Annotated in this window: 48 protein-coding genes and 1 rRNA gene (1 of these 49 running past the window's edge); 22 read left to right on the plus strand and 27 right to left on the minus strand. The window is 72.1% G+C overall.

Features of this window, described 5'->3' with window-relative positions; genetic code table 11:
• The first annotated feature begins 3 nt into the window (after positions 1-3).
• Positions 4-120, plus strand: a 5S ribosomal RNA gene (gene rrf, locus FH610_RS19675).
• A gap of 692 nt (positions 121-812) precedes the next feature.
• Entirely contained in the window at positions 813-1,463 is a 651-nt protein-coding gene (locus FH610_RS19680) for a formylglycine-generating enzyme family protein (RefSeq protein ID WP_139576204.1), read from the plus strand.
• 58 nt (positions 1,464-1,521) lie between these two features.
• Here the strand turns inward: FH610_RS19680 and FH610_RS19685 are convergent, their stop codons facing one another.
• Positions 1,522-1,995 carry an Lrp/AsnC family transcriptional regulator gene (locus tag FH610_RS19685; RefSeq protein WP_139575992.1) on the minus strand — a complete coding sequence of 158 codons (474 nt, stop codon included), beginning with the start codon at positions 1,993-1,995 and terminating at the stop codon, positions 1,522-1,524.
• A gap of 131 nt (positions 1,996-2,126) precedes the next feature.
• Between FH610_RS19685 and FH610_RS19690 the strand changes: the two genes are divergently transcribed.
• Complete coding sequence (locus FH610_RS19690; RefSeq protein WP_139575993.1) at positions 2,127-3,017, plus strand: phenylalanine 4-monooxygenase; 891 nt, start codon at positions 2,127-2,129, stop codon at positions 3,015-3,017.
• Between the two features lie 18 nt (positions 3,018-3,035).
• On the opposite strand, the gene FH610_RS19695 is transcribed toward FH610_RS19690, so the two are convergent.
• From FH610_RS19695 to FH610_RS19715, 5 genes are all read right to left on the minus strand, one after another.
• On the minus strand, positions 3,036-4,505 hold the full coding sequence (locus FH610_RS19695) for a phosphodiester glycosidase family protein (protein ID WP_139575994.1): 1,470 nt from the start codon (positions 4,503-4,505) through the stop codon (positions 3,036-3,038).
• A 133-nt stretch (positions 4,506-4,638) separates the two neighbouring features.
• On the minus strand, positions 4,639-4,842 hold the full coding sequence (locus tag FH610_RS19700) for a hypothetical protein (protein WP_139575995.1): 204 nt from the start codon (positions 4,840-4,842) through the stop codon (positions 4,639-4,641).
• Positions 4,843-4,938: 96 nt separating this feature from the next.
• Positions 4,939-6,012 carry a DmpA family aminopeptidase gene (locus tag FH610_RS19705; protein WP_139575996.1) on the minus strand — a complete coding sequence of 358 codons (1,074 nt, stop codon included), beginning with the start codon at positions 6,010-6,012 and terminating at the stop codon, positions 4,939-4,941.
• 17 nt (positions 6,013-6,029) lie between these two features.
• On the minus strand, positions 6,030-7,640 hold the full coding sequence (locus tag FH610_RS19710; protein WP_139575997.1) for a PucR family transcriptional regulator: 1,611 nt from the start codon (positions 7,638-7,640) through the stop codon (positions 6,030-6,032).
• A gap of 74 nt (positions 7,641-7,714) precedes the next feature.
• On the minus strand, positions 7,715-8,425 hold the full coding sequence (locus tag FH610_RS19715) for a TetR/AcrR family transcriptional regulator C-terminal domain-containing protein (RefSeq protein ID WP_139575998.1): 711 nt from the start codon (positions 8,423-8,425) through the stop codon (positions 7,715-7,717).
• A gap of 83 nt (positions 8,426-8,508) precedes the next feature.
• On the opposite strand from FH610_RS19715, the gene FH610_RS19720 reads away from it, so the two are divergent.
• From FH610_RS19720 to FH610_RS19735, 4 genes are all read left to right on the plus strand, one after another.
• Positions 8,509-9,978, plus strand: a complete 1,470-nt coding sequence (locus tag FH610_RS19720; RefSeq protein WP_139575999.1) for an MFS transporter — start codon at positions 8,509-8,511, stop codon at positions 9,976-9,978.
• 69 nt (positions 9,979-10,047) lie between these two features.
• Positions 10,048-11,343, plus strand: coding sequence for an aspartate aminotransferase family protein (locus FH610_RS19725; protein WP_139576000.1), 1,296 nt, complete (start codon positions 10,048-10,050; stop codon positions 11,341-11,343).
• Positions 11,330-12,823, plus strand: coding sequence for a CoA-acylating methylmalonate-semialdehyde dehydrogenase (locus tag FH610_RS19730; RefSeq protein WP_139576001.1), 1,494 nt, complete (start codon positions 11,330-11,332; stop codon positions 12,821-12,823). The genes FH610_RS19725 and FH610_RS19730 overlap by 14 nt, the downstream gene beginning before the upstream one ends.
• A gap of 73 nt (positions 12,824-12,896) precedes the next feature.
• Entirely contained in the window at positions 12,897-14,093 is a 1,197-nt protein-coding gene (locus FH610_RS19735) for an extracellular solute-binding protein (RefSeq protein ID WP_139576002.1), read from the plus strand.
• A gap of 52 nt (positions 14,094-14,145) precedes the next feature.
• On the opposite strand, the gene FH610_RS19740 is transcribed toward FH610_RS19735, so the two are convergent.
• A complete protein-coding gene (locus tag FH610_RS19740; RefSeq protein ID WP_139576003.1) occupies positions 14,146-14,604 on the minus strand; it encodes a hypothetical protein in 459 nt (152 codons plus the stop codon).
• 65 nt (positions 14,605-14,669) lie between these two features.
• Here FH610_RS19740 and FH610_RS19745 point away from each other — a divergent pair, with 65 nt between their 5' ends.
• A complete protein-coding gene (locus FH610_RS19745; protein WP_139576004.1) occupies positions 14,670-15,260 on the plus strand; it encodes a TetR/AcrR family transcriptional regulator in 591 nt (196 codons plus the stop codon).
• Between the two features lie 5 nt (positions 15,261-15,265).
• On the opposite strand, the gene FH610_RS19750 is transcribed toward FH610_RS19745, so the two are convergent.
• From FH610_RS19750 to gabT, 3 genes are all read right to left on the minus strand, one after another.
• Positions 15,266-16,360, minus strand: coding sequence for a hypothetical protein (locus FH610_RS19750; RefSeq protein WP_139576005.1), 1,095 nt, complete (start codon positions 16,358-16,360; stop codon positions 15,266-15,268).
• A gap of 129 nt (positions 16,361-16,489) precedes the next feature.
• Positions 16,490-16,738 carry a hypothetical protein gene (locus FH610_RS19755; protein ID WP_139576006.1) on the minus strand — a complete coding sequence of 83 codons (249 nt, stop codon included), beginning with the start codon at positions 16,736-16,738 and terminating at the stop codon, positions 16,490-16,492.
• 170 nt (positions 16,739-16,908) lie between these two features.
• Positions 16,909-18,258 (minus strand): 4-aminobutyrate--2-oxoglutarate transaminase, encoded by a 1,350-nt coding sequence (gene gabT / locus FH610_RS19760; protein ID WP_139576007.1) that lies wholly within the window; start codon positions 18,256-18,258, stop codon positions 16,909-16,911.
• 108 nt (positions 18,259-18,366) lie between these two features.
• On the opposite strand from gabT, the gene FH610_RS19765 reads away from it, so the two are divergent.
• On the plus strand, positions 18,367-20,079 hold the full coding sequence (locus tag FH610_RS19765) for a PucR family transcriptional regulator (RefSeq protein WP_240809073.1): 1,713 nt from the start codon (positions 18,367-18,369) through the stop codon (positions 20,077-20,079).
• A 6-nt stretch (positions 20,080-20,085) separates the two neighbouring features.
• Here FH610_RS19765 and FH610_RS19775 read toward each other — a convergent pair whose 3' ends face one another.
• Positions 20,086-20,715: a TetR/AcrR family transcriptional regulator gene (locus tag FH610_RS19775; RefSeq protein ID WP_139576008.1), complete on the minus strand. Its 630-nt coding sequence runs from the start codon at positions 20,713-20,715 to the stop codon at positions 20,086-20,088.
• 218 nt (positions 20,716-20,933) lie between these two features.
• On the opposite strand from FH610_RS19775, the gene FH610_RS19780 reads away from it, so the two are divergent.
• Complete coding sequence (locus FH610_RS19780) at positions 20,934-22,379, plus strand: aldehyde dehydrogenase family protein (protein WP_139576009.1); 1,446 nt, start codon at positions 20,934-20,936, stop codon at positions 22,377-22,379.
• Positions 22,380-22,450: 71 nt separating this feature from the next.
• Here FH610_RS19780 and FH610_RS19785 read toward each other — a convergent pair whose 3' ends face one another.
• On the minus strand, positions 22,451-23,830 hold the full coding sequence (locus FH610_RS19785; RefSeq protein WP_139576010.1) for a S41 family peptidase: 1,380 nt from the start codon (positions 23,828-23,830) through the stop codon (positions 22,451-22,453).
• 87 nt (positions 23,831-23,917) lie between these two features.
• Here FH610_RS19785 and FH610_RS19790 point away from each other — a divergent pair, with 87 nt between their 5' ends.
• Positions 23,918-24,571 (plus strand): response regulator transcription factor, encoded by a 654-nt coding sequence (locus tag FH610_RS19790; RefSeq protein ID WP_139576011.1) that lies wholly within the window; start codon positions 23,918-23,920, stop codon positions 24,569-24,571.
• The gene (locus FH610_RS19795; RefSeq protein WP_139576012.1) at positions 24,568-25,659 is read left to right on the plus strand and encodes a sensor histidine kinase; all 1,092 of its coding nucleotides are present in this window, start codon (positions 24,568-24,570) and stop codon (positions 25,657-25,659) included. The genes FH610_RS19790 and FH610_RS19795 overlap by 4 nt, the downstream gene beginning before the upstream one ends.
• A 25-nt stretch (positions 25,660-25,684) precedes the next feature.
• On the opposite strand, the gene FH610_RS19800 is transcribed toward FH610_RS19795, so the two are convergent.
• A complete protein-coding gene (locus FH610_RS19800; protein ID WP_139576013.1) occupies positions 25,685-26,251 on the minus strand; it encodes a TetR/AcrR family transcriptional regulator in 567 nt (188 codons plus the stop codon).
• 93 nt (positions 26,252-26,344) lie between these two features.
• Here FH610_RS19800 and FH610_RS19805 point away from each other — a divergent pair, with 93 nt between their 5' ends.
• Together FH610_RS19805 and ppk2 are read left to right on the plus strand one after the other, a co-directional pair.
• Entirely contained in the window at positions 26,345-27,310 is a 966-nt protein-coding gene (locus FH610_RS19805; RefSeq protein WP_139576014.1) for an aldo/keto reductase, read from the plus strand.
• Positions 27,311-27,403: 93 nt separating this feature from the next.
• Complete coding sequence (gene ppk2 / locus FH610_RS19810) at positions 27,404-28,342, plus strand: polyphosphate kinase 2 (RefSeq protein ID WP_139576015.1); 939 nt, start codon at positions 27,404-27,406, stop codon at positions 28,340-28,342.
• Positions 28,343-28,387: 45 nt separating this feature from the next.
• Here the strand turns inward: ppk2 and FH610_RS19815 are convergent, their stop codons facing one another.
• Together FH610_RS19815 and FH610_RS43730 are read right to left on the minus strand one after the other, a co-directional pair.
• The gene (locus FH610_RS19815) at positions 28,388-29,473 is read right to left on the minus strand and encodes a trypsin-like serine peptidase (protein WP_139576016.1); all 1,086 of its coding nucleotides are present in this window, start codon (positions 29,471-29,473) and stop codon (positions 28,388-28,390) included.
• A gap of 51 nt (positions 29,474-29,524) precedes the next feature.
• Positions 29,525-30,619: a trypsin-like serine peptidase gene (locus tag FH610_RS43730; protein WP_205825909.1), complete on the minus strand. Its 1,095-nt coding sequence runs from the start codon at positions 30,617-30,619 to the stop codon at positions 29,525-29,527.
• A gap of 253 nt (positions 30,620-30,872) precedes the next feature.
• Here FH610_RS43730 and dxr point away from each other — a divergent pair, with 253 nt between their 5' ends.
• Positions 30,873-32,060 (plus strand): 1-deoxy-D-xylulose-5-phosphate reductoisomerase, encoded by a 1,188-nt coding sequence (gene dxr, locus FH610_RS19830; RefSeq protein WP_139576018.1) that lies wholly within the window; start codon positions 30,873-30,875, stop codon positions 32,058-32,060.
• A gap of 49 nt (positions 32,061-32,109) precedes the next feature.
• Here the strand turns inward: dxr and FH610_RS19835 are convergent, their stop codons facing one another.
• On the minus strand, positions 32,110-33,243 hold the full coding sequence (locus tag FH610_RS19835) for a lytic polysaccharide monooxygenase auxiliary activity family 9 protein (RefSeq protein ID WP_240809074.1): 1,134 nt from the start codon (positions 33,241-33,243) through the stop codon (positions 32,110-32,112).
• A gap of 336 nt (positions 33,244-33,579) precedes the next feature.
• On the opposite strand from FH610_RS19835, the gene ispG reads away from it, so the two are divergent.
• From ispG to FH610_RS19850, 3 genes are all read left to right on the plus strand, one after another.
• The gene (gene ispG, locus FH610_RS19840; protein ID WP_139576019.1) at positions 33,580-34,746 is read left to right on the plus strand and encodes a flavodoxin-dependent (E)-4-hydroxy-3-methylbut-2-enyl-diphosphate synthase; all 1,167 of its coding nucleotides are present in this window, start codon (positions 33,580-33,582) and stop codon (positions 34,744-34,746) included.
• Positions 34,747-34,870: 124 nt separating this feature from the next.
• Entirely contained in the window at positions 34,871-36,538 is a 1,668-nt protein-coding gene (locus FH610_RS19845) for an alpha/beta hydrolase (RefSeq protein ID WP_139576020.1), read from the plus strand.
• Positions 36,539-36,594: 56 nt separating this feature from the next.
• Positions 36,595-37,437: a GNAT family N-acetyltransferase gene (locus FH610_RS19850; RefSeq protein ID WP_139576206.1), complete on the plus strand. Its 843-nt coding sequence runs from the start codon at positions 36,595-36,597 to the stop codon at positions 37,435-37,437.
• A gap of 53 nt (positions 37,438-37,490) precedes the next feature.
• On the opposite strand, the gene FH610_RS19855 is transcribed toward FH610_RS19850, so the two are convergent.
• The 6 genes from FH610_RS19855 to FH610_RS19880 all read right to left on the minus strand — a co-directional run bounded on the left by FH610_RS19855 (position 37,491) and on the right by FH610_RS19880 (position 46,166).
• Complete coding sequence (locus FH610_RS19855) at positions 37,491-37,892, minus strand: DUF3037 domain-containing protein (RefSeq protein ID WP_139576021.1); 402 nt, start codon at positions 37,890-37,892, stop codon at positions 37,491-37,493.
• Positions 37,889-38,728 carry a HipA family kinase gene (locus FH610_RS19860; protein WP_139576022.1) on the minus strand — a complete coding sequence of 280 codons (840 nt, stop codon included), beginning with the start codon at positions 38,726-38,728 and terminating at the stop codon, positions 37,889-37,891. The genes FH610_RS19855 and FH610_RS19860 overlap by 4 nt, the downstream gene beginning before the upstream one ends.
• Positions 38,729-38,823: 95 nt before the next feature.
• Entirely contained in the window at positions 38,824-40,146 is a 1,323-nt protein-coding gene (locus FH610_RS19865) for an alkyl sulfatase dimerization domain-containing protein (protein ID WP_139576023.1), read from the minus strand.
• Positions 40,147-40,424: 278 nt separating this feature from the next.
• A complete protein-coding gene (locus FH610_RS19870) occupies positions 40,425-42,563 on the minus strand; it encodes an HNH endonuclease signature motif containing protein (RefSeq protein ID WP_161628033.1) in 2,139 nt (712 codons plus the stop codon).
• A 338-nt stretch (positions 42,564-42,901) separates the two neighbouring features.
• Positions 42,902-45,508: an ATP-binding protein gene (locus FH610_RS19875; RefSeq protein ID WP_139576025.1), complete on the minus strand. Its 2,607-nt coding sequence runs from the start codon at positions 45,506-45,508 to the stop codon at positions 42,902-42,904.
• 118 nt (positions 45,509-45,626) lie between these two features.
• Positions 45,627-46,166, minus strand: a complete 540-nt coding sequence (locus tag FH610_RS19880) for a TetR/AcrR family transcriptional regulator (protein WP_139576026.1) — start codon at positions 46,164-46,166, stop codon at positions 45,627-45,629.
• Positions 46,167-46,273: 107 nt separating this feature from the next.
• Between FH610_RS19880 and FH610_RS19885 the strand changes: the two genes are divergently transcribed.
• On the plus strand, positions 46,274-48,523 hold the full coding sequence (locus FH610_RS19885; protein WP_139576027.1) for an MMPL family transporter: 2,250 nt from the start codon (positions 46,274-46,276) through the stop codon (positions 48,521-48,523).
• 18 nt (positions 48,524-48,541) lie between these two features.
• On the opposite strand, the gene FH610_RS43735 is transcribed toward FH610_RS19885, so the two are convergent.
• The 3 genes from FH610_RS43735 to FH610_RS19900 form a co-directional block, all read right to left on the minus strand.
• Entirely contained in the window at positions 48,542-49,879 is a 1,338-nt protein-coding gene (locus tag FH610_RS43735; protein ID WP_240809075.1) for a cellulose-binding domain-containing protein, read from the minus strand.
• Positions 49,880-50,125: 246 nt separating this feature from the next.
• Positions 50,126-52,330: a serine/threonine-protein kinase gene (locus FH610_RS43740; RefSeq protein WP_205825911.1), complete on the minus strand. Its 2,205-nt coding sequence runs from the start codon at positions 52,328-52,330 to the stop codon at positions 50,126-50,128.
• Positions 52,331-52,564: 234 nt separating this feature from the next.
• Complete coding sequence (locus FH610_RS19900; RefSeq protein ID WP_205825912.1) at positions 52,565-53,848, minus strand: amidohydrolase family protein; 1,284 nt, start codon at positions 53,846-53,848, stop codon at positions 52,565-52,567.
• Between the two features lie 76 nt (positions 53,849-53,924).
• Between FH610_RS19900 and FH610_RS19905 the strand changes: the two genes are divergently transcribed.
• Together FH610_RS19905 and FH610_RS19910 are read left to right on the plus strand one after the other, a co-directional pair.
• Positions 53,925-54,431, plus strand: a complete 507-nt coding sequence (locus FH610_RS19905) for a MarR family winged helix-turn-helix transcriptional regulator (protein WP_139576029.1) — start codon at positions 53,925-53,927, stop codon at positions 54,429-54,431.
• 37 nt (positions 54,432-54,468) lie between these two features.
• Complete coding sequence (locus tag FH610_RS19910; protein ID WP_139576030.1) at positions 54,469-55,125, plus strand: ThuA domain-containing protein; 657 nt, start codon at positions 54,469-54,471, stop codon at positions 55,123-55,125.
• A gap of 11 nt (positions 55,126-55,136) precedes the next feature.
• Here the strand turns inward: FH610_RS19910 and FH610_RS19915 are convergent, their stop codons facing one another.
• A complete protein-coding gene (locus FH610_RS19915; protein ID WP_139576031.1) occupies positions 55,137-56,078 on the minus strand; it encodes an SIS domain-containing protein in 942 nt (313 codons plus the stop codon).
• Between the two features lie 22 nt (positions 56,079-56,100).
• Positions 56,101-57,165 carry an aminoglycoside phosphotransferase gene (locus FH610_RS19920; protein ID WP_139576032.1) on the minus strand — a complete coding sequence of 355 codons (1,065 nt, stop codon included), beginning with the start codon at positions 57,163-57,165 and terminating at the stop codon, positions 56,101-56,103.
• 148 nt (positions 57,166-57,313) lie between these two features.
• Here FH610_RS19920 and FH610_RS19925 point away from each other — a divergent pair, with 148 nt between their 5' ends.
• Positions 57,314-57,671: the 5' portion of a polyamine ABC transporter substrate-binding protein gene (locus FH610_RS19925; protein ID WP_139576033.1), read on the plus strand. Its footprint extends 740 nt past the window's final position; the window shows 358 of its 1,098 coding nt (coding positions 1-358); it begins with the start codon at positions 57,314-57,316; the stop codon falls past the right edge of the window.

Below are 57,671 nucleotides of genomic sequence, written 5' to 3' on the forward strand. Positions count from 1 at the left end.
GGTTACGGCGGTCATAGCGGCAGGGAAACACCCGGTTACATTCCGAACCCGGAAGTTAAGCCTGTCAGCGCCGATGGTACTGCACCGGGGACGGTGTGGGAGAGTAGGACACCGCCGGACAATCTTTTGTGGAGGGCCACCCCGTTGGGGTGGCCCTTCCGCATTTCTGGGGGTTCCCCCCGTGGGCCGGCGTGGAAGCGTCGGCTTGTGCGGGTGCCACGGACGGCATGCGCGTGCTGTGGTGGTGTGTGGTGTGGTGGGGTGCCCCGGCTGTGGTTGGCCGGGGCTTTCGCATGTCCAGGGGTTGCCGGCCGGCACTGATCCGGAATGCCGTCGGAACGCCGTGGGGAACGCCGTGGGGAATCCTTTGGGGATTGTGGTGCGGGGGCCGTACTCCGGTGGCGCAAACAACCCGGGGGAGCTGACTTGGCCGGGGGCGCGAGCAGCGGCGGGGAGGAGCGGAGCGGGCGGGAGGGAGGACCGCAGCGAAGGCCCAGCGGAGCGGGCTTCGCGAGGACCGGACCTTCCGACCGGCGCAGTGACGTCCCAACCCACCCCACCCGACCCCACCCAACCCCAACCTCACCCGCCCCCAACCCACCCGACCACCACGCCCCACCACAAGTCCTCCCGCCTCGGGCGCGGGACGTCCCAACCCCACCGACCCGACCGACCCGACCCAACACCCCGACCACGAAAGCCCCCGAGCGCGGGGCGTCCATACAGCACACGAATTGACAGTGATCAATAGCGGAGGAGAGGAGCCTGAGGTGAGCCGTGGATCGTCGCTGCCCGAGGTTACCGGTGAGCAAATGGTCCCGATCTCCGCAGGGAGGATTCTCCTTCGGGATGAGGGGACGCAGAGGAACTGGGTGGCCGAGGTCGAGGATTTCCTGCTGGCGCCGTATCCCGTGACCGCTGAACTGTACCTAGCCATCACGAATCAGACCCCATCGAACTCCAAAGAACCGCTGACGCCGGTGACCGAGGTTTCCTGGAACGACGCCGTCCGGTTCTGCAACCTCCTCTCGGAGGCGGCCGGGCTGACTCCTTGTTACTCGATCGGAGGAGACGTCAACGCAGAGGACGTGATCTGCGACTGGGATGCCGACGGGTATCGGCTGCCGTCCGAGGCGGAGTGGGAGTATGCCTGCAGGGCCGGAACGACCGGCGAGCGGTACGGGGAGCTCGACGAGATCGCCTGGTACCGGGAGAACTCCGGCGGGCGGGTGCGCGACGTCGGGACGAGGGCGCCGAATGCGTGGGGCTTGTACGACATGATCGGAAACGTGTGGGAATGGTGCTGGGACGTCTACGACGCCACGGTGTACGGCCCCTACCGAGTGTTCCGCGGGGGAGGCGCGCACGACCTGCCCAGGGGATGCCGGGCGTCGTGCCGCCGCAAGAGCCACCCGACGTTCCGCATCGACGACCTCGGCTTCCGCCTCGCCCGATCTGTCTGAGGCCGATCTGTCTGAGCCCGGTCCGTCTGAGCCCGGTCCGTTTGAGTGAGCCCGGTCGTTACGGCGTGGGTGGCGTGACCGCGGCCTGTAGCAGGGGCTCGATGCGGAAGGGGATCTGGGTCGACAGGGCGATCGTCGTGTCGGTCCGCTGGATGGCGGGCGAGGCGAGGATCCGGGCGATGACCTCCTGGAGGTGCGGGGTGCTGCGGGCGGCCACCCGGCACAGCAGGTCGGCCTGGCCGCTGGTGCCGTGCACCTCGAGGATCTCCGGAACGTCGGCCAGCCACCGCACGGCCTCGGTCAGCCGGCCCTGCGCGATCTGCAGGGACGCGAAGGCGAGGATGGGGTAGCCGATCTGCTCTGTCGTGATCGTCGGACCGAAGTCGCTGATGACGCCGCGCGCGGTGAGCTTGTCGAGTCGCGCCTGCACGGTGCCGCGAGCCACGCCGAGCAGGCGGGCCAGTTCGGTGAGCCCGATCCGGGGGTTGGCCCGCATGGTGGTCAGCAGGCGGCTGTCGAGCGCGTCGAGCATGCGCCGAGGGTACGCCTCGACTGAGCGAATCGACCAGTGCATCCAAGCAGAAGCGCACTGATTTGAGCGTTTCGCACACCCTGACTGGTCACTCTTGCCAGCTAAACGGTTACTTGCTGTCATATGGGAGTATGTTTGAAGAAGCGCAGTACTTCGCTCCGGTGGCGACGAAGGATGACGGATCCGTCGTCGTCGAGTTGGCCACGAGCCACCCCGGTTTCGCGGACGCCGTCTACCGTCAGCGGCGCAACGCGATCGCGGCGCTGGCGCTTGGTCACACCCCCGGTGATCCCATCCCGACGGCCGAGTACACCGACGAGGAGCACCACGTATGGGCGCTCGTCACCAAGGAACTGGCGGTCAAGCATCAGAAGTACGCGGTGCGCGAGTTCCTCGACGCGACCAAGCGACTCGGCCTGCCCGAGGACCGCATCCCGCAACTCCAGGAGGTCGGCGACCTTCTGGAGCCGCTGACCGGATTCCGCTACCTGCCGGCGGCCGGGCTGGTCCCGCTCCGTGAGTTCTACGGCGTCCTGGCGGACGGCCTGTTCCACTCCACCCAGTACATCCGGCACCATTCGGTGCCCCTCTACACCCCCGAGCCGGACGTCATCCACGAGGTGATCGGGCACGCGAACACCCTGGCTTCGCCCCGTTTCGCCGCGCTTTACCGGGCCGCGGGCCGGGCGGCGCGCCGGGTGGAGACCGACGAGGCGCTGGAGTTCGTGTCCAAGGTGTTCTGGTTCACGCTGGAGTTCGGCGTCATGCGGGAGGACGGCGAAGTCAGGGCGTACGGCGCGGGGATCCTCAGCTCGTACGGCGAGATCGAGGAGTTCCGCGGGATGGACATCCGCGCGCTCGACCTCACCGCGATGGGGACCACTCACTACGACATCACGAAGTACCAGGAAGTGCTCTTCGAGGCGGCCTCGTTCGACCACCTCGAAGACACCGTCGGGACGTTCTGGGACACCTGCGACGACGACACGATCGCCCGTCTGCTCGCGGCGTCTTCGGCGTGAGCGGGCGCGTGAGTAGGCTCAGCGCGCGCCGACGATCAACAGGGCGTCGCCGACTCCCCGCTCGACGCCGTCGGACGGACGGTTGACCACCTTCTTGCCGATGACCATGGTGGTCGACCCGCCGCCGTCCAGGTTGATCGCGTCGCGCGCGCCGAGCCAGCGCATGAGCTCGGCCGCCTCGAAGAACGACGCGCCGATCGTGCTGCCCGGCGCTCGGCCGTCGACGACCGCGATGACGAGCTTGCCGTTGCGGGTGACGCCGGCGAGCGTGCGCGGGTGGCGCCGCAGGATCATGTTGGTGTTGGCCATGCCGTCCCGCGACGCGGTGATGGAGGTACTACCGTTTCGGACCAGGCCGATCGCGCCCCCGATGATGTTGGTCTCCGGGGTCAGCGGGACGGCCTTGTTCGTCCGCAGGTCGGTGACCTGGGTCGTGACCGTGACGGTCGTGCCCTCGCCCGCGTGCTGCGACAGCCAGTCGGCGGCGGCTCCGACCCCGTGCAGCACACGGGTGCCGGGCGCCACGGGACCGCCGGACCCGCGGACGGCGGTGACCCTGCCGGAGGCGTCGAGGACCACCTCGGTCCCGTCGTCCTGCGGAGTGTCCCGCCCGAGTTCCTCGGTGTACATCACCAGCTCGTCCGGCTTCGGCACCCGGTTGAGGCCGGTCACCTCGGCCGTGGTCCCGTCGGCCGCACGGGCGACGACCGAGGACGACAACTCGGTGACGCGGGCCGTACGGCCCCGCAGGACCAGGCCCACACGGCCGGCGACGGCCTCGCTGAGCAGCTTGCCGCCGACGACGGAGATGCCCGTGGGGTCGCCGCGGAAGGCGGGCAGCGTGTGGATGTCAAAGAAGCCGCCGTTCACCGCGGCGAGCGCCCTGGCGGCGGAGGCCATGGCCGAGACCTTCTCCCGCTTGGCGACGCTCGTGCCCAGGGAGGTCTGGTAGGAGCCGCGGAACGTACGCGGGTCGACGACGATGACCCGCACGCTCCAGGGGCCGGTGGTGACGAAGCCGTCGTCGCCCTGGAAGTCGACCTTCGCGCTCACCCCGGCGTCCTTGAGCTGCTTGACGACCTCGGCGGCCTCGGCCTTCCGGTCGAGCGGCCAGCTGCCCACCCGCACCATGAAGTAGTCGCCGGCGGGGTGGTCCGCGACGGCGGGCCGGGTGAACTTCACGATGACGGGCTCGAGACCGGCCATCTGCACGGCCGTCGCCTGGGCCTGCGCGTTGGCCTCGGACATGAAGTCCTTGCCCTTCACGACGACGCTGACCGTGTACCCGTCCTGCGGTGTGCCGTGGCGAAGGGTGAAGTAGCTGACTCCGGGGGCCAGGCTCTTGGCCGCCGACTTCGGGATCCCGGGCTCGCCGAGAGGGAAGTTCGTCGTCGGCAGTCCGGCGACGGGCTCGGCGGCGGCCGGTGCCGAAGGGGTGGTCGTCGCCAGGGCCAGTATGGCGGCCCCGACGACAAGGCGGCGTCTCATGCGATTACTCCCGATTGATGTCCCTTGCGGGACCATCGTGGCGACAATCGCGTATGGAGACGACGGAAACGCGCCAAAGAGCATGAAATTCCCCAACGCCGAATCGGGCGTTTAGGACATAGGCGCATAAATGTCAGGGAGTGTCGGCGTCGATCTCCCGGGCCCGCTGGACGAACTCCTGGGCGGATCGGGCCTCGATGTGGACGAGCAGTCCGTCGCGCCGCCGGGACATACCCCAGTAGTGCGTGGTGGCCTGGCCCCACCAGATAGTCCATTTGGGGAAACGTGCGGACAGGGCCCGTACCACGACCGTCGGGCTGATTTGGGGTTCGCTCATCGTGGGCACGTTTCGAGGTAAGCACGATTCACCCAGTGAGCGCGAGTATACGAAGAGTAGTCAGGTGCGATAGGACTTACACCCGGGACGACATACCTACTTTCCGGGTGTCAGCATCTCCGCAAGGAGCCGCCCATCGAGCCCTGTAACGGTCAAATCGTCTGCTCCGGTCATCGTTTCGGCCGCGACGAGCGCGTTGACGACGGCCTCCTCGGTCGCCTCGATGACCGCGTAGAAGAGCGGATCGAGGTACTCGTCCGCGAGCACCGTGACCTGGAACGTGCGCGGAGGGGCCGCGTCGAGGGCGTTGGCCGGCAGGTTCCGGTTGCCGGTCGAGAAGCACAGGAAGCCGTCGCCGCTGGAGTTCTCCCCGGCGCCTCCCGTGCGCGCCACGCCGAGTCCGGCGCGCTGTGCCACCCTCCGGCACTGGTGCGGCAGCAGGGGAGCGTCGGTGGCGACGATCCCGATGATCGACCCGGCCTCCTCATCGGGAAGCGCCGAGACCGGGAGGCTGCTGCCCACGTTGACGCCGTTGACCGTCAGCCGCTCCCGCCGTCCGTGGTTGGCCTGGACGAGCACGCCCACGGTGTAGCCGTCCACCAGGCGGGAGGCCGTGCCGATGCCGCCCTTGAAGCCGTGGCAGATCATCCCGGTGCCGCCACCGACCGCGCCCTCCGCGACCGGCCCGCCCGCCGCCTTCTCGTACGCCTCCCGGACGTGGGCGGCCTTCACGTGCCTGCCGTCGATGTCGTTGAGCATGCCGTCCCAGGTCTCGCCGACGACGGGCAGCGACCACGCCCGCCCGCCCTTGCCGAGCGAGCCGACCTCGATCTCGACGAGCGCGTCGCGGACCACGCCCACCGAGCCCGTGTTCGTCAGCCCGATCGGCGAGGCGAGCAGCCCGAAGTCCTGGAGGAACGCCATCCCGGTGATCTCGCCGTTGCCGTTAAGCCAGTGGAGCCCCGCGTAGAGGGGCTCGTCGAAGGCCGAGCCGTCGTGCGGGACGACAACGGTGACGCCGGTGCGCACCGGGCCCTCGCCGACCACGCGCGGGCCGCTCCCGCTGATCAGCGTGGTGTGCCCGACCCTCACCCCCGGAACGTCGGTGATCGCGTTGTGCTCGCCGGGTGTTCCGGTGCCGACGACGATGCCGAAATCCCGTGCTCTCAACGACGGCCTCTTCTCGATCAGGTGGTCTCGCGGCGGAAGGTCTCCAGGGCCAGCAGCGCGACGTGCAGCGACAGGCACGACTCGACGTCGTCGAGGTCGGTGTCGAGGACCCGCTCCAGCCGACGCAGGCGGTCGTAGAACGCGGGGCGGGACAGATGGGCCTTCTGCGCGGCCACCGCCTTGTTGCGTCCCGCGTCGAGGTAGATGCGCAGGATCCTGGTCAGGTCGCCGTGCCGCTGGGCGTCGTAGGCCAGCAGGGCCCCCAGCTCGCGCTCGGCGAAGGTCTGCAGCCGGGCGTCGTCGCGCAGCAGGTGGAGCAGGCCGCGCAGCCGCAGGTCGGGCAGGCGGTAGAACGGCCGCCCGTCGGGCTGGCGCACCGCGACCTCCGCCACCTGCTCCGCCTCCAGGAAGCTGCGCCGTACGTCCTTGATCGACTCCACGACCGAGCCGGCCGCCAGCACGAACGGCGTGGCGAAGTTCGCCCGCAGGCGCTCGGCCAGCGCGCCGAGCGCGGTCTCGGCGGCCATGCGGGGCGGCAGCGGCAGCAGCACTCCGACGCGACTTTGGTCCAGCGCCCCGACCAGGGCGGGCAGCTTGGCCTCGCGGCAGGCGGCGGCGCCGGCCTCGGCGAGCTCGCCCAGCCTGGCCTGCTCGCCCAACGCGGTGCCGACGGACGCGGTCAGCCGGATGACGGCGCTGACGAGCCTGCGGCCGGTGAGCGGGACGCCGACGGCGCGGGCGCGGGCGGCGGCCTCGTCGGGGTCGGCGTACGCGTGGGTGAGGATGCCGGTCAGTATGGTCCCGTGTGCCTGCCGCTCCAGGGACTCCTGGTGCCGCTCCAGCAGGCGGCTCAGCGCGAGCGTGGTCGCCGCGCGTTCGGCGAGCACGATGTCGCGGGGGCTGGGCGGCGCGTCGCACAGCAGGATGAGCCGTCCCCAGTCCTGGCCGCGGGCGCCCACCATGGTCACCAGCCACCCGGCGGCGGCGTCGTAGGCGGTCCGCTCGGAGGGCATGACCGCGCGCGACCTGGTCTCCCAGTTGGCCAGCACGCTCCCGGTGTCGCCCCCGGCCGCGTCGCACGCCAGGACCTGGTGGGCCAGGTTCTCCAGCAGCACGGGGCGGCCGGAGAAGCGGGTGACCTGGTTGAGCACCTCGGCCGGGGACGCGCCCTCGACCGACAGCTCGGTGAAGACCTCGTGCAGCTGCTCGGAGGCCCGCAGCTCCTGGAGCTGGATGTCGATGATCCGCGCGTGGACCGACTCGGTGATCTGCACGAAGGGCGTCTCGCGGGCCAGCGTGATCAGGGGCAGCCCGTGCTCCTCCGCGGCCTTGACCACCGCTCTCGGCAGCTCGCGGACGAACCGGCGGCCGAGCTCCACGATCAGGCCCGAGGCGCCGACGGCGGCCAGCTCGCAGATGTAGTCGGCCAGCTTGTCGGGCTCGCTCGGCAGCGCCACCCCGGTCGTGAGGACCAGCTCGCCGCCGCGCAACAGGTGGGCGATGTCGTGGACCTCGCCCACATGGACCCACCGGACCCGGGTGTCGAGCCGGTCGCCGCCCGCCACCACCCGGGGGCTGCCACGCCGGACGGTGTCCAGCGCGAGCACGTCGGCGACCGTGGGGAGCATGCTCAGAGGCTACCTGATCATTATGTAAGGATGACCCCCCAGTAGCTGACAGTGTGTGGGCCCGAAACGGACATTCAGCGCAGGCGCGTGCCGAGACCGTCGAGGAGGGCCATCAGCCCGAATTCGAAGGCGAGCCGCCGGGCCACGAGCGGGTCGTAGTCCTGGTCCGCGTAGGACCGGTAGCGCTCCAGCAGGTTGGGCCGGTCGGAGGCCAGCTTCATCACGATCGGGTCCACCGCGGCCTGCAGATCCGCCATGCTCTTGCCCGTCGCCTCCAGCGAGCTGAGAAAGGCGACCTCGGGGATCGTGGCGCCCAGCGTGTACGACACGACGGCCGTCATGGCGTAGTCCACGTCGATACCCTCGAACCCCGCGCGGACGAAGGCGCCCATCAGCCGGTCGGACGCGGTGAGCGCGTTCGGCCCGAGCGCGGGGACCACGCCGATGAGGCTCGCGCTCCACGGATGGTCGAAGACCGCCTGGCGCATGGCGTAGGCGAAGACGCTGGCCGCTTCCCGCCAGTCGGCCGCCTCGGGCATTACGACGCCCGAGTAGACCTCGTCCATCACGAGTTCGATCAGCTCGTCCTTGTTGGCGACGTGCCAGTAGAGGCTGGTCGCCCCCGCGCCGAGCCGGGCGCCGAGCTTGCGCATGCTGAGCGCGTCGAGCCCTTCGGCGTCGAGCAGCTCCACGGCCGCCCGGACGATCTGGTCGCGGCTGAGGCCCTGCTCGCGCCCTCCCTTGCGCTCACGGGTCCATACCGAGGAGAACGGCTTCGCTGACACGGCCTCACAATATTCGCTCGCACAGTGTTCGATTGAGTCGTACAGTGTCCGATACTACTCGCACACTGTTCGAGGTGACATTCATGTCCCATCCCCGACGCTGGTGGATCCTCGGCGTCCTCTGTCTGAGCCTGCTGACCCTGGTCGTGGACAACACCGTCCTCAACCTCGCGATCCCGTCGCTCATGCGCGACCTCGGCGCCACGCCGTCCGACGTCCAGTGGGTCATCGACGCGTACGTCCTGGTCTTCGCGGGCCTGCTGCTCACCGCGGGCAGCCTGTCCGACCGGTACGGCAGGCGGCGGATGCTCGTGATCGGCCTGGCGTTCTTCGGCGGGGCCTCGCTGGCGGCCACACTCGCCACCGAGCCGTGGCAGCTCATCGCGGCCCGCGCGCTGATGGGCGTCGGCGGCTCCTGCGTGATGCCGTCGACCCTGTCGATCCTGATCACCGTGTTCGACGAGAGTGAGCGGCGCAAGGCCATCGCCGCGTGGAGTTCGGTCGCCATGGTCGGCGTCATCGCCGGTCCGACGGTCGGCGGGTTCCTGCTCCAGCACTACTACTGGGGCTCGGTCTTCCTGATCAACGTGCCGATCGCGGTGCTGGCGATCGTCGCGGCCTTCGCGCTCATGCCGGAGACGTACGGCGAGACGCGGCGGGCCGACCCGCTCGGGGTGATCCTGTCCACGGCCGGGATGGGCGGGCTGGTCTGGGCCGTCATCTCGGCGCCCGGCGGGCACTTCAACCCCCTCGCGGTGGCGGTCTCGGCGGCCGCCCTGCTGGCGTTCGTGCTGTGGGAGCGCCGCACCCCCCACTCGATGCTGCCGCTCGGCCTGTTCCGGAACCGCTCCTTCAGCGGGGCGTGCTTCTCGATCGTGCTGCTGTCGTTCGGCGCGGGTGCGCTGATGCTGGCCATCACGCAGTATCTGCAGTTCGTCCTGGGCTACGACCCGCTGAAGGCCGGGTTCGCCCTGCTGCCCTACGTCGTGGCGGCGATGGTGTTCAACGTCCTGGGCGCGTCGCTGGGCAAGAAGGTGAGCAACCGGGTGCTCATCGTCTCCGGCCTGGTCGTCATGGCCGCCGGGTTCGTCCTGCTGTCCACGCTCACCGGCGGGTACGGCACGCTGATCGCCGGCCTGATGGTCATGGGCGTGGGCGGCGGCCTGGCCGGTCCCGCGGCGTACGCGACGCTGATGGGCGCGGTGCCGCCCGAGCGCGCCGGGGTCGGCTCCGCGCTGAACGACACCGTGCAGCAGGTCGGCATGGCGCTGAGCGTGGCCGTTCTCGGCAGCGTGCTCGCCGGGGCGTACACCGCGGCCATGCCCGAGTCGGCGCCGCCGGCGGCGCGCGAGTCGATCGGCGTCGCGGTGAGCCTGGGCGACCCCGCCGTGGCCGCAGCCGGGCGCGACGCCTTCGTGTCGGCGATGTCCGTCGGCTCGTGGGTGGGCGCGGCCTGCTCGCTCGCGGCGGCCCTGGTCGCGCTGCTGGTCCTGCGCCGGAAGGCCGCCGGGACGGCTCCCGCTCAGGAGCCCGCGGCACCCAGCACTGTGTAAGCCAAATTCGAGGTATCCCAGACAGGCTGACGGGTGAGGCGGTCGCCCGCCAGCCGGGATACTCGGAGCATGTCGGACCTTCTCGCACGCCATCGCGCGGTCATGCCGAACTGGATGGCCCTCTACTACAACGAGCCCATCGAAATCGTCGGCGGCAAGGGGAACCGCGTCGTCGACGCGAACGGGAAGAGCTATCTGGACTTCTTCGCCGGGATCCTGACCAACATGATCGGGTACGACGTGCCCGAGGTGCGGGAGGCCGTCGAGCGCCAGCTCGCCACCGGTGTCGTCCACACCTCGACGCTGTACCTCATCCGCAGCCAGGTCGAGCTTGCCGAGAAGATCGCCCGCCTGTCGGGCATCCCGGACGCCAAGGTGTTCTTCACCAACTCCGGCACGGAGGCCAACGAGACGGCCCTGCTGCTGGCCACCTACGCCCGCGGGTCCGACCAGGTGCTCGCCATGCGGCAGAGCTACCACGGCCGGTCGTTCGGCGCGGTCAGCGTGACCTCCAACCGGTCCTGGAAGAACAACTCGCTGTCGCCGCTCAACGTGCACTTCCTGCACGGCGCCGACCGCCACCTCGCGCAGTTCCGCGGCATGTCGGACGCCGACTACATCGCGGCCTGCGTGGACGACCTGCGCCACGTGCTCGCCACGGCCGTCACCAAGGACGTCGCCGCGCTGATCGCCGAGCCGATCCAGGGCGTGGGCGGCTTCACCATGGCCCCCGACGGGCTGTTCGCCGCGTACAAGGAGGTCCTCGACGAGGAGGGCATCCTGTTCATCTCCGACGAGGTGCAGACCGGCTGGGGCCGTACGGGCTCGGCGTTCTTCGGGATCCAGAACCACGGCGTGACGCCCGACATGATGACCTTCGCCAAGGGGCTCGGCAACGGCTTCGCGGTCGGCGGCATCGTGGCGCGCGGCGACCTCATGGACGGCCCGCACGCCGTGGGGCTGTCGACCTTCGGCGGCAATCCGATCTCGATGGCGGCGGCCAACGCGACGCTCGACTACGTGCTCGACCACGACCTGCAGGCCAAGGCGGCGCGCACCGGCGAGATCATCGTCTCCGGGCTGCGCGAGGCCGCCGAGCGGCTGCCCGTGGTGGGCGACGTGCGGGGCAAGGGCCTGATGTTCGCGATCGAACTGGTCGACCCCGCCACCGGCGCCCCCGCCCCCGCGCTGGCCGCCCGTTTCATGGAGGAGACCAAGAGGCTCGGCCTGCTCGCCGGCAAGGGCGGGCTGTACGGCAGCACCCTGCGCATGGCTCCGCCGCTCACACTCACCGAGGACGAGGCCCGCGAGGGCCTGGGCATCCTCGTCACCGCTCTGGAGGCCGTCAACGATGAAGCACGTTAACCACTGGATCGGCGGCGCCCGGACGGGCGAGGGCGGCCGTTCGGCCGACCTGTTCGACCCGGCGACCGGCGAGGTGAGCGGTCAGGTGTCGCTGGCCTCGATCGAGGAGGTCGACGCGGCGGTGGAGGCGGCCGCGCTGGCCTTCCCCGCCTGGCGCGACGCCTCGCTCACCAAGCGCACCCAGGTCCTGTTCCGGTTCCGCGAGCTGCTCGACGCGCACCGCGACGACGTGGCCGCGCTGATCACGGCCGAGCACGGCAAGGTGCACTCCGACGCGCTGGGCGAGGTGGCCCGCGGCCTGGAGGTCGTGGAGTTCGCCTGCGGCATTCCCCACCTGCTCAAGGGCGGCTACTCGGAGAACGTCTCGACGCGGGTCGACTCCTACTCGATCCGCCAGCCGCTCGGCGTGGTGGCGGGCATCACCCCGTTCAACTTCCCGGCGATGGTCCCGATGTGGATGTTCCCGGTCGCGATCGCCTGCGGGAACACGTTCGTGCTCAAGCCCTCCGAGCGCGACCCCTCCGCGTCCCTGCTGATCGCGGAGCTGTGGCAGCGGGCCGGCCTGCCGGACGGCGTGTTCAACGTGGTCCAGGGTGACAAGGCGGCGGTGGACCGGCTGCTCGAGCACCCGGCCGTACGGGCCGTGTCGTTCGTCGGCTCCACGCCCATCGCGCGGTACGTGTACGAGACCGGCACGGCCCACGGCAAGCGGGTGCAGGCACTCGGCGGGGCCAAGAACCACATGCTCGTGCTGCCCGACGCCGACCTCGACCTCGTCGCCGACTCGGCCGTCTCGGCGGGCTTCGGCTCGGCGGGGGAGCGGTGCATGGCGATCTCCGTGGTGCTCGCGGTCGACCCGATCGGCGACGAGCTGGTCGAGAAGATCGTGTCGCGGGTGCGCGACCTCCAGATCGGCCCAGGGAACGACCCCGAGTCGCAGATGGGCCCGCTCGTCACCGCCGCCCACCGCGACAAGGTGGAGTCCTACCTCGACCTCGGCGTCGAGGAGGGGGCCAAGCTCGTGGTCGACGGCCGGGATACCCCGGTGCGCGGGGACCGGGGGAACGGCTTCTGGCTCGGCCCGACCGTCCTCGACCACGTGCCGCCGAACTCCCGCGTCCACCGCGAGGAGATCTTCGGCCCGGTGCTGTCGATCGTGCGCGTCCGCTCGTACGAGGAGGGCCTGGAGCTGATCAACACCGGCGAGTACGGCAACGGCACGGCGATCTTCACCAACGACGGCGGCGCGGCCCGGCGCTTCCAGAACGAGGTCGAGGTCGGCATGATCGGCGTCAACGTGCCGATCCCGGTGCCGATGGCCTACTACAGCTTCGGCGGCTGGAAGGCCTCGCTGTTCGGCGACACCCACGTGCACGGCACCGAGGGGGTCCACTTCTACACCAGGGGCAAGGTCGTCACCTCGCGGTGGCTCGATCCCTCCCACGGCGGCGTGAACCTGGGCTTCCCGACCAACGCCTGACGCCGTAGGCGACGCCCCGGGCCGGTGGGGCCCAGTAGGCTCGGGGCGTCCGTCTTTCTCATGGGGGTCGTGCGTGCGCCGTACACACTTGGCCGCGACGGTCGCGGCCGTGGGACTGCTCGCCGCCGCCTGCGCCGGCGGGCCCGGGCCCGCGACGGAGGTGGCCACGCCGGGCACCTCGGCGGCCGCGGCGGCGACGGCCTCCGGCGGCGCAGGCCCCAGCCCGTCGTCCGGCGGTCCCACGCCCACCCCGGTCGCGTCTGTCGGGCCGGGCGAGGGAACGGTCAGCGTGGTCGCGATCGACGGGTACGCCGAGTGGGGCGGCGTCGATCCCAAGGTCAAGTGGGTCGGCACGTTCGAGAAGGAGACGGGCTGCAAGGTCAGCCTGCGCTACTACGACCCGCGCCAGGAGGAGAAGCCGGGCGACTTCCCGCCGTCGTCGTTCGACGTGATCTCCGCGACGCCCGAGGTGGGCGGCCGGCTGATGGACGACGGCAAGGCCGCCCCGCTCAACACCGCTCTGCTGGACGGCTACGACAAGATCCCCAAGCGGCTGCGCACGCTGCCGTCGGTCACCCGCGGCGAGCGGGTGTACGGCGTGCCGTACGTGTGGGCGACCAACGAGATCCTCTACGACGCCGGCAAGGTCGGTCCCGACGGCCCGGAGTCGCTCTTCACGGACAAGGGTCCCGTGATGCTCCGGGACCGTCCGCTGTCGCTGGCCGACGCCGCCCTGGTGCTCAAGGCCCAGGGCACGGACATCGGCGAGGACATCAAGGACCCGTTCGACCTCACCGACGCCCAGCTCGACGCCGCCGCCAAGCTGTTCACGTCCGACGAGGACGGCCGCCGCGTCTTCTGGCGCGATCCCGTCGAGGTCGTCCAGGGCTTCGCGACCGGGTCCGTACGGCTCGCGCAGGCCACGCCGTACCATCTGGACGTGCTCAGGCGGGGGCACAAGCCGGTCAGGGCGCTGACGGACCGGCCGGTGACCGGATGGGCCGACGCGTGGATGATGTCGGCCCAGGCCCCGCATCCCTCGTGCGCGTACAAGTGGCTCGACTTCACGATGTCGGCGGACGTGCAGCGCAAGGTGTCGGCCTGGATGGGCCTCGCCCCGGCCAACCCCGAGGGGTGCACCGGCGCGGCCCGCCGGATCTGCGCGGACTACCGCGCCGGCACCTCCCGGGCGTTCCAGGGCGTCTACTTCGCGGTGCGTCCCGAGGCGTACGACAAGTGGGTGGAGCGCTGGTCGCGGATCGTGTCCTGATCGGTGTCTCCTGATCCGTGTCTCCTGATTCGGGCCGTGAACGGGGCGCCGCTCAGTTCTGTTCGCCGGTGCTCTGCGGTGCCCGGTCGTGGTGGGGCTCGCGGGCATCCAGGGGTGGGCGGGTATCCATCGGTGCGCGTGTGGGGAAGACGGTGCAGGCGAGCGGCCAGAACACCAGCCAGACCACCATGGCGAACGTCAGGCGACCGGCCCACTCCAGGAGCGCCGCCCCGCGTCCGAGGTCGCCGATGACCACGACGCCGGCCAGCAGCAGGCCGCAGGCGACGGCCCAGCCGATCATGCCCTTGCCCCAGGCGTGCCATTCGTATCGGGCACGCTCCCTGCCGTAACGCTTGCGCCGGTCGGGCGGCGGCCCCCCGGCGTAGCGGTGGGCGAACCTGACGTCGGCCCACCGCACCATGTCGTGCCCGAAGGCGACGGTGAACCCCAGGTAGGCCGCGGCCAGCCCGTGCGTGAACTCCGCCCGCCCGCCGTCACGGAGGTCGGCCACGCTCGCGACGAGGAGGCGCACATTGTGCTATAAAAATCGGGCGGGTGCGTGGTTGGAGGAGCGCTGTGCCGAAGATCGTGGACCACCGGGTGCGGCGGGGGGAGATCGCCGAGGCGTTGTGGCGGGTCGTCCGCCGAGACGGCGTGGGCGCCGCCACCGTCCGCAGCATCGCGGCGGAGGCCGGCTGGTCACCGAGCGCGCTGCGGCACTACTTCTCGACCCAGGCGGAGCTGCTCGCCTTCGCGATGGAGCACGTCATCACGCGGGTCCGCGCGCGTATCGAGACCACCGACTTCCGCGGCCCCGTCCGCGTCGCCGTACGCCGCCTGCTGGAGGAGCTGCTGCCGATGGACGCGGAGCGGCGCGCGGAGGCCGAGGTCTGGCTGCAGCTGGCCGCGCTCAGCCAGGGCGGCCCGGCCGCCACCGACTGGTTGCGCCGCGCGGACGACGGCGTGGGGGAGGCGGCGACTCTGGCCGTCCGCGCGCTCGCCGAGGAGGGGGAGCTCGCCGGCCATCGGGACGCCGAGTTCGAGGCGGCGCGGCTACACGCCCTCATCGACGGTCTGACCATCCACGTCCTGGCCCGGCCGGATTCGATGCCGCCGGACCGCGTGAGCGCCGTGCTGGCCGCCCATCTGGAGGATCTGGCGACCTGAGGACGTCACGAGGCCGGGGGAAGCTTCGCGACCGCGGCCTGGAGGGCCGGTCCGGAGATGTCGGCGAACCCGCCTCCCGGATAGTCGACCAGCCACACGTGCAGCATGTCGGTCTCCCCGGGCGGGTCGCAGAGGGGGCAGGTGTGGGAGTGCCACGGCGTGAGCGGGCCTATCGCCGGGCCCCGGGCGCCCGGCGGCATGACGAACACCGCGCCCAGCAGGGTCTTCCCCTCGTGGTAGACCAGCACCTCCGGCTGCGCCGGGTCGAGGACCAGACCGTCCTGCAGCAGCGCGGGGTTGGCGAGCTGCTGGACGCCGTCGTTGTCGGTCCAGACCCGGTAGCCCGCCCGCTCCGCGTCCGCCGCCGTCGGCAGACGACCGGCGTTCTCCCGCCGTACCGCCGCCGCCAGGGCCTGCGCCGCGCTCGTCGCGGCGTCGGCCGCCACCACGCCCGCGCCTGGGGTGAGGGGCCCCTCGGCCGCCGCCGTGGCCGGCGGCTGCGGCGCCCCGTGGTGGTGATGTCCCGCGAGCGGTCCCGGCGAGGTCGTGGCGGGGCGCGCGACCAGGATCTCGTCGAAGGCCGTGGTGCCCCAGGAGGTGAAACTGACGCCGACCGCGGCGGCGACCAGGCAGGCGACCACGGCCGCGCCCACACCTCCCGCTGACGGGCCCCGGCCGGTGAGAAGGCCGATCGGCCGGTGGGAGCGGGCGCCGTCGTCGTCCGTGACCGACGCGTACGCGACGAGGGCCGGCGCGGCCGCCGCCAGCAGCGCCTCCAGGAGAGCCGCGAGCGCCTCGGGGGCGCCTCCGGGGTCGGGGATCCACGCGTCGGGGCCGAGAGGAAGCCCGGCCGTCCTGCCGACCAGCCAGATCACGAGCAGGGCGAGGTTGACGAACCCGCCGGTCAGCACCACCGCCTGCGTGGGACGGAGGAGCAGGGCCGCCGCCCAGGCCAGTTGCAGGCATCCCGCGACGGCGAACAGCGCGCCGTGCCCGGGAGACGCGGCGAAGTGGCCGGGGATCACGCCGAAGTGGATCGCGGCCGATCCTGCGGCCGGCGCGGCCAGAGTCAGCGGCGGCGCGCCGCGCATTTTGTCCACATTGCGCATTATTGGGCGCAATGATCTCGATAGGGAAGGCCGAAAATAGGAGCAACCCGGCACTGGGGCAGACGCCGTGGATGGGGCACGCCATGGGCCGGCCGAGCCGGGCCGGGGTGGAACGGGTGGTCAGGACATGGCCGCCCGGGAGCGGCGGGGCAGCGGCACCTTGCCCTCGGGGGCGGGCAGCAGGGCCTCGGCGCAGTCGTCGCAGGCGTGGACGGGGGCGTTGTCGGGCAGCATGCCGACCTTGACCCGGGGACGGGGCCACTTCTTGTGGCAGACGACGCAGGCGTCGCCGTCGCGCTGCGTGGTGGTGAGGCCGGCAGGGTCGAACGTCAGCATGAGCCGCTCGGCGCCGTTCGGGTTCCAGCCCATCAAAGTCCCCCCTCGATCGCCTATCGGAACCGTTATAACGCGGTTACCCTTCGTGATCGGCGCGAGTCGGGCCAAGCGATGGTTAAATCGAGGCATAACGCAAGCCGTACAACAACAAAAGGGACACCTTGGAACAGACCGGGTGCCCCTTTTGGTGTTGTTCAAACTGTCTAGTCCACGTTGAGCGCCTTTTCCAGAATGGAGAGGCCCTCTTCGAGCAGGTGGTCCGGGATCACCAGCGGCGGCAGGAAGCGCAGCACGTTGCCGTACGTTCCCGCGGTGAGCACGAGCAGGCCCTGCTCGTGGCACCTGCGCGCGATCTCGGCGGCCGGGTAGGGCTCCTTGGTTCCCGGGACCACGAGCTCGACGGCGATCATCGCGCCGCGCCCGCGCACGTCCCCGACGATCGGGTTGTGCTCCTGGACGGCGCGAAGGCGGGGCAGCATGACCTCGCCGATGTGCCGGGCGCGCTCGACGAGCTTGTCCTGCTCGATGGTCTCCAGCACGCCCAGGGCCGCCTCGCAGGCGAGCGGGTTGCCGCCGTACGTGCCGCCGAGACCGCCGCTGTGGACGTGGTCGAGCAGGTCGGCCCTGCCGGTCACGGCCGCCAGCGGAAGACCGCCGGCGATGCCCTTGGCGGTGGTGATGATGTCCGGGACGATGCCCTCGTCCTCGCAGGCGAACATGTGGCCGGTGCGGGCGAAGCCCGTCTGCACCTCGTCGGCGATGAAGACGATGCCGTTGGCGCGGCAGAACTCGACGATCTTCGGCAGGAAGCCGCGGGCCGGCTCGATGAAGCCGCCCTCGCCCGCGATCGGCTCGATGAGCACCGCCGCGACGTTCTCCGCGCCGATCTGCTTGTTGATCATGTCGATCGCCTGGGCCGCGGCCTCCTCGGCGCAGTTGTCCGGGCCGGTCGGCCAGCGGAACGGGTAGGCGAGCGGCACCCGGTACACCTCGGGCGCGAACGGCCCGAACCCGTGCTTGTACGGCATGCTCTTGGCCGTCAGCGTCATCGTCAGCAGCGTGCGGCCGTGGTAGCCGTGGTCGAAGACGACGACCGCCTGCCGTCCGGTGGCGTGGCGGGCGACCTTGACCGCGTTCTCGACGGCCTCCGCGCCGCTGTTGACCAGGAACGTCCGCTTCTCGTGGTCGCCAGGCGTGAGCTCGTTGAGCCTCTCGCACACCGCGACGTACGACTCGTACGGGGCGACCATGAAACAGGTGTGGGTGAAGTCGGCGACCTGCTTCTGCACGCGCTCGACGACCCGGGGGGCGGCGTTGCCGACGTTGGTCACGGCGATGCCGGAGCCGAAGTCGATCAGCGAGTTGCCGTCCGCGTCGACGATCACACCGCCGCCCGCGTGGGTCACGAAGACGGGCAACGTGGTGCCGATGCCCGGAGGCACGGCGGACTGCTTGCGCGCGAACAGTTCGCGCGACCGCGGGCCGGGGATCTCGGTGACGAGGCGGCGCTCCTGCGGGAGCTGCGGGCCGCCGTGCGTGGTGGCAGTGCTCATATCTCCGACGGTACGGCCGCCGCCTCCACCAGCCGATATGCCGCTATGTCAGAATGTAGGCGTACTTTTGGCCGGTGAGGACAAGCCGGGTGTTCGGGGGGAAGAGCAGTGGCACCCACGCTGCGCCGGATCGCCGCGATCGTACCGCTCCACCTGGAGGTGCTCGCCGGGCGGAACGGCCTCGACCGCCCCGTCCGCTGGGTCGCGGTGAGCGAGTTGGAGGACCCCACGCCGTTCCTCGAGGGCGGCGAACTGGTGCTCACGACCGGCATGCGCCTGTCCGCCGGCGACGCCGTGCCGTACGTCTCCCGGCTGATGGCCCGGGGAGTCACCGGGCTGGGGTTCGGGGTGGGGCTGAGCCACGACGCCGTGCCGCCCGCCTTCGCCGGGGCGGCCGAGGCCGCCGGGCTGCCGCTGGTCGAGGTGCCGAGGGCCACGCCCTTCATCGCGATCGGCAAGGCCGTCAGCGACCTGCTCGCGGGGGAGCAGTACGAGGAGATCAGCCGCGCCTTCGCCGCGCAGGGCAGGCTCACCCGCGCCGCCCTCCAGCGGGAGGGGCCGGTGGCCGTGGTGGACCGGCTGGCCCGGGAGATCGGCGGCTGGGCGCTGCTGCTCGACCCCGCGGGCGCCGTACGGCACGCCGCCGACGCGACCGGCCGTCGCACTGTCGACGCGCATGCCGGTCCGGGTGACAAGCGCGGCGCGGCGGGGGACTGGGCGCGGGAGACGGCCCGGTCGCTGGAGCCCGAGATCGCCCGGCTGCGAAGCGCGCCGTCCCTGGCGAGCCTCGCCCTGTCCACCCCGGACGAGCACGTCGTGGTCCAGCCGCTGGGCCGGAGGGGTTTCTTCGCGGTGGGGTCGCCGCGGCCGTTCTCGCCCATCGCGCACACGGTCGTCAACGCGGCCGGGTCCCTGCTGACTCTGGCGCTGGAACAGGGCAGGGAGCAGCGGTCCGCGGCGGCGCAGGTGCGGTCGGCGGTGCTCCGGCTGCTGCTGGCCGGTGAGGTGCGGGCGGCCGCGGAGACGCTGGCGGCCCTGGGCATGCGGCTGCCGGGGGAGCCGGTCACGGTCCTCGCCTGCGACACCCCCGACCCGGAGGCGCTGACCGAGGCTCTGACCGAGGCTCTGACCGGCACGTTCACCGCGCCCTGCGAAGGGCTGCTCGTCGTGCTGGCCCCGGACGCGCATGCCGACGAGGTCGTCGCGCTGGCCGCACAGCACGGCCGGGTGGGTGTCAGCGCGCCCGGTGTGGAGATCGCCCGTTCCGAGGGCCGCGTGGACAGCCGTTTGGACAGCCGTATGGAGAGCCGCGTGGAACCCCCTGCGGCCGGATCGGTGGCCCGAAGCGCGTCCCGCCCGGATCTCGCCACCGGGCTCGACCGCGTCCTCGAACGCGCTCCCGACCGCGCCTCCGATCGTGCCTCCGATCGTGCCTCCGATCGTGTCCCCGACCGGGCCCTCGCCACCGCCCTCGACCGGGCTCTCGACCAGGCGCGGCGGGCGCTCGTCTCGGCCTCACCGGTGGCGCGCTTCAGCGAACTCGCCGGGCGCGGGCTGCTGTCGCTGCTCGATCCCGCCGCCGCCGCGTCGTTCGCGGCGGCGATCCTGGCGCCGCTCCGCGAGTACGGCTCGCGCGCCGACCTGGTCGAGTCGCTGCGCGCCTACCTGGCCAGCAACGGCCACTGGGATGCCGCGGCGCAGCGCCTGGGCGTGCACCGGCACACGCTGCGATACCGGATGAAGCGGGTGAGCGAGCTGCTCGGGCGCGACCTGGACGATCCCGCGGTGCGGGCCGAGCTGTGGATCGCGCTGTGCCTGTGACGCCGGTCAGGCCGAGGGGCGGGCGAGGAAGGCGCGGACGGCGGCGTCGGTGACGATCTCGTACGTCTTGCCGTCGGGCAGATGCCCGGCACGTTCCAGGCTGAGCGCGCCCTGAGCCGCGGCCCACAGCGCGTCGGCGATCTTCCTCGGCTGGGTGGGCACGAGGTGACCGGCGGAGATGCAGTCGGCGATCACCCGGTCGACGATGTTGAGCGCGGCCCTCGCGAGCGTGCGCGCGCGCTCGCTCGGCACGAAGCCGGGGATGGCCCGCTCGAACATGAGGCTGTAGTAGCCGGGCTCGGCCAGCGCCGCCTCCCGGTAGGCGGGACCGAGCAGGCTCAGGTGCTCCAGCGGGTCGTTGCGCTGCGGCACGGCCTCCAGCCTGCGCCGAAACCGCTCGAAGCCCTCCAGGTAGAGCGCCTCGGCCAGGCCCTCCTTGCTGCCGAACATCGTGTAGATGACCTGGGTGGAGCAGCCCGCCTCGGCGGCGATCCTGCGTACGGTGAGGCTCTCCGGCCCGGCCTTGGCGAGCAGGTCGTTGGCGACGTCGAGGAGACGGGTGCGTAACTCGTCGTAGTTGCTGCGATGGCCGCGTGCGTAGGCACCCTGAAGACCGAGCGGCGCCGGCGTACCCATCAGCGACGAGCCCTTCTCATATTGGGGGTCCCGCGACAGACCCGGATGATGACTTAACCATGCCGCTCGGCTTTCAAACCGCAGTGAAACAGAAAACATCATGAAATTGCCGCGCATCTGTGACATGTGAGGAGTTGTCCATGATGGCGTGGCGGGGGGCGGTGATTGGCCCGTCCGGAGTAGCGACCGGCTTCCACCAGGTGGCATAGCGTGAAGACATGGACGTAGGCCGCACTTCCGAACCCCGCCCCTTCTGGCTCGCCGGGCGCCCCGCGACGGGGGACGCCGAGCAGGCCGTGACCAATTCTCACGACGGCCGGGTCGTCGGCGTCCACTCGGTGCCGACCCCCGAGCAGGTCGAGCAGGCCGTGGCCGCCGCGGACGCCGTGCGCAAGCGGGCCGCCGCGCTGCCCATCCACGTCCGCGCCGAGGCGCTGGCCCACGTGGCCCGGCGGCTGACCGAGCGCGCCGAGGAGATCGCCCGCCTGATCAGCGAGGAGAACGGCAAGCCGATCTTCTGGGCGCGCGGCGAGGTGGGCCGCGCGATCTCGACGTTCCGCTTCGGCGCAGAGGAGGCCCGCCGCTTCAGCGGCGAGGTGCAGCGGCTCGACACCGAGCCCGCCGCGCAGGGCCGGCTCGCCTACGTCTCGCGCGTGCCGTACGGCCCGGTGCTGGCGATCACGCCGTTCAACTTCCCGCTCAACCTGGTGGCCCACAAGGTCGCTCCCGCCATCGCCGTGGGCGCGCCCATCGTGATCAAGCCCGCGCCCGCGACCCCGCTGTCGGCGCTCGTCCTCGGCGAGATCCTGGCCGAGACCGACCTGCCGGAGGGCATGTTCTCCGTGCTGCCGGTGCCCAACGACCGTGCGTCGTCCCTCGTGGAGGACCCGCGGCTGCCGGTCGTCTCCTTCACCGGCTCAGGCCCGGTCGGCTATTCGATCATGGACAGCGTGCCGCGCAAGCACGTCACGCTGGAGCTCGGCGGCAACGCCGCCGCGGTCGTGCTGGCCGACGCCGACCTCGAGTGGGCGGCGAGCCGCGTGGCGCTGTTCTCCAACTACCAGGCGGGCCAGAGCTGCATCGCGGTGCAGCGGGTGATCGTGGAGGACGCGGTCGCCGACGCGTTCACCGACAAGCTCGTCGCCGCCGTCGGCTCGCTCGTGACGGGCGATCCCGCCGACGACAAGACGCAGGTCGGCCCGCTCGTCAGCGAGGACGCCGCGGTCCGCGTCGAGAGCTGGGTCAACGAGGCCGTCTCGGCCGGGGCGCGCCTGCTGGCGGGCGGCACCAGGGACGGCGCGACCGTCACCCCCACCGTGCTGGCCGACGTGCCCGCCGACGCCAAGGTGGCCCGCGAGGAGGTCTTCGGGCCCGTCATGATCGTGCAGCGGGTCGCCTCGGTCGACGAGGCGTTCGCCGCGGTCAACGACTCCCGGTACGGCCTGCAGGCCGGGGTCTTCACCCGCAGCCTGGACGTCGCCTTCCGGGCCAACCGCGAGCTCGAGGTCGGCGGCGTCATCATCGGCGACGTGCCGTCCTACCGGGCCGACCAGATGCCGTACGGCGGGGTCAAGGAGTCGGGTGTGGGCCGCGAGGGGCTGCGTTCGGCCATGGAGGACCTCACCTACGAGAAGGTCATGGTGCTCACCGGCCTCACGCTGTAGAACCACGCGTCCGAGGGGGCCCGGGGGACCACCGTCTCCCGGGCCCCCTCGTCGTGGGAGGCCCGGCGACTTCAGAGGAGACTCAGCGCCTTGGCGAGGCCGGGGTCGCGGCCCGTGGCCAGGTCGAGAGCCGTCATGGGGGCGTAGTGGTCGACGGGGACGCCGACGGTGTCGATGATCTCCCGGGCCGGCCCGAGGTGCCGGACCTTGGGCAGCAGCAGCACACTGTTGTCGTCGAGCAGGTACGCCTCGGCCGGGCCGGAGACGGCCCCCGCGGTGCGGGTCCCGACGAGGCTGCCCAGGCCGTTGTCCTTCACGGCCCCGCTGAAGTCCTCGCAGGCCGAGGCGCACGCGCGGTCGGTGAGCACGACCAGGCGCAGCCCCAGCAGCGGGACGGAGTCGTCGGTGCGGTTGGCCGTGCAGTCACCCTTCAGCGGGCAGAAGTAGCTCGTGACCTTGCCGTGCGCGAACGCGCCGAGCAGCCGCGTCACCTCGCGCGGCGACCCGCCGCCGTTGCCGCGCAGGTCGATGACCGCGGCCTTCGTCGTGTCCTTCAGCTTGGCGATGACCTGGTCGGCCGCGCCCTGGAAGAACCCGGGCACCTGGACGTAGGTGACGCCGCCGGGGAGCGTCTTCGACGTCACCGCCCGCTCCTGCTCTTCGAGGGGACCCTCCGTGAGCTTCACGGTCCGGACGCGTCCCGTCGTGGGCCGCTTCAGCGTGAGCCGTACGGTGCTGGAGGCGAACGTGTCGATGAGGCTCTGGTTCACCTTGTCCCCGATGAACGCCGGTACGCCGTCGACCTTCTCGATGATGTCGCCGGGCCGGATGCCGGCCTTGTCCGCCGGGCTGCCGGGCAGGACGCGGGTGATGAACAGGGGCGGCCGGGCGGCCGGGTCCAACCGTCCGCCCTGCGCGGCCGACAGGCCGGCGATGCCCGTCCCCACCGGTCCGTCCTCCGACGGGGGAGTGATCTTCTCCACCCGGGCGTGGTTGTCGTGGAGCCCCGCGACCATGCCGGTGATCGCGGCGCGCAGCGCCGCCGGGTCGCCGGTGCCGATCACGTCGGCGAACGCGGCCCAGTCGGCGTCGCGGTTCCCCGTCAGCGCGGGCAGGCGGAGGCCGGCCTTGTCGGCCCCGCGACGCATCAGCTCCTGGGTGTACGCCGCGAGGGCGTCCCGCAGCAGGACTTTCGAATCCAGCACGGGCCCGCTGTAGTAGTTGTCCAGCACGCACTCGTACGCCTGCCGGAGCGTGTTCACCGACGTCGGCGGCGCGGACTCGGGCGGCGGCGCGGTTATCCGGGCGCACGCGCCGTCCGTGGTGGCGAGCACGGTGGTGGCCTGCACGGTGGTGGCCAGCACGGTGGCGGCCTGCGCGGCAGGGGCCGGGAGGGAAGCGGACAGGGTGCCGGCCGTCAGCACGACGGCGGCGCAGACAGTTCTGATCATGCCCGTCAGCGTGGCCGCCGGCGGGTTGCACGGCCGTGAACGACACCGTTAACGCCGCTGTTACCGCACCTGCGGTACGAACGAGGCATGCGGGTTCTCGTGGCCGAAGACGAGCGCGATCTGGCCGACCTCGTCGCGATGGGACTGCGCCGCCAGGCCATGGCGGTCGACGTCGTGTACGACGGCGCCGCCGCGGCCGAGCGGCTGGCGGTCAGCGATTACGACGTCCTCGTGCTGGACCGCGACCTGCCCGGGCTGCACGGCGACCTCGTGTGCCGCGAGCTGGTGGCGCGCGGGAGCCGTACGCGGATCCTGATGATGACGGCGGCGGCGTCGGTGCCGGAGCGGGTCGCCGGCCTCGGCATGGGAGCCGACGACTACCTGCCCAAACCCTTCGACTTCACCGAACTGGTCGCGCGGGTGCGGGCGCTGGGACGGCGCAGCCGGGACCAGGTGCCTCCGGTGCTGACCCGGCACGGGATCGTGCTCGACACGCACCGGCTCCAGGCGTCCAGGGACGGCCGGCACCTGCACCTGTCGCTCAAGGAGTTCGCCGTCCTGGAGGTGCTGATGCGGGCGGAGGGCGCGGTGGTGAGCGTCGAGCGGCTCCTGGAGGAGGCGTGGGACGAGAACGCCGACCCCTTCACGACCGTGGTGCGGGTCGTGGTCAGCCGCCTGCGCGCGAAACTGGGCGACCCACCGTGCATCCAGACCGTCCCCGGCGCCGGATACCTGCTGTGACGACGGTCCGTGTACGGCTCACGCTGATCTACTCGGGGCTCTTCCTGCTCACCTCCGTCGTGCTGCTGGTCATCGTCAACACGCTGTTGCGCGTGGCGCTGCACTCGCGGATCGAGCGCTTTTCCCCGTCTCCCATGGGAGAGGCTCCGGCGGCCCCGGCCGCCCCGCTCCCCGGAGCGGAGGTGGAGCGGTTCCCGCCGCTGTCGGAGCTGGCGCGGGACGTGATCCACTATCAGTGGGACGTGAGCGCGCTGGCGATCGGGGTCCTGACCCTGGTGTCGGTGGCCGTGGGATGGGTGATCGCGGGGCGGATCCTGCGGCCTCTCCACCGGATCACCGCCACCGCGCAGCGGCTGTCCCTGTCCACCCTGCACGAGCGGATCGCCCTCGGCGGGCCGCGGGACGAGCTGAAGGAGCTGGCGGACACGTTCGACGCCATGCTCGACCGGCTGGAGCGTTCCGTCGAGGGGCAGCGCCGCTTCATCGCGAACGCGTCCCACGAGCTGCGGACCCCGCTGGCCGTGCAGCGGGCGGCGATCGAGATCGGCCTGCCCGAGGACGTCGGGGAGATCCGCGACAAGCTCCTGCTCCACAACCACCGCATCGAGAGCCTCATCGACGCCCTGCTGGTCCTCTCCCAGGCCGAGCACGGCCTGGAAAGGCGGAGCCGGGTGGCCCTGGACGAGGTCGTACGGCTGGTCCTGGCGGAGGGGGACCGCGGCGAGGTGACCGTCACGGCCCGGATCGAACCGTTCACCGTCCACGGCGACCCGGTCCTGCTCAACCGGCTCGTCACCAACCTCGTCGACAACGCCGTGCGCTACAACCACCCCGGCGGCGCCGTCGAGGTGACGCTCGCCGGGGGCGTGCTGACGGTCCGCAACACCGGTCCCGAGGTGCCGGCCGAACGCTTCGGCGACCTCTTCGCGCCCTTCCGGCGCCTGCACACGACGCGAGGGCAGGGCGCGGGGCTCGGGCTGTCGATCGTCGCCTCGATCGCGACGGCGCACGGGGCCGCCGTGGGGGCGCGCCCGAATCCCGGTGGCGGCCTCGAGGTCACCGTGACGTTCCCGGCGGTCGTCCCATAACTCGTCCCGTAACAAGGGGGGGTGGTCAGCGGCGGGGGCGCAGGCCGTCGAAGAGGACGTCGAGCGTACGACGGCGCAGTCCGTCGCTCCACTGGTCGCGTTCGGCCGCCAGGCACGCCCCCGACAACAGGGCCAGCAGTTCGGGCATCCGGAGGTCGGGCCGCACCGCGCCCGCCTCCTGCGCGGCCGTGAGCAGCCGCCCGATCGCCTGCCGCATGTCGCGGCTGACGTCGGCCGTCCCGGCCTTGGGGTCGACGCCGGCCCCGGCGAGCAGGTCGGCGGCGGTCTTCTTCTGGGCCGCGTCCACCACGATCCGCTCGAGGAACGTGAAGAAGGCCGTGCCCGGATCCGGCGACGGCCTGTCCGCCTCCGCCAGGAGCCGTCGCGTACGGTCGACGATCACCGCGTGGTAGAGCGCCTCCTGCGTGGGGAAGTGCCGGTAGATCGTGCCGAGCCCCACCCCCGCCTCCCGGGCGACCGCCCGCACCGACGCGGACATCCCGTCGCGGGCCAGCACGGCCTCGGCCGCCTCCAGGATGCGGTCCCGGTTGCGCTGCGCGTCGGCACGCCGGGGCCTGGCTTCGCCGGTCATCGTCCTCCTCGTCGCGTTGACAGCCGGAACATGTGTTCCGTATCGTTCCCGGCCAACCGGAACAGGTGTTCCTGATACTACGGGAGGCACGTGATGGAGTACGCCACGCTCGGCCGTTCGGGACTGCGGGTCTCCACGGCGAGCCTCGGCACGATGAACTTCGGCGCCCCCGGGAGCTGCGACGAGACGGAGGCCGCCCGCATCGTGGACGCCTTCCTCGAGGCGGGCGGGAACGTCGTCGACACCGCCGACGCCTACAACGGCGGCGAGGCGGAGCGGATCGTCGGGCGGGCCGTGCGGGGCAGGCGGGACGCCGTGGTGCTCGCCACCAAGGCGTTCCTGCCACAGGGGCCCGGTCCCAACGATCGCGGGCTGTCCCGGGCCCACCTCACCAGGGCGCTGGAGGGCAGCCTGCGCCGGCTCGGGACCGACCACATCGACCTCTACCAGTGCCACCAGTGGGACGACTCGACTCCGATCGAGGAGACCATGGCGACTCTGGACGGATTCGTACGGTCGGGCAAGGTGCGCTACGTCGGCTGCTCGAACTTCACCGCGGCCCAGATCGTGGAGGCCCAGTGGGCCGCGCAGCGGGCGGGCGGGACGCCGTTCGTCAGCCTCCAGCCGGAGTACTCGCTGGTGGCCAGGAGCATCGAGGCGGAGATCCTGCCCGTCTGCCGGCGGCACGGGCTCGGCACGCTCGTCTGGTCGCCCCTCGGCGGCGGCGTGCTCACCGGCCGCTACCGCCGGGGCGAGACCCCCGGGGCCGACACCCGGCTGGGCCGGCTCATGGCGTCGCCCATGCCCCGGGCGCGTGCCTGGGCCGAGGGCTTTCTGAACGAGCCCAACCTCGCGATCGCCGGGCACGTCGCCGACGCCGCCGCGGAGCTCGGCGTCGCCCCGGCGGCCGTGGCGCTGGCCTGGGTGCGGAGCAGGCCGGAGGTGACCTCGGTCATCGTCGGCCCCCGCACACTCGACCAGTTGCGCGGAAACCTCGCCGGGCTCGGGCTCACCCTGCCGCCCGATGTCGCCGCCCGTCTCGACGAGATCTCCGGTTGAGGGACGCGAACAGCGGTGATCGGGTGTACGACACCCGGCGCGGGGCAGCGGGACGTCCGCGGACATGCTGGCCAAGTGAACGGGACGCCTGAGATGCCGGAAGTATCACCGCAGTTAGGGGAGCATCCCGACGGGGTCGAGCTGCTGCGCCGTACGCCGGGGCTGAAGGTGCTGGACGACGATGACGACGATCCCGTCCTCGTGCGCGCTGACGGCGGCCCGGTGGACACCTGGCGCGAGCACTACCCGTACGACCACCGCATCTCCCGGCAAGAGTACGACCGGCACAAGCGGCTGCTGCAGATCGAGCTGCTGAAGCTGCAGTACTGGCTGAAGGACACCGGAGGCCGCTTGGTCCTCCTGTTCGAAGGACGGGACGCGGCCGGCAAGGGCGGCACCATCAAGCGCTTCATGGAGCACCTCAACCCCCGCGGCGCGACCGTGGTGGCGCTGGAGAAGCCCAGCGAGCGTGAGCGCGGCCAGTGGTACTTCCAGCGGTACGTCGAACACCTTCCGGCCGCGGGGGAGATCGTGCTGTTCGACCGGTCCTGGTACAACCGCGCCGGAGTCGAGCGGGTCATGGGCTTCTGCACTCCGGAGGAGTACAGGGAGTTCATGTACCAGGCGCCGCTGTTCGAGCGGATGCTCGTGCGCGACGGCATCCGCCTGGTCAAGCTGTGGTTCTCGGTGTCGCGGGCCGAGCAGCGCACCCGGTTCGTCATCCGTCAGGTGGACCCCGTGCGGCAGTGGAAGCTGTCGCCGATGGACATCGCCTCGCTGGACCTGTGGGACGAGTACACCCGGGCCAAGGAGGACATGTTCCTCAACACCGACACCGAGGACGCCCCCTGGACGATCATCAAGAGCAACGACAAGAAGCGCGGCAGGCTGGAGGCGATGCGCTACGTCCTGTCCCTGTACGACTACGACGACAAGGACGCCTCGGTCGTGGGCGAGCCCGACCCCCTGATCGTCAGGTCCGCCGCCGACATCGTGGACGAGGACAACGCCGAGCCGTTGTCGCCGTTCTGAGCCCTCGGCCGACCTTCCGCCCGGAGTCTTCTGCTCGTTCGTACGTCACGCCCGCTCGGCGGTGCGGAACAGGTCGCGTACGGCGGAGCCGAAGTAGGGGCCGTACATCGTGCGGTGGTCGTTGCTGTACTTGAAGCTGCTGACGGACGTCAGCGTGCCCCGGCCGGAGGCCGGGTCGAAGCCGCTGAGCCAGGGCCCTCCGCTGGCCCCCGCCGTGAGGTCGCAGCGCAGGCCCTGGTCGCGGGTCTGCCCCTGCGGGTCGCCGTGGGGGACGCCCGCGCAATACAGCAGCCGCTCGCCGTCGTAGGGAGGGTCCGCGGGGAACCCGAAACCGTAGGTCCGGCGGCTCCGGGGCGGGTCGAAGGCGATGGGCTGTCCGCCCACCAGGTCGGTCAGGTGCTGCCCGTCCAGGTCGTCCACGGCGACCATGCCCACGTCGTAGTCGTCGTTCCCGGATCGCGACCAGGGCCCGGCGACGAACATCCGCCGTGCGGGGAAGGCGCCGTACGGCTGCCGCCCTTCGTCGTATGCGGGGACGAAGGTCCAGTTCTCCGCCCAGTCCCCGGCGCCGTCCTTGACGCAGTGCCCCGCGGTGGCGACCAGATCCCTGTTCGCGCTGCGCACGGCGCTGGCGGAGCAGGAGAAGTCCACCCCGTTCAGCGTGAGGAAGACCCTGCCGGTGGTCCTCGTCACCGAACCTCCCGCCGCCCAGCGCGTGCCGCTCGTCGTCGCCGGGGGCATCGCCGCCGCCTGCCGTGTCCTGGCCGTCCTGCTTGCCCGGGTCGTCCTGGTCGTTGCGGTGGACCGGCGCGCCGCCTGGCCGGGGGCGAGGACCGCTCTGGCGGCCGGCGGCAGGGCGGCCCTGGCGACGGACGGCAGCACCGACCCCGGGGGAGCGGCCGGCGGCAGCGCCGACGGGGCGCCGGGCCGGGCGGCCGTGATCCTTTGCAGGCCCCCCAGCAGCCCGATCGGGACCGCCCGCGCCATCCGCTGCGGTGTCCAGTAGGTCCCGGAGGCGTGCCCGGCCACGTGCTCCACGACGTCTCCCACCGGGGAGACCTCCCGGTCGGGGGCTCCCAGGAGTCCGGTGACGAGGGCGGTGACGGCAAGCAAGGGGAGGCTCGGAGTCATGGCTCCCGAGTGTGGACCACCGGGAGTGCTCTTGTGGTTACTTTCGGTGAATCAGGTGAGGGCCGCGTTCTGGGCCGTGTTGTAGACCGCCTCGGCCTCCGGGCCGAAGTAGGGGCCGAACATCCAGTAGGACGCGAAGTTGTACTTGAAGCTGTTCACCGAGTTGAGCAGGCCGCCGCCGGTGCTCTCGCTGAAGTCGAGGAACCACGGGCCGCCGCTGGCGCCGCCGGTCATGCCGCAGCTCAGCCCCTGGTCCCGCGAGCTGAGGTAGTCGTCGAACGTCCGCCCGCTGCAGTAGACCAGCCTCGACCCGTCGTACGGCCCGCCCGCGGGGTAGCCGAAGGCGAACGTCTGGCGCCCGCGCGGCTGGTTGAACGCGACGCCCTGGCCGCCGACGACGTCGGTGAGGCTCTTGCCGCCCTGCGGCGCGACGACGGCGGCGGCGACGTCGTAGTTCATGTTCTCGCCGGAGTTCCACTGCGCGGTGGTGAGCAGGGTGGTCGCCGGCCAGGTGCCGTTGGGCCTGTTGCCCTGGTCGTAGCCCGGGACGAAGACCCAGTTGGCGTGGAAGGCGCCGTTCAGCTTCACGCAGTGGCCCGCGGTGATGACCACGCTCTTGTTGGCGCTGGTGACGGCGGTGCCCGAGCAGGAGGCGTTCCTTCCTGCGTCCGATCCGGCCGTGACCGTGAAGAACACCCTCCCCGTGGTCTTCGCCACCGTCCCGCCCGCCGTCCAGGACGAGCCGGAGGTCCGCGAGGAGACGCGAGCCGTGGCGGCGGCCGTGCCGGTCGCGGCGGTCAGGGTGGGGGCGACGGTCGCGGGCCGCGCCGCGGAGGCGCCGGCGGGGGCTGAGCCGGCCGAGCCGGTCGTGGAGCCGGCCGCCGCGAATTGCCGGTCGCCGGTGCCGGGGGCGTCCAGCGGCTCCGCGGCCTCCATGCGCGCGACGGTCCAGAACTTCCTGACCGTGCGCTGCTCCGTCGCCGTGTCGGCCGCCTCGTGGACGGCGGGCCGGGGGCCCGCGGCGGCCGACTGCGTGACGGTTCCCGTCACGGTCGCCGCGGCGCCGTGTGCGGCGGGGAGCATCACCCCCGCCGCGGCGAGGGCGGGGATCGCGAGAACCGTGAGACGTCGTGCCCTGGGGTGCATGCCTGGCTACCTCCGTGTCGGGATGCCTGAGACGTGTCGGGATGTCCTGACGCGGGAACGTAGCGACGCCTTCAACCGGATTTCTCGCAATCTACCTATACGGTTATGGGCAGATTCGGGCATATATGTGCTTGTTTCTCCCCTGCATCTTTCTGCGCAGCAAGATGCGGCACCGTCCGCTTCAGCTCCGGCCGTTCCGCGTACGGGCGCGTGCCGTTGCGGGCCCGCGGGCCGTCTCGGAGACAATGAGGGGATGAGCTCCCAATCCCTGCCGCACCCCCGATCTGTCGTCGTGCTGGGTTCGACCGGCTCCATCGGCACCCAGGCTCTCGACGTCGTCGCCAACGCCCCCGGACGGTTCCGCGTGACCGGGCTCGCCGCGGGCGGCGGCCGGGTCGACCTGCTGGCGAGGCAGGCGGCCGACTTCGGGGCCGAAGCGGTGGCGGTCGCCGACCCGGCGGCCGTACCGGCGCTGCGCGAGGCGCTGTCGGCGGCGGGCGCGCGGGCGAGGGTGCTGGCGGGCCCGGAGGGGGTGGCGGAGGTCGCGGCGTCGCCCTGCGACATCGTGCTCAACGGCATCACCGGGGCCCTGGGGCTGACCTCCACGCTCGCCGCGCTGGAGGCGGGCCGGGTGCTCGCGCTGGCCAACAAGGAGTCGCTGATCGTGGGCGGACCGCTGGTCAAGCGCCTGGCCCGGCCGGGGCAGATGATCCCCGTGGACTCCGAGCACTCCGCGCTCGCCCAGTGTCTGTGGGCGGCAGGGCCGGGCGGGGCCGACCCGGCGGCCGTACGGCGGCTGGTGGTGACGGCGAGCGGCGGCCCGTTCCGGGGGAGGAAGCGGGCCGAGCTGACGGACGTGACCCCGGAGATGGCGCTGAACCACCCGACCTGGAGCATGGGCCCCGTCATCACGGTGAACTCGGCGACGCTCGTCAACAAGGGCCTGGAGGTGATCGAGGCCCATCTGCTGTTCGACATCGGGTTCGACCGGATCGAGGTGGTGGTCCACCCGCAGTCGATCATCCACTCGATGGTGGAGTTCGCCGACGGCTCGACGATCGCCCAGGCGAGCCCGCCCGACATGCGGCTGCCGATCTCGCTCGCGCTGGCCTACCCCGACCGGGTGCCCGGAGCGGCCCGGGCGGTCGACTGGACCACCGCCCACACCTGGACCTTCGAGCCGCTCGACGACGAGGCGTTCCCGTCGGTCGCGCTGGCCCGTCACGTGGGCGCCCTGGGCGGCACGGCGCCGGCGGTCTACAACGCGGCGAACGAGGTGTGCGTGGAGGCGTTCCTGAAGGGCGCCCTGCCGTTCCTCGGCATCGTGGACACGGTGGAACGCGTGGTGGCCGCCCACACCCCCGGCCCGGCGGCGTCCGTGGAGGAGGTCCTCGCGGCGGACGCGTGGGCGAGGGCGCGGGCGGCCGAACTGACGAGCTGAGCCCGTGGCGCGACCCGGGTCAGGCGGGCCGCGCCGCGGGCCGGCGGGGTCAGGCCGCCGAGCAGGTCAGCGTCGGGGTGCTGCCGCTCGATCCGTTGGCCAGGAAGCCGAACGTGGTCGAGGCGCCGGCGCCCAGGCTGCCGTTGTAGCTCACGTTCTTCACGCTGACGTCGCTGCCGGACTGGCTGAGCGTGCCGTTCCAGACCTGCGTGATCGTGACGCCGCTCGGCTGGGTCCATGTGGCGGTCCAGCCGCCGATGGACGAGGAGCCGGCCTTCACCGTCACCTCACCCTGGAAGCCGCCGCCCCACGAGCTGACGACCTTGTAGGTGGCCGAGCAGCCGCCGGGGCCCGCGGTCGGGCTCGCCGAGGGGCTGACCCTCGGGCTCGGCGAGGTGTTGGGGGAGGTTCCGGGGGACGGGGAGACCGGCGGGGTGGGGCTCGGGCTGGTGCTCGGGCCCGTGCCGACGCCGGTCACCTCGCCGTTGCCGCCGTCGAAGACGACGTCGGAGCAGCTGTAGAACGTCTCGTTGCTGTCCGAGCGCTGCCACACGGTGTAGATGATGTGGCGGCCGCTCTTACCCGACGGCAGGTGGGCGTTCCAGTAGTAGTGGCCGTCCTCGGTGCCCACCGAGCCGAGGCTCGGCGGGTTGGTGACGCTGTCGAACGGAGTCGACTCCAGGTCGCTCCAGGCCAGCGGCCGGGTCGGGCTCCAGGAGTCCTTGGTGATGTACGACCGGAACGTGCCGGGGTGCGCGGCCCACTTGTTGTACTTGAACTCGATGGTCGCCCCGGACGTCAGGTGGGTGACCGGCCAGTCGTCGCGGGCGAGGTCGAAACCGCTGAAGTCGTAGACGATCGCGCCGCCGCTGCACAGTTGCCCGTCCGGGATGAAGCCGGACATCCGGCCCGCGCCGTCCGAGCGGAGCACGGCGAACCAGTTGTACAGCGCGTTGGTCCCGCCCTTGGCGACCGCGGCCGCGCAGGCGGGGTTCTTCGGCTGGATGGCTCCGCTCGAGGTCGTGCCGTCCTTCCAGCACAGGTAGGTACGGCTGCCGGGCACCATCGGAGCGCCGTGCGCGGACGCCGGGGAGGCGAGCACGACGGCGGAGACGAGGGCGGACAGCGCGGCGACGATCAGCCCGATCGTCGCTTTCGACAGTTTTCTTCGTGGTCTACCCACGGGCTACCCTTTCGCGTGGTCATGGCTGCCGCACTCGTGGTGCAGCACGGCACCGCCGACGGCGCGAGCACGTCGGCCCGGGGGGACAGCCGTTGACTTGCCAACCAGGTGGTGCGTAGAGCGCTCTCGCGATTCGGACTCTAGGTCGGCCTCCGTCGCCTGCCCACCCGTGCCAGGGCCACCGTGCCCGTCCTCGCAGGTGGCGGCTCTTCCTTCGGCCGCGGGTCATGAAACCTTCATTCCTCGTGAAAAGGTTTCGGGCCGTCCGGCGTCGCGGCACTCCTTAGACTGGGAGGGCCCCCCATCGGGCGTCGCCTATTACAACAAGGTGCAGAAATGTCTGTTGATCTCGGGATTCCCGCCGTACGGACCCAGCCGATCGCCAACCGGCGGGTGTCACGCCAGATCATGGTCGGCTCGGTCCCCGTCGGAGGGGACGCGCCGGTCTCGGTGCAGTCCATGACCACCACGCTGACCGCCGACGTCAACTCCACCCTGCAGCAGATCGCCGAGCTCACCGCCGCCGGCTGCCAGATCGTCCGCGTCGCGGTCCCGTCCCAGGACGACGCCGACGCGCTGCCGGCCATCGCGAGGAAATCCAAGATCCCGGTCATCGCCGACATCCATTTCCAGCCCAAATACGTCTTCGCGGCGATCGAGGCGGGGTGCGCGGCCGTCCGGGTGAACCCCGGGAACATCAAGAAGTTCGACGACAAGGTCGGCGAGATCGCCCGCGCCGCCTCCGACGCCGGCGTGCCGATCAGGATCGGGGTCAACGCCGGCTCGCTCGACCCGCGCCTGCTGCAGAAGTACGGCAAGGCCACCCCGGAGGCCCTGGTCGAGTCGGCGCTGTGGGAGTGCTCCCTGTTCGAGGAGCACGGCTTCCGCGACATCAAGATCTCGGTCAAGCACAACGACCCGGTCGTCATGATCCAGGCCTACCGCCTGCTCGCCGAGCGCTGCGACTACCCGCTGCACCTCGGCGTGACCGAGGCGGGACCGGCCTTCCAGGGCACGATCAAGTCCGCGGTGGCGTTCGGCGCGCTGCTGGCCGAGGGGATCGGCGACACCATCCGGGTGTCGCTGTCGGCGCCTCCGGTCGAGGAGGTCAAGGTCGGCACGCAGATCCTCGAGTCGCTGGGCCTGCGCGAGCGCGGCCTGGAGATCGTCTCCTGCCCGTCCTGCGGCCGTGCCCAGGTGGACGTGTACACCCTCGCCGAGCAGGTGCAGGCCGGGCTGACCGGGCTCAAGGTGCCGCTGCGCGTGGCCGTGATGGGCTGCGTGGTCAACGGCCCCGGCGAGGCCAGGGAGGCCGACCTCGGCGTCGCCTCCGGCAACGGCAAGGGCCAGATCTTCGTGAAGGGCGAGGTCATCAAGACCGTCCCCGAGTCGCAGATCGTCGAGACCCTCATCGAGGAGGCTCTGCGTCTCGCCGAGGAGATGGGCGTCGACGTGGACTTCGACGACGACGAGGCCGCCGGTCCGGAGGTCGTCGTCCGCTGACCCCGGCATTACAGTTCGCAATGCTCTGACTACACAATGGCAATGAACGGGTAGTACGGAACGTACATGGCCGATCACATCGCGAAGCTGTCCTCTGCTGTTCGGAAGCAGAGGAGCAATGCCGGTGAAGCGGGTCGTTGGTGTGATCGCGGGCGTGGCGACGCTGGTCGCCGGGCTGGTCGGTCCGGAAGGGGTGGCCGCCGGGTCCGACCGGTCGGGACACTGGGGGCCGCCGCAGCGTCCGCTCGAATGGAAGCAGTGCCCGCCGGAGACCAAGTCGGCCTCCGGCGGCCTGCTCGGCCTCGGCTCGGCCCGGCCGATCCGGCCGGCTCGCCGGGGCGACCGGCGGGAGTCCGTGCAGGAGTGCGCGGAGCTGCGCGTCCCGCTCGACTACCGCGAGCCGTACGGCCAGCAGATCACGCTGGCGCTCAACCGGATCAAGGGCACCGCCTCACGTGACGGCAACCACCTCGGTGCGCTGCTGGTGAACCCCGGTGGACCGGGCGGCGAGGGGCTCAGCCTGGCCAGGTACGTCGCGGCACGGCTGCCCAAGGACGTCGCGGCACGGTTCGACATCATCGGTTTCGCCCCGCGTGGGGTGGCGCCCAGCCAGCCCGCCATCTCCTGCGTGGACCCGGCCCGCTTCTACGCGCCGCCCCGGCCGGACAACGTGCCGAGGAACGACGCCGAGGAGCAGGTGCTGGCCGGCCGGGCCAGACAGTACGCCGAGGGCTGCGGCAACCGCTGGGCCTGGTTCCTGCCCTACCTGACCACGGAGAACTCCGCGCGGGACATGGACGCCGTGCGCGCGGCGCTCGGCGAAGAGAAGATCAGCTACCTCGGCTACTCGTACGGCACCTACCTGGGGGCGGTCTACGCCACCCTGTTCCCGCAGCGGGTGCGCCGCCTCGTACTCGACAGCGTGGTGGACCCCGACGGCGTCTGGTACGAGGCCAACATCGCCCAGGACCACAGCTTCGACCGGCGGCACCGCGACTTCCTCGCCTGGGTGGCCGAACACGACGACGTCTACAAGCTGGGCGCGACGCAGGCGGCGGTGTCCTTCGCGTGGTACTCCATGCGCTCACGCCTGCACGACCGGCCCGCGGGCGGTGTCGTGGGCCCGAGCGAACTGGACGACGTCTTCTCCAACGGCGCCTACAGCGACCGGCTCTGGCCCTACCTGGGCGCCGCCTTCTCGTCCTACGTCCGCGACGGCGATCCCACGGTCCTGGTGAAACTGTTCCACCTGGAGGCCGAGATCGACGCGGAGGAGGAGAACTCCTACGCGGTCTACCTGGGCGTGGAGTGCCGCGACGCGGCCTGGCCCCGATCCTGGGACCGCTGGCGGGCCGACACGCGCCGGGCGCACACCGAGGCGCCGTTCATGGCCTGGCCCAACGCCGTCTACAACGCGCCGTGCGCCTTCTGGCCCGAGAAGGGCGGCACGCCGGTCAAGGTGGGCACGTCGCACCTGCCGCCGGTCCTGCTGATCCAGGCCGAGCGCGACGCCGCCACGCCGTACGAGGGGGCGCTGCGCATGCGCCGCCTGTTCCCGACCGCGCGCCTGCTCACCTCGGGCGGCGGCAACCACGGCGTGTCGCTCGCCGGGAACGCCTGCGTGGACCGGCAACTGGCGGCCTACCTGCGCGATGCGGCGCTGTTGCCGCAGCGCAAAGGCAAGCGGGGTGCCGACGCGAGCTGCCCGGGAGAGCCGGAGCCGCGGGCCGCGCTGATGAAGGTCGCGGCGGGTGCGCCGGGAACGGCGTCCCACGCCTCCGCCGTACGGTGAGCCCGGCCGGGCCGATACCTCCCAAACGCGAACCGTTCGCGTAGGCTGGGCCCGTGATGCTGCGAACATCGGCGTCGCGCGTGCTCGACGACAGCGATCGTGACGAGGTGCTGGCACTCCTCGACACCGATCCGGTCGCCAATGTGTTCGTAGCGGCCCGGGTCAGGGCCGTGGGCCTCAGCCCTTCACGGCTCGGCGGTCAGATGTGGGGCTACGGCCCGCGCGGAGGGCTGGTGTCCCTGTGCTACGCGGGCGCCAACCTGGTGCCCGTGAACGCCACCCGCGAGGCCGTGCACGCCTTCGCCGACCGGGCGCGCAAGCAGGGCCGTCGCTGCTCGTCCATCGTCGGCCCGGCCGACGCCGTGGAGCAGCTCTGGGAGCGGCTGGAGCCGCACTGGGGCGGCGCCCGGGCGATCCGGTGGGCGCAGCCGGTCATGGCCACCAGTTTCGCGCCCGCCGTCGAGCCGGACCCGCTCGTACGGAGAGTCCGTCCCGAGGAGTTCGGCATCCTGCTGCCCGCCTGCGTGGCGATGTTCACCGAAGAGGTGGGCGTCTCCCCGGACAACGGCGACGGCGGGGCTCTCTACCGGTCCAGGGTCGCCGAGCTCATCCGCATCGGGCGGTCCTACGCGCGCATCGACGACGGCCAGGTGGTCTTCAAGGCCGAGATCGGCGCGGTGACGCCGCAGGCGTGCCAGATCCAGGGCGTGTGGGTCCACCCCGACCTGCGCGGGCGCGGCCACGCCGCGGCGGGCATGGCCGCCGTGGTCGAGCAGGCGCTGAAGTACTTCGCCCCGGTCGTCACCCTCTACGTGAACGACTTCAACCTCCCGGCCAGGGCCGTCTACCGCAAGGTGGGCTTCCAGGAGGTCGACACGTTCATGTCCGTACTGTTCTGACCGGCGCTGTTCTGAGCGTGCTGTTCGAGCGCGTGTTTCAAGCGCGTGGTGTTCTAGGCACTGAGGCCGGCCTGCGCCGGTCGCACCAGCCGGGTCAGCAGGTGGTCCAGCTCGGCCGCCGGGTCACGGGTCAGCCCGGCGTGCACCGGCCCGGTCTGCACGACGGTGCTGCGCGGCGCGGTGAGCCAGCGGAACCGGGCGCCCAGCGGCTCCCCGCACAGGGGCCCCGCCTCCTCGCCACACGCTCGCTCGTAGGCGGCGAGGGCCAGCCGTACGCCGGGCAGGTCCACCGGCGCGCCCAGCGCCAGCAGCCGGGCCTCGTCCAGCTCCACCCGCGCGCACAGGTAGCCGCGCGGCTGGCAGTAGAGGATGACCCCCGCGTTGACCAGTTCGCCCCGCTCCACGCTGGGCACCACGCGGATCACCGCGTACTCGTAGACGTCCAGGTCGCTCATCGGCCGCCCTCTCGCGCCGCACGCCAGAAACCGCCGATCGTCGCGTTCCGCTCGCCGCGGCGCGGCGCGGGAGCGGCGGCGGTGCCGATGGCGGGGTCGGGCAACCAGTCGCGGGGCCCGGCGACCCGGGCGAGCAGGTGCTCGGTGTAGGCCCGCCGTACGGCCTGCGCGTCCGCGAAGCCCGGCTCGCCCTCCAGCCACTCGTCCGGCACCAGCGCGGTCACCTCGTCGAGCAGCGGGCGGGTGACGAGCCCGGCCAGGTCCGCGTCGGCCTGCTCCAGCTTCGTCGCGAACGGCGCGAGCACGTGGTCGCGGCCGTCGAACCGGCGGCGGGGGTCGGCCGTCGGCCAGTTGTGGTGGAACCACAGGGCAGCGCCGTGGTCGATCAACCACACCCCGCCGTGCCAGACGAGCAGGTTGGGGTTGCGCCAGCTCCGGTCGACGTTGTGGACGAACGCGTCGAACCACAGCACCCGGGAGGCGAACTCCGCGTCGGGCTCCCAGGCGAGCGGGTCGAAACCGAGCGCTCCGGGCAGGAAGTCGATCGCGAGGTTGTGCCCGGCGCTCGCCGTGAGCAGGTCCTGGATCTCCTCGTCGGGCTCACGGACGCCGAGCTGCGGGTCGAGGTCGATGACCTTGAGCTCCGGCGTGGCGAAGCCGAGCCGCCTGGCGAGTTCGGCGCAGACGATCTCGGCGACGAGCACCCGCCGGCCCTGCCCGGCACCGCGGAACTTCACGACGTACGTGCCGAGGTCGTCGGCTTCGACGACTCCGGGCAGCGACCCGCCCTCGCGCAGGGGCGCGACGTACCGGGTCGCCGTGATCTGTTCGAGCACGAGAGGAAGGCTACCGGCAGGGCCGGCGGGCGCTCCCCTCCACGCGCCCGCCGGCCGCCCGGCCGACCCAGTTCGGCCGACCCAGTTCGGCCGACTCAGTTGGCCTTGCTCGGCAGCCACCACATCCGGCCCTCGGCGACGTCGTGGTAGACGTCGAGCAGATCCATGCCGGTGGTCTTGCTGCGTGACTCGGCGGCGGCCCAGGCGTACACGCCGCGCGCGATGGAGCCGCGCTCCTGCTGGACCCGCAGCGCGTAGACGAGGGCCCTGATCTCGTGCACCCTCCGGTTCTCCGGCTCGGCCTGCGCGGCGAGCTCGGCGAGCTGACAGGCCAGGCGCAGGTCGCCGTCGGCCGCCGCGGCGACGGCCCGGCCCGCGACCGACGCCGCGCCCGCCGACAGCTCGGCGACCGCGCGAGCGAACACGGCGTCCGGCGCGGGCTTGAGGTTGGCGGGGTTGCCGTCGTGCCAGCCGCCGTGCAGCCGCCAGATGTTGCGCACGATGAACTCGGGCTCGTCGTGGCGCTCGCGCAGGTAGGGCCGCCCGGCGAGCGCGGGCGGCGGCTTGACCGAGTGCAGGATCTCGTCCAGGCGGGCGCCGGTGTTCATCAGGTCGAGCGTCTGCTCCACCAGGCTGTCGAGATAGTCGGCCGTGTCGGTGAGCGCCCGGCGGACCCGTCCGGGCCCGCGGATCGGCAGCCCCCGCCCGGGGAGCAGCAGGTCGGCGTCGAGTGCGGCCATGGCCCGCAGCGCCACCGCCCAGTCGTCCGGATAGCGCTGAATCCGCTGTGGGTCGCCTGCCCCGGGGACCGTCCAGGCGAACAGGTCTCCGGTCAGCAGCACGCCCCGCTCGGGCAGGAACGCCCAGGTGGCGTCGTCGGTGTCGCCGCGGGAGTGGGTGAGCTGGAAGGTGACGTCTCCCAGTGACAGGGACAGCCTGTCGCGGTAGGTCAGATCGGGGAGCCGCTGCGGCGGTGGCCAGACCATCCGGGGAAAGCCCTGCTCACGCAGGTCCACGACCGCGTTGTAACCGGCCGTCCTGCCCCGCTGGGCGAGCCTGTGGGCCAGCCCCTCCTGCGCCACTACCAGCGGGCGGGGGCCCGGCTCGGCGTCGAACTCCTCCATCCCGGCCAGCCGGTCGGCCCGGCTGCGGGAGAAGATCGCGTATTTGAGCGGTTCGGCCGACCACTTCCTGATCGCTCGGTACGACTGCTCGGCCTCACGGGCGTCGCCCGTGTCGAAGAGACCCAGCCCGTCCTCGCCGCGGACGACGTACACGTTGCCGCACGCCGGCCACATCGCCACGCCGTAGGCGATCTCCTGCACTCCGTCGCGGCGCAGCTCCGCGTAGGGCACGTCCTCGGGGCGCACCGAACCACGCCAGACCTCGTCGGCGTACGAAAGGATCGGTGATTCCATGGTCAAGAGCCTGATCCTCCGGGCGGACGGTGCACAGTAGGGAGATCCCTAATGTCCGTGCCGACCCCGCGCCTTGCCCTCGCCCCCGTGCCTCGCCCCTCGCGGCAGTGGGCGTCTCACCTTCGCATCCGCGCCTCGCCCTCACGCACCCGCCTCGCCCCTCGCACCCGCGCGGGGCAGTGCCGTCCGGGCAGTGCCCTTCGGGCAGTGCCGAGCGGGTCACGAGCCGAATCGGCGACACCGCTGTCCCGATGCGCGGTGCCAAGGACAAGTGGCGCCTAAGACGGCGGCAGCTCGTGATCGTTCTTGAAGGAAGCTCCTCCCGCTTCGTCGTCGACCTGCTCCCTGATCGCGTGGATGCCTTCGCCATTCGCCCCACCGCTGGTCGTGCCATGACGTCCGCCGCTGGAATCTGCCAGAGGGCCGGATGGAGCCATGGTCGTGTCCGGTGCTCCGGCAGGATCGGCGGGCAGGCGTCCGGGCGGAGCGCCGGGCCAGTTGCGGGGCCGGGGTTCGGGGGCAGGTTGGATGATCTTCGGCAGCGGGCTGGGGTAGGCGTGTCCGAGCGGGCTGGTCCATATGATCAGACGGGGTCCCGCCCAGGTGACCCGCCAGCCGCCGAAGTGCCTGGCGCGGTGATCGTGGCGGCAGGCCAGGTGCAGATTGTCGGCAGTGGTGGCGCCGTCGTCGGCCCAGGCATGGATGTGGTCCTGGTCGGTCCGGGTGGCAGGCATGCGGCAGCCCGGCCAGGAGCAGACCCGGCCCCGAATCTGGACGTATCGGCGTAAGGCCGCACCGGCATGCCGCCGACCGGCGGACTCGGCGGACTCGGCGGACCCGGCCGCGTCGGGTGGATGAGCGTCGGGGCGGCCGGTTTCCGGCTGCCTGGGCTCGGCGAGCTGGGCACGGCGGGCCAGGTCGGCGATCAGGGGGGCCCAGACGCCGGTGGCGCCGGCTGTGGCGGCCAGTTCGCGAAGCTGAGTGACGGTGACTTGGAGCTCGACGATGCCGCCGCGCCGCGCATCGCGTGCGGGCCGTTGCGCGGGCGGGCAGGGGCGCCGGCCCGTGATGCCCGTCAGCAGCAGATGCCCGTTGTCGGCACAGACGGCAAAGCGCCATTGCCCGGTGAGCATGGAGGCGACGATCCGGCGGGCCTGAATGGCGTGGACCATGCCCCAGCCGGGCAGCTGGGCCGGGTGCTCGTCAAGGCCGAGCAGGGTAGTGAGCTCCACGCGTATCTCCGGCACCGACCACGCCCGCACCGACCACGCCCGCATCGACGAGGCCCACGCCGACATTGCCTGTGCCGACATTGCCTGTGCCGACCATCCCTGCGTCGACGATGCCTGCGCAGCGGGGGCGCTCTCGTCGTGGTCGTCAGCGTGGCTGCCGGCGCGATCCTGTGTGGGATCTCCATCGCGCGCCTCGCCGTGGATTCCGGTGCCGGTCGAGCCGCCGGTCTCACCGGGGGCTTCAGGGCGTGTCCGACTGCGGGTCCCAGCGCACCTCGCGCCGCGGGGCTCGTCAGGGGTCTCGGCGTCGGCCGCGTCGGCGGCCGCGTCATCGGACTCGGCGTCGGTCGCGTCATCGGACTCGGTAGCGGGCTCGGTGGCCTTATCTGTGGGGCGGATGTCAGGGGAGCCGGCTGAGGCGTCGGAGGGGGTGGCATCCACGAAAGGGTGGGTGCGGACGTGAGCGACGATCTCGGCGTCGGACAGGCCCTCGAAGCTGCCGTCCAGGCTGCCCAGGAAGAGGTCGGCACGGATGTGGTCGACGGGGCGGTGGTCTCCCGCGCGTTTGCAGGCGCGGGCCAGCTCGTCGATGCGCGCGCAGCCGGCCACCGCCCGATCAGGAGGCAGATCCAGACCCGAAACGGTCGCGGTGCCGTCGTCGTTGCGCATGCCGACCACGCGGCGCCTGCGCACCGCCTCCCTGTAGCGCTTCTCCGCCCAATCGGGGTCGATGGCCAGCACCAGACGCTGAATGTGCTCGATCAGCTCTCCCACCGTCCAGGCCGGGGCACGGCTGATCAGGCGCTCGCAGACCCAGCCGGCCTGGGGGTCGGTCAAACCGCTCGTCCAGCGGATGAAGGCCAACGCCCGCGGCTCGTCCAGCTCTCCCGCCAGCATGGCCTCGCCGAGAGCAGGAAGGCGGCGGTGCAGGTTCCACGCCAGATCGAACGCCGAGTCCGCCCGGCGGCGGGACCATACCAGCGCCGCCCGCGCCTCATCGGGAGCGAACTCGTCGGGCACTTCCAGGCGGACCACGCTGTCGCCGGTGAACTGCTCGCGCAGCCCGACCTCCAGCAGCGTGTGCAGGAACCGCGCCCGGTTGTGGCAGGACTGGCGGTAGGCGGCCTTGAGCACCTCGACGGTGTCGAACCCCGACACCCGCTCCACATCGATGTCGGCCAGCATCTGGGCGAGTTCGGCCCCGGGCGGCATCGCAGCCAGCCCTTGAGGAATCGCCGACGGCGTCCCGTCCCCACTACATGAGGACGGCCGCGCGAGAGCGGACGGCGATTGTGGCGCGGACACGGTGCGTGACCCCCGGGAGCGGAGACGAAGGCGACTGAACGGTTCCCGGCCGCCCGGACCGGGACTTCCTTCACGCAGACTCGGCTCAACACACGGCGTACGGCCACCGAGGGCCCGCCCACTAGGCTCATCTGTAACGGCTGCCCTCACCCTATCTCGAACACACTATCGATCCAATCTCTCACCACCACAAACGTGGAGTCACAACCGGTCCCACGTCACAGCTCACCGCGTTCGACGGCCAGGGCGAGTTCGACGCGCGACCGCAGGCCGGTCTTCGCGTAGACACGGGTGAGATAGACCTCCACGGTCTTGCGGCTGTAGTGCAGTTCCTCCGCGATCTGAGGGTTGCTCAGCCCGTCGGCGACCAGTTCGATGACGCGGCGTTCGCTGGGAGTGAGGCGGCCCGCCGGTTCGGGGACCATCCCGGCCTCCCGCAGGCGGCGTTCGGACAGCGCCGCCCAGGGCGCCGCGCCGAGCCGAGTGAAGATCGCGTGCGCGCGGGGGAGTTGCGTCGTGTCGCCGAGCGCGCCGAGGACCAGCCGGGCCCGGGCCTCCTCGAACGGCAGGCCGTCGGCGCGGGCCTGCTCCAGCGCCGCGCCCGTCCGCGCGCGGTCCCGGAACGCCCAGCCCACCGCCAGGTCGGCGGCGAGCCGGGCCCGGGGGGTGCCGTTCGCCGACCGCTCGTCCAGCCGGGAGGCCGCCGCCCGGCAGCCGACGTCGTCGCCTGCCGCTCCCGTCACCAGCACCTTGACCGCCAGGGCCCGGTGCACCACCTCGGGCACCTCGTACGCGAGGGCGCGGTCGAGTTCGCGCCGGGCGGCGGCGATGTCGCCCCGCCCGAGCGCCAGGCGCGCGCGGAGCACGCATCGCATGCCCTGCTGCAGCGCGGAGCCGGGCGGCGGCTCGGCGAGTACCCGGGCGGCCGCGTCCAGCCTGCCCTGGTCGAGCAGGATGTCCAGCTCCATGTTGCGCAGCAGGGCGAGGTTCTCCAGAAGGCCCGCCTCGGCCAGTGCCCGGCCCGCGACCGCGATCTCCTCCAGTGCCCGTGCCCACTCGCCACCCATCCGCCGGATCACCGCCATGGTCCGTACGTGCTGTCCGGCGATGTCGTGCCAGCCGAGGCCGCGGTGGATCTGCTCGGCCTGGTCGAGCACCTCGACGGCGCGGGAGCGCAGCCCGGCGATCGCCAGCACGTGCGCCGCCGACTCCAGCGACGCGAGCCGGGCGCCCGGCGGCAGCGCGGCGGCGAAGGTGAGCAGGTCGTCGACCGCCCGCTGCGTCTCGGCCCAGTCGCCCCGCACGAGCGCGTGGATGGCCAGATAGCCGACCGTGATCGCGCGGTCCTGCGGCGGGCAGTCGGACAGGCCCCCCCAGGCCCGCCGGGCGGCCTCCCTGCTGGGGAGGCCCATCTCCGCGCTGACCAGCGCCTGCTGGGCCAGCAGCGCCGAGGCGTCGTCGGCCTTCGGGATCTGGCGGCGGGCCACGTCGAGAGCCACTTCGTACCAGCCCATCGCGTGGGCCGCGCCGACCGCGGTGTAGGCGGCGCGGGTGCGGCGGCGGCCGGAGGGCAGTGCGGCGAGCGCCCGCTGTGCCGAGTTGAGCGCCAGCGCGGGACGTGACCCCTTCCAGTAGGCGAGAGCCTGCCTGGCCAGCAGTTCGCCGGGCTCGGGGGACAGCTCCGCGGCCTTGCCGTACCAGTGCGCGGCCGACAGCGGTGCGGTCCAGCGGGTCAGCTCGGCCGCGCGCAGCACCGCGGGCAGGGCCTCGGCGGGCGGCCCGGCCTCGGCCATGTGGGTGGCCCACTCCAGGACCCGCCTGGTCCCGGTCAGCCCCTCGCCATCGAGCATGTCGGCGATGCGGCGGTGCACCTCGCGCCGGCCGGCGGTGCCGAGGTCGTCGTAGAGCGCCTCGGCCACCAGCGGGTGCGCCAGCGCGTAGCCCTCGCCGTTCCTGGTGACGACGCCGTCCCTGACCAGTGCGTCGAAGGCGCGCTCGGCCTGATCGGGGTCGAGCCCGGCCAGTTCGGCGAGCGCGGGGAGATCGGCGGCCTCCCTCGTCCGCGACAGCGCGGCCAGCACGCGGGCGAGGTCGCGTCCGCCCCGGTCACGCTGGAACAGCCGGCTGAGGATCGCGCCGCGCCGCGCCTTCGGATCCGCCGAGCGTACGGCGCCGCCCTGCACCAGGGCCAGCACGGCCTCCTGTGCGAACCACGGGTTGCCCCGGCTCGCGACGTGGATCCGCCGCAGGACGGTGTCGCTCGGCGTACGGCCGAGCAGCGTGGTGACCAGCTCGGCGACCTCGGTCATCGTCAGCGGCTGGAGCCGGATCGACAGGTCCACGTCGAGCGGGGGAGGGTGGCGGGCGGTGCCGAGGATCGCGACGGCGTCATGGCGGCGTGGCAGGGCCCGCAGCACGCTCAGGGTGTCGGCGTCGGCCAGGTGCAGGTCGTCGATGGCGAGGAGGGTGGGGCCGGGCAGCGACTCCAGCAGCCGGGCGGCCATCGCGCCGGGCGCCGCGGCGGGGTGTCCGAGCGCGGCCTGGTCTATCGCGTCGAGCAGGCCGGACAGGACGTCGGCCGCCTCGCCGCCCACTGCCCCGAGCGCCTCGACGAGTGGGGCGTAGGCGCGCCCGCCGTCCAGTTCGCGGGCCTGGCCGCGCAGCACGCGGAAGCCCTTCAGCCGCGCCGCGGCCTCACCGAGCAGATGGGTCTTCCCGATGCCGGGCTCGCCAAGGACGATGACGGTCCGCGGCGTCTTCGACAGGGCCGAGACCACCTGGCCGAGCGCGCCCGCGCGGCCCTCCCCGACGGCCGGTACGTCCAAGGCTGGGCGTCACTCCCTTCGCGTCCGTCCGCTGGTGTCACGTAGGACGCGGCGGAAATGTTGAACGTTCACACGAAATGTGACGCGCTCTGAGAGTGATCGCAAGGGGGTTGGTATATCAAGATTCGAACACGGCCACGGCGGCGGTGGTCAGCGTCTCCTCGACCACCTCGGCGGGCACGTCCACGGTCTTCACCACACCGGACTGCACCGCGCCGAGGGCGGCCCAGGCGCGTACGCGCGTGCCGGGGGAGGGGTCGGGTCCGGCCAGGCGGATGAACAGTTCACGGCCGAACTCCCTGATCGCCTCGCCCGGAGATCCGGGAGGGGCGCTGTCGGCGCCGCCGATGTCCTCGGTGAGCAGCCGGATCACCGCGCGGTGCCGTACGGCGAAGGCGGTGAACGCGCGCAGGAACTCCCGGTGGCCGGAGAACTCGCTGCCGAGCAGCGTGAGCAGGTCGTCGGCGGCCGGAGCGATGATCTCGGCCGCAAGCCGGTCCTTGGGGTGGAAGTGGTAGGCGACCGCCGTCTTGGTCAGGCCGACCGCCGCCGCGATGTCGGCGAGCGACACGGCGGCGTATCCCCGCTCGGCGAACAGGTCGCGGGCCGCGGCCAGGATGCGGGACCGGGTCGCGTTGCCCTGGTCGAGTGTGGTCATCGTCTCATTTTCCGGCGCGACGCTCGCCGCCGATCAAATCCTTTTACCATCGTTTTGTACGGCCGTACAGGACGGCCGTGAGGACATGCTACCCGGGACGGACGGCGATGAGCGGGCTTCTGGGGCGCCTCGGCGGATGGTGCGCACGCCACGGCTGGATCGTGCTGACCCTGTGGGTGCTGGCGGCGGGCCTGCTGACGGCGGGCACCCTGGTGTGGGGCCGGCCGGTGAACAACAACGTGTCGATCCCCGGCACCGACGCGCAACGGGCGCACGAGCTCATGCGCGAGGGCTTCGGACCGGGGTACGACCCCGGCGGGACGGTGCAGCTCGTTCTCTACACCGCGAACGGCACGCTGATCGACAAGTCTCGCAAACAGGCCGTCGAGCGGTCGATGGACGCCCTGCGGCGTACGCCGCACGTCGCCGAGGTGGAGACGCCGTACCGGATGGGCGGCATGTCGTCCAGCCTGCGGATCGGGTTGATCACCGTACGGCTGAAGGGGCAGGACACCACCAAGCTCGCCCAGACCTCCGAGCAGCTCGTCGCCGCCGCCGCGCCGGCGGTGCGGGCGGGCATCGAGGTCGTCCCCTCCGACAGCTCCACGCCTGCGGACAAGCAGATCAAGACCGGTGCCAGCGAGATCGCCGGCGTCGTCTTCGCGCTGCTGGTGCTGCTGTTCGCCTTCGGGACGCTGGTCGCCGCGCTCGTTCCCATCTTCACCGCGCTGATCAGCATCGGCGTGGGGCTCGGCCTCATCGCGCTGCTCGGCCACGTCGTCGACGTGCCCTCGACCGCGTCGATCCTGGCCACGATGATCGGTCTCGGCGTCGGCATCGACTACGCGTTGTTCCTGCTGTCGCGGCACCGGACGCTGCTGGCCGAGGGCGTGCCGGTCCACGAGGCGGTCCGGCGTACGGCGGCCTCGTCCGGTGGAGCCGTGCTGTTCGCCGGCGGCACGGTCGTGATCGCACTGAGCGCGCTGATGCTCACCGGATTCCCGCTGCTGAGCACGCTCGGCTGGATCACCGGCGTCTCGGTCGTGTGCGCCGTGCTCACCTCGATCACGCTGGTGCCGGCGCTGCTCGGCCTCCTCGGGCACCGGATCAACGCGCTGCGGCTGCCGCTGGCCGGGCGCGCCGCCCGCCGCGACGGCCCGGCCACCGGCTGGGCGAAGCTGGGCGTCTGGGTGGCGCGCCGCCCCTGGCGGGTGCTCGCCGTCACCGTGGTCGTGCTGGCGGCGCTCGCCGCCCCGGCCGTCACGATCAAGCTCGGTCCGCTCGACAACGGGTACGGCGACAAGGGCACCCCGGCCCGGCGGTCGTACGAGCTGATCGAGGCGGGCTTCGGCCCGGGGGCCAACGGCGGGCTCGTCGTCGTGGCCGAACTGGACCAGAAGATCGCCGATTCGACCCCGCCCGACCCGGTCGTGCAGGTGCTGCGGCAGCGGGTGGAGCACACCGAGGGTGTCGCCTTCGTCGCCCCGCCGAAGGTCAACGAGGACGGCCGCTCGGTGCTCATCCAGGCCGTCCCCGACTACGCGCCGAGCGACCCGCGGGCCCTCGACGTGGTGAAGCGGGTGCGGGCCATCGAGGTGCCCGGGGCGCACGTCCACGTCGGCGGCGAGGTCGCCGGACTGGCGGACGCGGGCGACCGCATCATGGGCAGGACGCCGCTGGTCGTCGGCATCGTCGTGCTGCTCAGCGCACTGCTCCTGCTGCTGGCCTTCCGCGCGCCCCTGGTCGCGATCAAGGCGGCGGTGATGAACCTCGTCTCGCTCGGCGCCGCCTTCGGCGCCCTTGCCGTGGTGTTCTCCCACGGCCTGGGCAGCCGCCTGGTCGGCATGGACCCCCCGCCCTCGGCTGACGGGTCCTACCTCGCCACGCTGTTCTTCTCGGTGCCCATCGACACGTACGTGCCGCTCATCCTGTTCGCCGTGCTGTTCGGCCTGTCGATGGACTACGAGGTCTTCCTGCTGACCTCCGTACGGCAGGCCTACTCGCGCAGCGGGGACAACCGGAGCGCGGTGGCCGAGGGACTGGGATCCACCGGCCGCGTCATCACCTCGGCCGCCCTGATCATGGTGGCGGTGTTCACCGCGTTCATCGCCTACCCCGACCCCCTGGTCAAGGTGTTCGGCGTCGGGCTGGCCGTGGCCATCGCCGTCGACGCGACCCTGATCAGGGGCTTCCTCGTGCCCGCCACGATGGTGCTGCTCGACCGGCTCAACTGGTGGATCCCGCGCTGGCTCGACAGGATCCTGCCGAACCTGTCGATCGAGGGCCACGAGGAGGACGGCGCGCCCGCCGAGACGGAGCCCGAACTGGTCGGCGCGGGCGGGCACGCCCGCGCCTGACCTCGATCGGCTGAGGGATCAGAAGTTCTTGCTGCGGACCGTCCAGGGGGCCCTGGCCGCCAGGCCCGAGGGCCCCAGGATGTACGCCCGCGCCGTGGCGTTGTCGTTGAGCGTCATGTCCAGGAACTGGACCACCGCGGTCATGCCTTCGCTCATCTGGGCGCCGGTGATGAACCCGACGTGACCGGCCTGCGGCTGCTCGGCCAGCACGGCCGGCACCTGGGCCAGGTCGTAGTTGGCCCGGGTGTTGTCGTAGGCGATGTCGGAGGACCCGCCGTCGAGGAACATCACCGGACTGTGCAGCTTGGAGAGCTCCGAGCGCGGGTATCCGAACGAACCGTCGGCGAAGAACCCGCTGTCCAGCGAGACGACGCTCTTGACCCGCCGGTCCTGGGCGGCGACCAGCGCTTCCAGCCCCCCGCAGGAGTGGCCGGCGGCGGCGACCCTGGACAGGTCGAGGCGCTGGTAGAGCGGTGAGCCGCTGCGGGCGTTCTCCCGCTCGGCCCAGCTGATCCCGTCGGTCAGCAGCGACGGAATCGGGGACCCGCTCTGCACGCCGTTCGACGAGCCGTCGACCGACGCGGTGTCCACCACGACGAACCCGCGGGCCGCGATGAACGTCAGCGCCTGGATCACCTCGCTCCCGTTGGTGTGCGCGCAGGCCCCGTTGCCGAAGACCAGCACGGGCATGGCACGACCGACGGCCGAGGGGTTCGACGGCCGGAACACGGTGTAGCGGTTGGTGCCGTACGCGCCCTCCCGCGTGACCGGGAAGTTGTTGTCGATGGCAGGACGGCTCGGCGGCGTGGGACTGGCGCTCGGGGAGGCACTGGCACTCGGGGAGGCACTGGGGCTCGGCGAGGGCGTGGGCGTGGGCGTGGGGGAGGGAGACGGCGAGGGAGTGGGCGTCGGGGTGGGGGACGGCGAGGTGACGCCGCTGGTGCAGGTGACGCCGTTCAGGGCGAAGCCCGACGGCACGGGGTTGGAGCCGTTCCAGCTCCCGTTGAACCCGAAGCCTGCGCTGCCGCCGGTGGGGATGCCGCCGTTGTAGGAGGCGTTGGTGACCGTGACCTGCGAGCCCGACTGGGCGAAGGAACCGTTCCACAGCTGGGTGACGGCCTGCCCGGCCGGGAACGACCAGGTCAGCCTCCAGCCGTTGATCGCGTCGCCGAGGTTGCGAACGCTGACGCTTGCGCCGAAGCCGCCGGGCCATTCGCTGGTCACCGTGTAGCTGACCTCGCATCCGGCCGTGGCCGCCGACGCGACATGGGCCGCGGTCACCGTGACGCCGGCCGTCAGCAGCACGGCGGCGGCGGACAGCCGCGACCGGCGGCGGAAAGAGCTGTCAAGTCGCACGGGCATTCCCTCCGAGGCAACGGGTGTTAGCGCTAACAACATCAGGACGCCGATGTCGACGGGTGGTGAGCTCCTGGAGTCGCGAGTCAACCGCGACACGAAAGGGCGAGTCAATGAACTTGATATCGCCGCTGTTCCCCTCGCGACGTGAATTCCCCGGTGAGCAGGCGATTCGGGGAAGCGTGGGAAAGGCCGGCCGTCAGGACGACGGTGAATATTTCATTCCCCCTGCTCGTCGTCGCAGGGTCAGGAGATCACTGGAGGGGGCGGGCTGTCCTGCGGCTCGGGACTCTTCGGCTCGGGGTCGCGTGGTTCGGGGCTCTTCGTCTGGGGGTCGCGTGGTTCGGGGCTGCGGGACTCGGGCGGCTCGGGACTCGTCGCAGGGGAGGGATCCTTCTCCGGACCCGGACTCTCCTTCGTGGGCTCCGAGGGCGACTCCTGCGGCTTCGGGCACCGGGGACCGGTGACCCGCACCTCGGCCTGGCGCGGCCCGCCGGGATCGGCCGGCTCGGTCGTGACGCGCACCCCGAACACGGCCCTCTTCCCGCACTCCACGGTGCCGAGGCCGGCGGCCACCGTGAACGAGTAGGACGTGCGGCCGGAGAGCGTGCGGGTGTCGGACGCCGCCACGCGGCCGTCGCGCGTGAAGATGCTGGAGACCCTGACCGGGCCCTTGCCCGAGGTCCGCACCGTCACGGCCGCCGTCCTGCCGTCCCAATCATCGATCGCCACGCCCTCGACCGCGGGGGCCGGGCAGGGCGGCCCGGTCAGTTTCCGCGTGCGCGTACGGGTTCCTCCCTGCGCGGCGGGGACCGTGGACACCTCGACCCGCCGGTAGACGGTGGTTCCGCAGGCCGGGGAGGGGAAGGGCTGCTGCAGGCCGATGTGATAGGACGTCGCGCCCCGCAGCCCGACCATCTGCGAGGGCGCGGCGGTGAGCGCGTCCGGCGACGGCCCGGAGGCGAAACGCGCGGTGAGCAGGACCCGGGCCGCGGTGCTCGCCCTTACGTCGACCGTGACCGCCTGACCGTCGAACGCCGCGATGCCGAGATCGGTCACCCGCGCCGGCGCCGGCGACGCGGTCGCCCCCATGTGGGAGGGGGTGGCGCTCCCCTGCGGCCCGGAAGGTCCCGGCGGCGCGGCCGGCCCGGTGGACACGGACGACACCGGTGTGCCGGACAGTTCGGGCGGCGTCGTCCCGGCGTTCTCGTCCGGCCCCGCATCGGTGGGTCCTGAAGCGGCCTCCGAGGTCTCGTCCGGCGCCGTCTCGCCGGGTGCTGATTCGCCGGGTGCTGATTCGTCGGGCGCTGATTCGTCGGGCGCTGTCTCGCCGGGCGCGGCCGGCGGGACCGTCTCGGCCGAGTCCGGGGCCGGGGGAAGCGCCGCCGGGGCGCTGTGCGGTGGTGGGGTGAGCAGGGTGTCCTGCGCGACCGGGGTCTGCCGGTTGGCCGCGACCACCGCCGCGATCACGGCGGCCGACAGCACGGCGGCGCCGATGGCGAACCGGGGCGCGAAGCGCGAGAGCCGCTCGGACAGCACGGTCTGGGCGAGGGACGTGGACGCCTCGACCGGCTCGGCCGGAGCGGCCAGGGGAAACGTCAGCGCCAGCAGGGTCGCGAGTTCGGCCAGGTGCCGGCGGCCCCGCTGCTCCCAGTCGGACCCGTACGCGGCGGTCGCGGCGGTCTCCAGGTCGGCGATGAACGCCCGTGCCGTGGGCGGCCGGTCCGCCGGGTTCTTGGCCATGCCGCGCGTGACGAGGCCCCGCACCGAGCCCGGCACGTCCGCCGCGGGGATGGGAGCGCTGCGGTGCAGCATGCGCAGCGCCGTCAGATCGTCGGCCCGGTACGGCCGGCGCCCGGTGAGGCACTCGTAGAAGACGCAGGTGGCGGCGTAGACGTCGGCGGCCGGGCCGGCGGGCCCGCCATACCACTGCTCGGGGGCCATGTAGGGCGGCGTGCCCGCGGAGGTCTCCGGCGAGCCGCTCGGTGTCGCGATGCCGAAGTCCGACAGCTTGCTGTTGCCGTCGGCCTGGATCAGCACGTTCTCCGGTTTGTAGTCCCGGTGGACGATGCCCGCGGCGTGCGCGGCCGACAGGCCCGCCAGCGAGCCCTTCAGCACGACCAGCGCCGCCTCCGGGCTGGTCGAGCCGTGCTCGGCGAGGATCCTGCGCAGCGAGACCCCGTCGACGAGTTCCATGACGATCGCCGCGCCGTCGCGCGCCTCGACGTACTCGTACAGGCGCACGATGTTCGGATCGTTCAGCTCCACCATGACCCGGGCCTCGTGCCGGAACCCGGCGAGGAAGCGCCGATCCCGCCGCAGTTCCTCGCGCAGGTACTTGATGGCGACGTAGGCGCCGGTGGTCACGTAGGTCGCCAGCACGACCCGCCCGGCGCCGCCCGCGCCGAGTTCGCGCACCTCCCGGTAGCCCGGTACCGACCAGGCGTTCATGACGCCGCCCCCTCGGATTAGGTCGTCTCTGACAAATCAAGCCCTGCTGCGCGTGGCCCAGGCGGCGCCTCGCTGCGTTGTCGTCGTCGGCCGGAGGCTCCGCTCCGACCTCCTCCTCCGCCTTGCGATGCATCCACCTGGATCCCCGCTCGCGACAGGCAGCATTTGCCAGACACTCCCTGGCCCTGACTCAAGGTCTCACCCGAAAGGGCGGTTGTCACCGGAGCAAAAAAGTCACCTTGCGGATGTAGTCCTGGCCTGCGCGGTCACGTGCCGGGCCGCGCGTACGGCGAGGTCGCGGGCGCGGTCCACGTCCACCCCCACCAGTCGGCCCCCGCGCTTGACGATTCGCCCGCCGACCAGCACGGTGTCCACGGCGGCGGTGTCGGCCGCCGTGACGACCGCGGCGACCGGGTCGTGCACGGGCGCGAGGCCGGGGGCTCCGGCGTCCAGGATCACGATGTCGGCCTGCTTGCCGGGGCGCAGCGAGCCGATCCTGCGGTCCATCCCGATCGCGGCAGCGCCCTCGAGCGTCGCCATGCCGAGCACGTCGGACGCGGTGAGCTCCGGCGCCGCCTGTCCGGCGCGCCCGGCCGCGAACGCCGCACGCATCACGGAGAACATGTCGCCGGGGACGTCGGTGACCGTGTCCACGCCGAGTCCCGTCGTGATCCCGGACGACCGCAGCCTGCCGGTCTCGGGGTGGCCGTGCCCCATCTGCGACTCCACCGCCGGGGCCACCGAGGCCGTGCCGCCGCTGCCGGCGACCAGCTTCAGCGACTCGTCCGGGATGCCGTTGCAGTGCACGAACAGCACGTCCGGGCCGAGCAGGCCGGCGTCGTGCAGCCGCTCGACCGGGCCCTCGCCGGTGGCGTGCAGGCTGAGGCGCAGGCCGAGGTCGCGGGCGAGCGCCCAGTCGGCCCGCGCCGCCTCGACCGAGCCGTAGACCGGGCCCCAGGCGGCGAAGGCGGGGGTGACCAGGCCGTCGTCGGACGGCAGGAGCACCGAGCGGACCCGCCGCAGCTCGTCCTCGGCACGGTCGGCGTCGCCCGTTCCCCGATGGGCGTACCCGAAGACCGCCCGTACGCCGGACTCGCGCAACGCCTCCACGGCCGCGTCGGTGTGGCCGGGGGTGAGCTGGATGTGCGACCAGTCGTACACGGTGGTGACGCCGGCGTTGAGCGCCTCGATCGCGCCCCAGAGGTTGGCGGCGTACACGTCCTCCGCCCGGAACGCGGGGGTGAGGGTGCCGAGGACCAGGCCGAGGTACGCGCCGAGCGTCGCGTCGGCCGCGATGCCGCGCAGCACGCTCTGCCAGACGTGGCGATGGGTGTCCACGAAGCCGGGCAGCACGATGCCGCCGGCGGCGTCGATGATCTCGGTGCCTTCCGCCGGGTCGTCCGGCCGCGGGCCGACCGACACGATGACGCCGTCCTCGACGACGACGGCCGCGTCCGGCACGACGTGGGGCCGCGGCTCGGTGTCCACGACGGTGCCGTTGACGATGATCGTTCTCACAGACGAACCTCTTTTCCAAATGCTTTCAAAAAAGCTTTCTGAAAAGCTATCAGGGCGAGGGACTAGGCTCAACCCCATGCGACAGCGGGACCGGGTCGACGAGATGATCGAGGGATGGCGGGCCGAACTGCCGGAGGCGGCCACCGTCCAACTGGAGATCGTCAAGCGCGTCAGCCGCCTCAAGGCCCGCATCGAGGAGGTCACACAGGCGGTGCTCGGCCGCTACGGCCTGACGTACGCGGAGTTCGACGTGCTCGCGACCCTCCGCAGGGCCGGTCGGCCGTACCGGCTCAAGCCGAGCAGGCTCGCCTCGCACCTCATGCTCACCACCGGGGGGACGAGCAACATCCTGCAGCGGCTGGTCGCCGCGGGGCTGGTCGAGCGGGAGCCCGATCCGGCGGACGGGCGCAGCTCGTGGGTCCGGCTCACGCCGCTCGGCGTCGAGAGGGCCGAGGAGCTGTCGCTGGCCACGACCGAGGCACACCGGGAACTGCTGGCGGACGTGCCCGAACCGGCCGTGCGCGCCCTGGCCGACCTGCTCAGGGACGTCCTGCTCGCACTGGGCGACCGCGCCCAGCCCTGACCACCACGACGCTCCGGGCGGGGCCTAAGGTGCTCTCATGCCGCGCAATCTCATCCTGTCCGGGGGGGTGGCCCACGACTTCCCGGCCACCTCAGCCGCCCTCGCGGGCGTGCTCGCCGAGATCGGCATCGAGTCGGAGATCACCGAGGACGTCGCCGGAGCCCTGGCCGCGCCCGCGCCGGTCGACCTGATCACGGTCAACGCCTTCCGGTGGAGGATCGACGGCGACGACTTCGCGGAGGAGCGGGACCGCTGGCGTTTCGAGACGCCGGACTCCGTCAGGCGGACGGTGCTCGATCACCTCGCGAGGGGCGGCGGGCTGCTGGCCGTGCACACCGCCTCGCTCTGCTTCGACGACTGGCCCGAGTGGGCCGAGATCCTGGGCGGCGCCTGGAGGTGGGGCAGGTCGTACCACCCGCCGATCGGCCCGGCGAAGGTCCGGCTCGGCGCCGGTCACCCGATCGTCGACGGCCTGCCCGGCTTCGAGGTGACCGACGAGGTCTACACCGACCTCGACGTCCTCCCGGACGTGGAGCCGCTGGCGTACTCCGGAGACCAGCCCCTGCTGTGGGCGAGAACCGTGGCGGGCGGCAGGGTCGTGTACGACGCGCTCGGCCACGACACCCGGTCGTACGAGAACCCGGTGCGCCGCACGCTGCTGCGACGGGCGGCGCGGTGGCTCCTCGGGAGCTGACCTCCGGAGACCTACCGCCCCCAGAGCGTCGCGGCGACGAGTTCGGGCACCAGCGTCTCGGTCAGCAGGGCGACGTCCGGGTCGTCGTCGTGGCGGTAGCGCACCGCCGCCGCCTGCCCCTCGACCTCCCCGCCGACGGCCAGCACGCGCGACCCGCGCAGGCGAATCCACTCCATCGCCTGCTCGTCGTAGCGCGACCCGGGGAACAGCACGGCTCGGTAGTCGCGGGTCTTGGTGAGATAGACGTCCACGTGCGCCCAGTCGCCCGTCTCGCACGCGTCCGCCTGGATGCGCGGTCCCTCGCGGAACATCAGCGCCGACTGCTCGGCCGACGACAGCCGTTCGGCCGGCGCGATCGTGTAGACGCCGTGCGGCCCGTCGAGCAGCCTCACGGCGTCCGCCAGCCACTCACGCCGCCGCTCCAGCAGGTCGGCGGTGGCCGCCGCGGCCCTCCGTACGCGGCCCGCCACGGCATCGGGGCCGTCGGCGAGCGTGAGCAGGAGGGCGAGCGTGTGCTGGAAGGTCCGGCAGGCGACGCCGCCCCGCTCCTCGCCCGCCAGCATCGGCACGACCAGGTCGGCGCCCTCGGTCACGGGGGAGCCGGGCCGGTTGGTCAGCGCCACGACGAACGACCTGCCCCGGTGACGGGCCAGGGCGTCGAGCGTCTCCCGGCTGCCGCCCGTCGCCGACACGACGACGGCGGCGGTGCGCGGGCCGGGCGGGGTGCCCAGCGCGGCGGAGGCGTACTCCGCGACGGCGTCCGCCCCGGCCGCCCGCAGCCGCTGCGCCGCCACCCCCGCCGCGTAGCGCGAGCTGCCCATGCCGAGGAACACGACGCGGTCGAACCGCCGCGTCAACCCCTCGAACGGATCGCCGCCGTCCAGCAGGCGTGCCAGCGTCTCCAGCGCCTCCGGCTTGGCCTCCAGATCGGCAAGGAAGAGCCCCGCGTCCACGTCCATCTCCTTCGAAGAGTCTTCAGGCGTACCAGGCCCGCAGCACGCCCATCGGCGCGTACCGCCAGCGCGGCAGGTGGCGGGCGGCGTAGATCAGTTCGCGGCACTCCTGCTCGACCTCGAACGGCCGCAGCAGCGACCGGTCGAGCAGGTCGGCGCGGCCGGCCCGCGCGAGCGTCCGGGCGTAGGCCGCCGTCAGGCCCCGGCGCGCCGCGGCGGCCCAGGCGGCCGTCGCGTCCGGGTCGGCGGACCTGCGTCTGACCGCGACCTGCCCCGCGTGGTCCACGCTGGTGGTGAGCTGCGCGAGGTCGCGGGCCGCGGGCTGGTAGGGGTCGGCGTCCGCCACCGTCGGGTTGCCGTCGAAGTCGACCACCGCGTAGCCGTCCCGCCAGCGCAGGATCTGTCCCACGTGCAGGTCGCCGTGGACGCGGATCAGCGGTGTGGCGGGGGTGCGGGCGAGGGGCTCCAGTTCGCGGCGCAGGGCCTCGGCCCGCCCCGCCAGCCACGCGCCGTCCGCGCCGTCCGTCAGCGCCAGGGCCTCACGCAGCGCCTCCTCGGCGCGGGCCCGCCACGCCCCCTCGCCGGGCCGCGACAGCCGTACGGGGCCGGGGAAGACCGCGGACGGGGTGGCCATCGCGAGGTGCAGTTCGGCGGCGAGGGCGCCGACCTCGGCGGCGAAGCCGGTGCGGCCGGCCTCGGCCTCGTCGACGCACCACTCCCAGCCGTCCCGCGCCTCGGGCAGGTACGCCGTCACCAGGGCGACCAGCGCGTCCTCCCAGTAGACCGCCGCGTACGGCGTGGCCGTACGGCCGAAGCCGGCCAGATGGGCGAGCAGCCCGGGCGCGGGGTGCGGGGCCCGCGACGGCCGGGGGAACCACTTGACGACCACGGTCTCGCCGGCGACGACCGAGTGGTTGGTCTGGTCCACCGCGATGGCCCGTTCCCCGGGGGGCACCGGCGGCAGCGGCCGCAGCGCACGCACCGAGAAGGGCGGCGGAGCGGCTTCCCGCGCCAGGTCGCGCAGCACGCGCTCGGTGATCCCCTCCGCCGTCTCCAGTGTGAGGACGCCGTCCGGGCCCTCGGTCACTCGAGGCCAATGGGAGCCTTCCACTCGGTCTCCTGAATGTGGATTCAACGCGGCAACAAAAGGGGCAGGTAGACGTAACGGGAAAAGTCTTGTCTATGTTGATGCGTCCTGCAACACTGGCCGCCATCCTCACGCAAGGGAGCCCCCCATGACGCGCCGCGTGCCCCTCGTCGTGGCCTCTGCCTTTCTGGCGTCCGCCCTGACCGCCTGTGGTGGAGGCGCGGCGACCGACTCCGCGGGTGCGCCCGCGACCCTCGACGCCAAGGCGGACCTGTCCAAGCAGAGCCTGACGATCTCGATCTGGGACGGTTACAGCCCGAAGGACCTTCCGCAGCGGGTGAAGGCCAAGCTCGGTTTCGACACCAAGGTCGCCAGCCACGACACGAACGAGACGATCGTGGCCAAGCTGACCGCCGGAGGCGACAGCGGCATCGACGTGGCGTTCGTGTCCGGTCAGTACGCGCAGGCGCTCAACGCGCAGGGCCTGCTGGAGCCCATCCACCGTG

Origin of the sequence: Microbispora catharanthi, from assembly GCF_006334915.2 — a bacterium.
In the GTDB taxonomy this organism is placed as follows: Bacteria; Actinomycetota; Actinomycetes; order Streptosporangiales; family Streptosporangiaceae; genus Microbispora; species Microbispora catharanthi.

Bases quoted from the DNA above. Each gene is read 5' to 3' on its own strand.
- FH610_RS19680 (WP_139576204.1), top strand. From the start codon at position 813: ATGGTCCCGATCTCCGCAGGGAGGATTCTCCTTCGGGATGAGGGGACG.
- FH610_RS19685 (WP_139575992.1), bottom strand. From the start codon at position 1,995: ATGCTCGACGCGCTCGACAGCCGCCTGCTGACCACCATGCGGGCCAAC.
- FH610_RS19690 (WP_139575993.1), top strand. From the start codon at position 2,127: ATGTTTGAAGAAGCGCAGTACTTCGCTCCGGTGGCGACGAAGGATGAC.
- FH610_RS19695 (WP_139575994.1), bottom strand. From the start codon at position 4,505: ATGAGACGCCGCCTTGTCGTCGGGGCCGCCATACTGGCCCTGGCGACG.
- FH610_RS19700 (WP_139575995.1), bottom strand. From the start codon at position 4,842: ATGAGCGAACCCCAAATCAGCCCGACGGTCGTGGTACGGGCCCTGTCC.
- FH610_RS19710 (WP_139575997.1), bottom strand. From the start codon at position 7,640: ATGCTCCCCACGGTCGCCGACGTGCTCGCGCTGGACACCGTCCGGCGT.
- FH610_RS19720 (WP_139575999.1), top strand. From the start codon at position 8,509: ATGTCCCATCCCCGACGCTGGTGGATCCTCGGCGTCCTCTGTCTGAGC.
- FH610_RS19725 (WP_139576000.1), top strand. From the start codon at position 10,048: ATGTCGGACCTTCTCGCACGCCATCGCGCGGTCATGCCGAACTGGATG.
- FH610_RS19730 (WP_139576001.1), top strand. From the start codon at position 11,330: ATGAAGCACGTTAACCACTGGATCGGCGGCGCCCGGACGGGCGAGGGC.
- FH610_RS19755 (WP_139576006.1), bottom strand. From the start codon at position 16,738: ATGGGCTGGAACCCGAACGGCGCCGAGCGGCTCATGCTGACGTTCGAC.
- gabT (WP_139576007.1), bottom strand. From the start codon at position 18,258: ATGAGCACTGCCACCACGCACGGCGGCCCGCAGCTCCCGCAGGAGCGC.
- FH610_RS19775 (WP_139576008.1), bottom strand. From the start codon at position 20,715: ATGGGTACGCCGGCGCCGCTCGGTCTTCAGGGTGCCTACGCACGCGGC.
- FH610_RS19780 (WP_139576009.1), top strand. From the start codon at position 20,934: ATGGACGTAGGCCGCACTTCCGAACCCCGCCCCTTCTGGCTCGCCGGG.
- FH610_RS19785 (WP_139576010.1), bottom strand. From the start codon at position 23,830: ATGATCAGAACTGTCTGCGCCGCCGTCGTGCTGACGGCCGGCACCCTG.
- FH610_RS19790 (WP_139576011.1), top strand. From the start codon at position 23,918: ATGCGGGTTCTCGTGGCCGAAGACGAGCGCGATCTGGCCGACCTCGTC.
- FH610_RS19800 (WP_139576013.1), bottom strand. From the start codon at position 26,251: ATGACCGGCGAAGCCAGGCCCCGGCGTGCCGACGCGCAGCGCAACCGG.
- FH610_RS19805 (WP_139576014.1), top strand. From the start codon at position 26,345: ATGGAGTACGCCACGCTCGGCCGTTCGGGACTGCGGGTCTCCACGGCG.
- ppk2 (WP_139576015.1), top strand. From the start codon at position 27,404: ATGCCGGAAGTATCACCGCAGTTAGGGGAGCATCCCGACGGGGTCGAG.
- FH610_RS19815 (WP_139576016.1), bottom strand. From the start codon at position 29,473: ATGACTCCGAGCCTCCCCTTGCTTGCCGTCACCGCCCTCGTCACCGGA.
- FH610_RS43730 (WP_205825909.1), bottom strand. From the start codon at position 30,619: ATGCACCCCAGGGCACGACGTCTCACGGTTCTCGCGATCCCCGCCCTC.
- dxr (WP_139576018.1), top strand. From the start codon at position 30,873: ATGAGCTCCCAATCCCTGCCGCACCCCCGATCTGTCGTCGTGCTGGGT.
- ispG (WP_139576019.1), top strand. From the start codon at position 33,580: ATGTCTGTTGATCTCGGGATTCCCGCCGTACGGACCCAGCCGATCGCC.
- FH610_RS19850 (WP_139576206.1), top strand. From the start codon at position 36,595: ATGCTGCGAACATCGGCGTCGCGCGTGCTCGACGACAGCGATCGTGAC.
- FH610_RS19855 (WP_139576021.1), bottom strand. From the start codon at position 37,892: ATGAGCGACCTGGACGTCTACGAGTACGCGGTGATCCGCGTGGTGCCC.
- FH610_RS19865 (WP_139576023.1), bottom strand. From the start codon at position 40,146: ATGGAATCACCGATCCTTTCGTACGCCGACGAGGTCTGGCGTGGTTCG.
- FH610_RS19870 (WP_161628033.1), bottom strand. From the start codon at position 42,563: ATGCTGGCCGACATCGATGTGGAGCGGGTGTCGGGGTTCGACACCGTC.
- FH610_RS19880 (WP_139576026.1), bottom strand. From the start codon at position 46,166: ATGACCACACTCGACCAGGGCAACGCGACCCGGTCCCGCATCCTGGCC.
- FH610_RS19885 (WP_139576027.1), top strand. From the start codon at position 46,274: ATGAGCGGGCTTCTGGGGCGCCTCGGCGGATGGTGCGCACGCCACGGC.
- FH610_RS43740 (WP_205825911.1), bottom strand. From the start codon at position 52,330: ATGAACGCCTGGTCGGTACCGGGCTACCGGGAGGTGCGCGAACTCGGC.
- FH610_RS19905 (WP_139576029.1), top strand. From the start codon at position 53,925: ATGCGACAGCGGGACCGGGTCGACGAGATGATCGAGGGATGGCGGGCC.
- FH610_RS19910 (WP_139576030.1), top strand. From the start codon at position 54,469: ATGCCGCGCAATCTCATCCTGTCCGGGGGGGTGGCCCACGACTTCCCG.